Below are 57,296 nucleotides of genomic sequence, written 5' to 3'. Positions count from 1 at the left end.
TCGAGGGCCGTGTAGGCGAGGCTGCCGCCGACGGCGTAGATGAAGCGCTTGCCCACCGCGTGGTTGAACAGCTTGAGCAGCAGCCCGGCCTGTCTCCTGCGCATCGCCCAGTTGATCAGCACCTGGACCTTCTTGTCGATGGCCGGCCAGCAGAAGAACATCAGCAGCTCGAGCCACTGGATCATGGCCATCGTGTGGAGCGCGTGCTGGGTCTGCTCCAGCATGTCCGCGTAGTCGTCGACCGCGTCGGCCAGCCCGCGGAGGTACGCGGACACGTGCGGCGGATAGGGCGCGAGATCTTCGTTGAAGTATTTCCTGAAGGCGTCGACCCCCGCGCCGGAGCTGGGCGGCCGCCACACCGTTCGCGCGACGTCCTCCACGTCGTCCAGGCTCGTGTCCACCCGCGTGGCCAGCTGCCGCAACAGGCGTGCGGCCTCGCGCGCCTTGGCCGGGTCGCCGTCGGGGTAGGCGACGGACAGCATCTGCAGGACCACGGCGCCGACACCGAGGGCGGAGAACGCGAACCCTCCCATCGGAAGGGACTTGGGGGATGGACTCACGTGGCAGACCCTTTCTCCAACGGACATACCAGGATCATCCGATCATCCTGCAATATCATCGGCCACGCCAACCCCACAGCCCCCTCGGGCCCCTCTAGGAGCCGACCCTCCAGGAGTGGAGATACTCCTCCTGCTCGGGCGTGAGCTCGTCGATGCCGATCCCGGCTGCGGCCAGCTTCAGCTTGGCGACCTCGTGGTCGATCTCCTCCGGGACGTCGTAGACGCCGGGGTCGAGGCGGGCACGCTCGCCGGCCAGCCAGACCACGGCCAGGGCCTGCGCGGAGAACGACATGTCCATGACGGACGCGGGATGCCCTTCGGCGGCGGTGAGGTTGACCAGCCGGCCCTCGGCGAGCAGCAGCAGCCTGCGGCCGTCGGGCAGCACGTACTCGTCGGTGTTGGGCCGCACCCCGCGGTGCACCTCGGTGGCCAGCTCGTCCAGCGCGCGCACGTCGATCTCCACGTCGAAGTGCCCGGCGTTGGCCAGGATCGCGCCGTCCTTCATGACCGAGAGGTGCTCGGCCCTGATCACGTCGCGGTTGCCGGTCACGGTGACGAAGAGGTCGCCGAGCATCGCCGCCTGCGCCATGGGCCGGACCTCGTATCCCTGGAGGGTCGCGTCGAGCGCCTTCACGGCGTCGATCTCGGTCACGATCACCCGCGCGCCGAACCCCTTGGCCCGCTCGGCCACACCCCGCCCGCAGAATCCGAACCCGGCCACGACCACCGTGCGCCCGGCCAGCATGGCGTTGGTGGCGCGCATGATGCCGTCCAGCGTGGACTGCCCGGTGCCGTAGCGGTTGTCGAACATGCGCTTGGTCCGGGTGTCGTTCACCGCCACGACGGGGAACCTCAACGCGCCCTCGGCGGCCATCTGCCGCAGCCGGATGATCCCGGTGGTGGTCTCCTCGCACCCGCCCGTGACGTGTTCGAGCAGGTCGGTGCGTTCGGTGTGGAGAATGTTCACCAGGTCGCAGCCGTCGTCGAGCACGAGGTCGGGCTCAAGGTCGAGCGCCTGGTGGATGTGCCGGTAATAGGTGGCCCGATCGACGCCGGCTCGCGCGTGCACGGAGATCCCGTAAACACGCAGCGCCTCGGCCACGTCGTCCTGCGTGGACAGGGGGTTGGACGCGGCGAGCGCGATCTCGGCCCCGCCCGCCTTCAAGGCCCCCATCAGAACGGCCGTCTCGGCGGTGACGTGCAGGCAGGCGGCGATCTTCAGCCCGTCCAGCGGCCGTTCGATGCCGAACCGCTCTCCGATCGCGGTCAACACCGGCATCGAACGAGCGGCCCAGGAGATCTGCCGCTCGCCACTTTCCCAGAGATCCATGCCAGCCCTTTGAGCGAAGAAGACGGCCAAGAACACGCGTCGTCACGGCGAGCGACCCGTGAGCCTTCACGACCGGCCATGACGGACGGCCACTGACGTCGGCGCGTGCGGCCTACCGTGCGCAGCCGTAAAAAACGGGTTATAGCGGAAAGCTCCGGGAGGCGAGAAACCCCTCCCGGAGCTTGCCGAAAGAAGAAATTTAGTACCGGTAGTGGTCGGACTTGTAGGGGCCCTCGACGTGGACGCCGATGTAGGCGGCCTGCTCCTTGGTGAGCTCGGTGAGCTTGACGCCCAGGGCGTCGAGGTGCAGGCGGGCGACCTTCTCGTCCAGGTGCTTGGGCAGCGTGTAGACCCCGATCGGGTACTCGGCCGTCTTCGCGAACAGCTCGATCTGCGCGATCACCTGGTTGGTGAACGAGTTGGACATGACGAAGCTCGGGTGGCCGGTGGCGCAGCCGAGGTTCATCAGGCGGCCCTCGGCGAGGACGATGATCGAGTGGCCGTCGGCGAAGACCCACTCGTCGACCTGCGGCTTGATGTTGTTCTTCGTGATGCCGGGCTGCTTGGCGAGGCCGGCCATGTCGATCTCGTTGTCGAAGTGGCCGATGTTGGAGACGATCGCCTGGTGCTTCATCTTCGCCATGTGGTCGGCGGTGATGATGTTGAAGTTGCCGGTGGAGGTCACGAAGATGTCGGCGATGCCGACGACCTCGTCCAGCGTGGTCACCTGGAAGCCGTCCATGGCCGCCTGGAGCGCGCAGATCGGGTCGATCTCGGTGACGATGACGCGGGCGCCCTGGCCGCGCAGCGCGTCGGCGCAGCCCTTGCCGACGTCGCCGTAACCGCACACCACGGCCACCTTGCCGCCGATGAGCACGTCGGTGGCGCGGTTGAGGCCGTCGATGACGGAGTGGCGGCAGCCGTACTTGTTGTCGAACTTGGACTTGGTGACCGAGTCGTTGACGTTGATGGCCGGGAAGAGGAGCTGGCCGTTCTTGTGCATCTCGTAGAGGCGGTGCACGCCGGTCGTGGTCTCCTCGGTGACACCCTTGATGCTCTCGGCGATCTTGGTCCACCGCTTGTCGGCGCCGACCGTGCGGGTGAGCAGGTCGATGATGACGTGCCACTCCTCCGGGTCGTCGGCCGTGGCGGCCGGCACGGCGCCCGCCTTCTCGTACTCGGCGCCCTTGTGCACCAGCAGCGTGGCGTCGCCGCCGTCGTCGAGGATCATGTTGGGCGCGTCACCGCCGGGCCAGGTGAGGGCCTGCTCGGTGCACCACCAGTATTCCTCCAGCGTCTCGCCCTTCCAGGCGAACACCGGCACGCCCTGCGGGTCGTCCGTGGTGCCATTGGGGCCGACGACCACCGCGGCGGCGGCGTGGTCCTGCGTGGAGAAGATGTTGCAGCTGACCCAGCGGACTTCGGCGCCGAGCGCGACGAGCGTCTCGATGAGGACGGCCGTCTGGATCGTCATGTGCAGGGAGCCCATGATCTTCGCACCACGAAGGGGCTGGGAGGCCGCGTACTCCTTGCGAATCGCCATGAGGCCGGGCATCTCGTGCTCGGCGAGCCGGATCTCCTTGCGGCCGAAGTCGGCAAGTGAAAGGTCTGCGACCTTGAAGTCCATCGGGTTTCCCCTCGCGTCACTGATGGTTGTCCCGACGAGTTTAGGCGGCCCTTCGAGGGGTGCGCATCTCGAGGCGGTCGAAACTGACGTAAGAATGTAAGAATGCGTATCACGGAGGCCGCGAAGCGGCTCGGCATGTCCCCTCGAATGCTCCGATATCGGGAGGCACTCGGTCTGCTGCCGCCCGTGCGGGAGCAGGGGGCGCACCGGCGGTTCGGGCCCGACGAGCTGGCGGCGGTGGCGCAGGGGGTGGAGCTGGAGAAGCAGTTCGACGTCTCACCCGCGGAGCTGGCCTTCGCGCTGCGGGTGCTCAGCGAGCCCACGGTGGCGGCGGCCGTCCGCGACCTCGGGATACGGATCGGGCGGATCCAGGTGCCGCGCCGGGCCCTGGACTTCGAGAAGGAGAAGGCACTGCGCCTCCTGCGCCCCTCCGGCCGCTGACCATTCAGGCGGCGGGGGTGACGAGCTGCTGGGCCAGCCACGGGAGGGCCTGCGGGAGCTCGCGGTTCCAGGTGTTGAAGTTGTGCCCGCCGCTGGGGAGGATCAGCGAGGACGCCCGCATCGGCGGCTTCACCGCGCTCAGGAACCTCATGGTCGCCGGGTAGTCGCTCTCCCCCTTCCTGCTGCTGGTGACGAGCACGTTCACGGGCGGCGCGGGCAGGTTGGCCAGCCGCCACATCAGGTCGTTGCGCTGTTCGACCGACTTGTCCCCGTGGAACAGGTCACCGGTGGTGCTGTCGACGATCGTCTTGAAGTAGCCCGACTGCGAGACCGCCGCGGAGAACTGGTCGGGATGGCTCATGACGATCTTGAGCGCGCAGTAGCCGCCGGTCGAGCCGCCCAGGATGCCCCACGAGTCCCGGCCCTCCGCCACCCGGTAGTGAGTGGTCATGTCATGTTTGACGTCGTTCGTGAAGTACGCCTGGATCTGCGGCCCGTTCGGCACGTCCACGCACTCGGTGTCGCGCGGCAGCACCACGCTGGGCCGCATCATGACCAGGACAGTGGGCTTGACCTGGTGCTGGGCGATCGCCTTCGCCATCCGGCCGGGCAGGTCGAGCCGGGTCATGAGGTTGCGCGGATCCCCCGGGTAGCCGGTGAGCGCGATGATCGCGGGGAAGCGCTCCGTGGTGTGCTTCAGGTACGCCGTGGGCAGGAACACGTACGCCTCCTCGCTCAGGCGCGTGGACGGCCCCGGCATGATCACCTGTTCGATCCGCCCGCCCGGCACCGAGCGGGTGCTCAGCACCTGCAGCCCCGAGGCGGCGACCGTGATCGGCGCCGTCCCCGTGTCGGTGCCCAGGAGATCGTTCCAAGAGCTGTAGAAGGCGAAGTACTGATTCACCGCCAGACCCAGGGCGGCCAGCGTGAACGCCTGGCACACGGTCAGCGCGCCCACCCGGCCCAGCACGGCGCTCAGGCGCGCCGCGCTCAGCCGTGGCCACAGCCACACCGTCGTCGCCAGCGCCGCCACAGCCAGCACCGAGAAGGTGACCAGCAGGCCGATTGAGTTCAGTCCCATGAGGCATGGAATACAGGGAGGGCCGTAAGCAGGGAGTTAACATGGAGATTACCCGGCCGGGTCTTCAATCTCGGAGTGTGAAGCGCTCCTGGATTCGTGCCGTCGCCGCCTACGCGTCGTTGGTGGTCGGCCTGCTGGACATCAGCAAGGCGGTGTTCCCCCGTTTCGAGCACAGCCGCATGGGTGTGTGGACGGACATCCTGCCGGGCATCGTCACGACCTTCGCCCGAGCGTCCTCCCTGGTCGTCGGCATCATGCTGATCATGCTCGCGCACGCGCTGCGCCGCGGGAAGGTGCGCGCCTGGCGCGCGGTCGTGCTGCTGCTCCCGGTGAGCGCCGCCGTGAGCTTCCTCCACCTGCGTCCGGCCTCGGCCGTGATCAGCCTCGCCCTGCTGGTCCTGCTCGTGTGGGGCAGGGGCGAGTTCTCCGCGCTGCCCGACCCGCGCTCGCGCTGGCGCGCCCTGGGGAACCTGCTCGTGCTCGGCGCCATCGACGTGGGCCTCGGCTATCTCATCATCAGCGCCCGCCCGCACGTGATCGTGGGCCATCCGAGCGTGCTCGACCGCCTCGAACACGTCCTGCTCGGCCTGGTCGGGATCGAGGGCCCGGTCACGTTCACCGTCGAGCGGATCTCCGACCTGGTCTACTTCTCCCTGGTCGCGCTCGGCACGCTCACCGCCGTCTCCACGCTCTACCTGGCGCTGCGCCCCGAGCGTCCGGCCGCCGAGCTCACCGAGGACGACGAGCGGCGCCTGCGCGCCCTGCTCGCCCAGCACGGCGAACGCGACTCGCTCGGCTACTTCGCGTTGCGGCGGGACAAGAGCGTGCTGTTCTCCCCGTCGGGGAAGGCGGCCATCGCCTATCGCGTCGTGTCCGGGGTCATGCTGGCCAGCGGCGACCCGATCGGCGACCGCGAGGCGTGGCCGGCGGCGATCAAGGTGTTCATGAACGAGGCCAGGCGGCACGCCTGGGTGCCCGCCGTCATCGGCTGCGGCGAGACCGGCGGCGAGGTGTGGACGCGCGAGGCCAAGCTGTCCGCGCTCGAGATCGGCGACGAGGCCATCGTCGACGTCGCCGACTTCACGCTGGAGGGCCGCGCCATGCGCAACGTCCGCCAGATGGTCAACAGGACCGAGCGGAACGGCTACACGTGCCACGTGCGCCGCAGCGCCGACCTGACCGGCCAGGAGCGCGAACGCGTCCGGCAGGCGGCCGACTCCTGGCGCGGCACCGAGACCGAGCGCGGCTACTCCATGGCGCTCGGCCGCTTCGGCGACCCGGCCGACTCCCAGTGCCTGGTGGCCACCGCCCACAGGGACGGCGAGCTCAAGGCCGTGCTGCACTTCGTGCCGTGGGGGCCGCACGGCATCTCGCTCGACCTGATGCGGCGCGACCGCGGCGCCGATCCGGGGCTCAACGAGTTCCTGATCGTCAAGACCCTCCAGGCCGCGCCGGCCCTGGGCATCACGCAGGTCTCACTGAACTTCGCCATGTTCCGCGCGGTCCTGGCCCGCGGGGAGCGCCTCGGGGCCGGACCGGTGCTGCGGGCCTGGCGGGCGTTGCTGATCTTCCTGTCGCACTGGTTCCAGATCGAGTCGCTGTATCGGTTCAACGCCAAGTTCCGGCCGATCTGGGAGCCCCGCTTCGTGGTCTATCCGAACGCCCGCGACCTGCCCCGCATCGGTGTCTCGGCGTTGCAGGCCGAGGCGTTCATCACCCTGGGCCGGCCCCGCAGGCCCCGGCTGCGCCTCCCGCGCCTGCGCCCGGCCCAGCTCACGTCGTGAACGTCAGGAGGCGGAGGTGCTGCTGCGGAGGCGGTCCAGGTCGGGCTCCAGGTAGATCACGCGGGCGATCGGCACGGCCTCGCGGATGCGCCGCTCGGCCTCGTCGATGCCCTTCGCGACCTCGGCCGCCGTGTCGTTGTACGCCACCGCGATCTTGGCCGCCACCAGCAGCTCCTCGGGGCCCAGGTGCAGCGTGCGCATGTGGATGACCCTGGCCACCTCGGGCGAGCCCTCCAGCGCGGACCGGATCTGGGCCTCCATCTCGGGGGTGGCGCCCTCGCCGACCAGCAGCGACTTGGTCTCCATGGCCAGCACCACCGCGATCACGGCCAGCAGCACGCCGATCATCAGGGTGCCGATGCCGTCCCAGGTGCCGTCACCGGTGATGACCGCCATCGTCACGCCGAACAGCGCGAAGATCAGACCGAGCAGCGCGCCCAGGTCCTCCAGGAGGATGACCGGCAGCTCGGGCGACTTGGACCGGCGGACGAACGCGACCCACGACAGCTTGCCGCGTACGGCGTTCGACTCCTTGATGGCCGTGCGGAACGAGAAACCCTCGGCGATGATCGCGAAGATCAACACCGCGAACGCCCAGATCGGCGCCTCCACCGGCTCCGGAGCGGACAGCTTGTGGATGCCCTCGTAAATCGAGAACGCCGCGCCGATCGTGAACAGCACGACGGCCACCACGAAGGCGTAGAAGTAACGTTCGCGACCGTAGCCGAACGGGTGTTCCTTCGTGCTGGCCCTGGCCGCCCGCTTGCCGCCCACCAGCAGCAGCACCTGGTTGCCCGAGTCGGCGACCGAGTGAATGCCCTCCGCCAGCATCGAGGACGACCCGGTGAAGAACGCGGCCACGAATTTGGACACGGCGATTGCCAGGTTCGCGGTCAAGGCCGCAATGATCGCTTTAGTACCGCCGCTCGCGCTCACCGGTCTTCTCCACTCATAAAGATCACGTACAAAGGCCTGAAAAGGGATCCTATTGCGAAATTCTGGCCTTCAGCTCAGTGATCGCTGACACAGGGGTCGGATCGATGGCATATCCGAGCGCCAGATACGTGCTCGCGTAGTCGCCGAGCGCGATCAGCGTGGCCATCCGTTCCAGCGGATGTTCGCCCTCCGCCGACAGCTCCGTCACCGGCACGTCGCGCTCCCGCGCCAGCCGTACCGACGTCTCGCGCCGCCGCGCCACCTGGGGATGCTCCTCGACGTCGCGCAGCACGACGAGCCTGAGCGTGCGCCCGGCGGTGTCGGCGAAGATGTCGCGCTCGGCCAGCGGCCCGTCGAAGACCTCGACCTGGTTGTGGCCGGCCTCGGGCAGCTCGCCGTGGACGGCAGGGTATTTCGCGTTGGTGTTGAGCTGGCCGGCCAGCCGGTACGCCGCCACCGACGCGACGGGCGACGACCCCCAGATCATCGGCACGCTCTCGGCCAGATCCATGGCGAGCGACTTGCCGGGGTTGATGAACGACTCGCTGGACGGCCGGCACCGGTGCGCCATGTCCTCCAGCGTCTTGGCCACCCGTTCGAACAGCTCGGCGTCGGCCTGGACGAGCCGCAGCGCGGCGGCGGCCACGATGACCGGGGCGGCCAGCAGCCAGAGGCTCGACCTGGACGGGCCGGTGACCGGCACCGGCACGTAGATCGCCGAGGCCTGGGTGGCGACGGCCTCCAGCGGGGAGCCGGGGGCGCCCACGCCGAGCAGCGCGCATCCGCGCCGGACCGCCTGGGTGGCGACGGACACCGTCTCCTCGGCGTCGCCCGAGCCGGACACGGCCACGACCAGGTCTGTGGCGCCCACCCAGCCGGGGAGCTGGTAGGAGCGTAGCGTGACGATCGGCAGCGGCGCGCCGTTGCCGACGATCGCCGCCAGGATGTCGCCGACGATGCCCGAGCCGCCCATGCCCGCGACCACGATGGCGCGCGGGCGCCCGTGGTCGGCCAGGCGGCCGACGCGGGCCTCGACCGCGGTGCGGTAGCCGGTGCGTACGTGCGCCGCCGAGGAGGCGACCGCCGGCAGCATCCCGCCGGGATCTGCCTCGCTGAGGTGACGCTGGTCGTCGAGCCGCTCCGGCTCCCAGGTCACGGCTTCCTGGCCTCGTCGACGAGCAGGACGGGGATGTCATCCCGTACCGGATAGATCAGGCCACAGCCCGTGCAGACCAGCTCCTCGGCCTCGTTCTCGGCACGCAAGGCAGCCTTGCAGGCCGGACAGGCCAGGATCTCCAGCAGCCAGTCGTCGATCTTCACTCTGACACCCTTCCCACGATGGCGAGGACCTCGTCCCTGATCGCCCTCATTGTGCTCTCGTCGGCCGCCTCGGCGTTCAGCCTGAGCAGCGGCTCGGTGTTGGACGCCCGCACATTGAACCACCAGTCCGGCCCGGTCACGGTCAGCCCGTCGAGCTCGTCGAACTCCCCCCGCGCCGCGAACGCCTCCCGCACCCGCCGCAACGCGTCGCCCTGGTCCGCCACGGTGCTGTTGACCTCGCCGGAGGCGTGGTAGCGCGAGTAGACCCCCACCACCTCCGACAGCGGGCGCTCCTGCTCGCCCAGCGCGGCCAGCACGTGCAGCGCCGCCAGCATCCCGGAGTCGGCGAACCAGAAGTCGCGGAAATAGTAGTGGGCCGAGTGCTCACCGCCGAAGACGGCTCCCGTGCGGGCCATCTCGGCCTTGATGAACGAGTGCCCGACGCGCGTGCGCACGGGCACCCCGCCCTGCTCGCGCACGATCTCGGGGACGGCCAGCGACGTGATCAGGTTGTGAATGATCGTCGAGCCGGGATGTTTGGCCAGCTCCCGGGTCGCGACCAGCGCCGTGACGGCCGACGGCGAGACCGACCGCCCCTGCTCGTCGATCACCCAGCACCGGTCGGCGTCACCGTCGAACGCCAGCCCCAGGTCCGCCCCGCTCTCGACCACGGCCCGCTGGAGATCGACGAGGTTCTGCGGCTCGATCGGGTTGGCCTCGTGGTTGGGGAAGTCGCCGTCCAGCTCGAAGTAGAGCGGCGTCAGCTCGATCGGCAGCCCCTCGAACACGGCCGGGACGGTGTGCCCGCCCATGCCGTTGCCCGCGTCGACGACCACCTTGAGCGGCCGGATGCGCGACAGGTCGACGAGCGTGCGCAGGTGGTCGGCGTAGCCCTGCAGCAGGTCCTTCTCGATCACCGACCCGCCGGGGGTGGCCGTGACGCCCACCAGCTCGGCGGCCCGGTCACGGATGTCGATGAGCCCCGTGTCGCCGCCGATCGGCACCGCACCGGCCCGGCACATCTTCATGCCGTTGTAGCGGGCGGGGTTGTGGCTGGCGGTGAACATCACCCCGGGCAGCCCCAGGCTGCCGCTGGCGTAGTAGAGCAGATCGGTGGAGCCCAGCCCGGCGTGCACCACGTCGGCACCACGCGAACGGGCGCCCCTGACGAACGCCTCCGCCAGCGGAACGGAGGACTCGCGCATGTCGTGCGCGACCACGATCGACTCGGCCCCGGTCACTTCGACGAAGGCGGCCCCCACGGCCTCTGCGGTCGGCTCGTCGAGCTCCTCGGGCACCACTCCGCGAACGTCGTACGCTTTGAAGATCTTGGCGAGGTCGCCCACTCTCCAGCTCCGCCCTTGGGTCGATTCTCCGGCGTAATCGAGCCTACCGGTCGCGGTGCTGCTGAGCCGACCTCAGAACGCGCAGGTGCCCCCGGCGACCGACCTCCACGCCCTGACCGACCGGCTCACCGCCGCCGGACGGCGTGGGCCGCGCGGCCTCCCTGACCGCGTTGGCCAGCGCCTCGAGGTCGTCGGAACTCGGGGAGTTGCCGTCCGTCGGCAGCCGTACCACTTCCCAGCCTCGGGGAGCGGTCAACCGCTCGGCATGTTCGGCGCACAGGTCGTAACAGTGTGGCTCCGCGTACGTCGCCAGGGGGCCGAGAACAGCGGTCGAGTCGGCGTATACGTACGTGAGCGTGAAGACGGCAGGCTGACTGCAGGCGGTGCGGGAACAGCGGCGGACGGGGCTCACGGAGGGACCGTATCTGGTAAGTGTGCGAGGCGCCACTATCTGAGCGCTCTTAACGAGCGTGTCGCCACAATTCGGACACCTGTCGCAGCCTTTCCACCCACATGCCCCGAAGACACCGGCCCTCCGGACCTTGGGGGATCACGTAGAGGTGGTGAGCGGTGACGCTTCCTCAGAGCCTAAGGGGATCAACGCGCGGTGGGGAGCGGCAACGCCGCACCCCACCCCCAGAGATCACACACCCCGGCCCACCCGAACGCCGAAGCACGACCGACACCCCGACACCCCACCCGAACGCCGGGCTACAGCCAACGCCTCAGCGCCCCACGACCTTTCACGGTGGCGACAACCACCCAGAACCTCGGAACATCACCCAGAGGCGCGGAGAGGTGACACCGTTCCTCAGAATCGGCAGGCCATCCCCGTACACTTGCTTGCGTGACACAGAAGCGCGGTCCCAGACGGCGCGATCGCCACGGTCGTGGCCTCCGCGGCCCGCTCGCTCCCTCCCACGTGCCCATGGCCAAGTCCCGGAGCGAGCGCTTCGACGACCTCGTGCTGGACGCGGTCGACCGCCTGCGCCCCCGCTGGGAGCGCCAGCTGTCGGCGGTGGAGTTCGCGGTGGAAGAGGTCCCTCCGCTGAGCGAACTCGGCGACGGTCCGAGCCTGGGCACCGACCCGATCCCCTTCGGCCGCGCCGACGCCGCAACCGGCCAGAACCCGGCGTCGATCGTGGTCTACCGCCGCCCGCTCGAAGCACGCGCCAGAGACCGGGACACCCTGGGCGCCATGGTCCACGACACGGTGGTGGAACAAGTGGCCACCCTCCTGGGCCTCTCCCCCGAAACCGTCGACCCCGGCTACGACGACCGCCGCTGACCCCGTACGGGCGCTCCCGGGGCAAACAGCGAGGTCCTCGCACGGGGGCGCGCTTCGCGCGATGGAGAGCTCGGGCAGCCCCCTGTGGGGGCAGGCCCCCACACCCCCCAGGCGGGGACCTGCCGGTCCCCGCACCCCTCGGACGCGATCCCGATTACCTCATAGCAAGCGTGTGGCTCATGCGCTTGAGCCTCCACGGATCGTCCGGAGTCGCTGTAGACGACCCGGAACTGCCGGAACACCGGCACGTCGGGCGGCAAATCGAGGCTTTCGACCTCCTCCGTCGTGGGTTGCCGCACGGAGATGCGGTCCTCGAAGTGCTGCTCCGGAAATCCCGGATCGGCCAGAACCTGGGGCGCGCCGCCACGGATCTTTCTCCGAGCAGCCAGAGGAGTACCCGCGGCGACGTGCAACGGGTAGTACGACCTGACAACTCGACAGGAAGCGATGAGTTTTGTGCGGTTCACGAGTCCAACCAGGTGAACCGAACGACAGGAGGCCCGAAGTGGGCGAGCGAGTGAGTACGGGGGTCACCGGCGTCAGGACCGTCGGCGTTCCCGTCACCGACCAGGACCGTGCCGTCGAGTTCTATGTGGGCACACTGGGACTGGAGAAGCGGCTGGACGCGCCCGTCGAACAGCTCGGCGGGCGATGGATCGAGGTGGCGCCCCCGGGAGCGACGACCACGATCGCGCTGATCCTGGCGGCGCCCGGGACGGCGGTCGGAGTCGAGACGGGCATCCGGCTGAGCACGGCGGACGCGGCGTCCCTGCACAAGGAGCTGGTGGCGCGCGGGGCCGACGTGGACGAGCTGCTGCGGTGGGAGGGCGTCCCGCCGATGTTCGCCCTGCGCGACCCGGACGGCAACGGCCTCGAGATCGTCGAATAGCGGAGAGGGGAACCTGCGATGAGTGGTGTCACGCGAGCGGATGACGTGGCCCAGGAGCTCGACAAGGAGTTCACCGCGACACTGCGGAAGAGCCCGAACAAGGGCGGGTGGACGTACGTCGTGATGCCCGGGTCCGCCGAGTTCTTCGGCACCCGGGGACTGGTGAAGATCCGGGGGACCATCGACGGTCACCCGTTCCGGAGCTCGTTCATGGCTCTGGGGGATGGCACGCACAAGCTGCCCGTGAAGAACGACGTCCGGGAGCTGATCGGGAAGGGGCCTGGGGACAGCGTCACGATCCACCTGCTGGAACGGATCAATTGACATCCACTCCGCCCTGAAGGACAGAGATTCCCGTCTGCCGCGCGTGTGGCTCCGGGCGGGTTACTGCTTCTTCGCGCGGTGCCGGAACAAGTCCCGGTCTTGCCTGCGCTCCACAAGCCTGGCGGAGTCGAACCCGGTCCGTAGAGCGGGGCTCTACTCACCCCCCACCCGGTCGGCACAGGCGACCCCCTGAAGATGACCTCTATGCGGAGCGCCTGCGGACCGATTCCTTCTCCTCTGGAGGCAGTGCATCGGCGGCCAACAGCCGCGGCAGTAGTTCCGGCTCCAGGGTCATCGCACGGAAGACGAGCGCGACGGTCACATCATGATCGGGCCGGTGCACGATCTCGACCGGGTCGCCGGCGCTGATGTCGCCGGGCTCGATCACGCGCATATACGCGCCCGGCCGCGCAGCCCGGGTGAAACGCTTGATCCAGCCGTCACGCTCCAGCCAGCCCTGGAAGGTCCCACACGGGATCCGCGCGCACGACACCTCCAGGACGACATCCGGCCCGATCCGCCAACGCTCACCGATCAGGGCACCGTTGACGTCCAGACCCAGGGTCGTGAGGTTCTCCCCGAAGACGCCGTTTGCGAGCGGCCTGCCCAGCTCGGCCTGCCAGGTGTCGAGATCCTCGCGGGCGTAGGCGTAGACGGCCTGGTGAACGCCGCCGTGATTCTTCACGTCATACACCCGGTCGCCGGCGAGACCGACCTCACCGGTGCCCTTCGGGCCAGGGGCGCTCACGGCGACCGGGCCGGAAACGGGCCGCTTGTCGATGCCCGTCGCGCTCAGGCCCTTCCAGGGGTTGGGCCGAGGTCTGCCGACATTGACGGAGAGGAGTTTCATAGAGCGTGACGGTACGGCTCTCATCCACCCTCTCGCGACTCTTTTCTCCTGGACCCTTGGGAATCAAGCGTTTGTGCCTTGTGCCCTCGATCAAAGACCGTCCGTGGTGGAGATGTCCAGGGCTGGGAAGCCCCTCGCCGGGGGTGTGGGGGCTTGCCCCCACAGAGCGCTGGCCGAGCTCCCTATCGCGCGAAGCGCCTCGCAACGCGGAGGTCCATGCGGTCCCCGGGGTCTAAGGCGCAACCACGTTGGGGGTGTCGGTCAAGGGTGGGAGCAGGGTCCATAGGCGGGAAGGGGCCAGGGGCTGGGTGGTGAGGAGGATGCCGGTTTTCAGGTGGTCCTCGATCGCTCTCGCGCCGTAGACCTCCCCCGCGACCGGCGTGACCGCCAGCGCGTAGTCCCCCTTCGGTTTCAGTTTGACGTTCTTCGTGCGGCCCGCCGGTATCGACACCTCGAACGGCTCCTCCGGCCCGCCCTTCTCGGGTATCACCTGGATCCGTACCTTGCCGGGAACGCCGACGGCCGTGAGGATCAGCTTGGAGCCCGGGCCGTTGCGGGCCACCGTGCTGCCCAGGTCCAGCGCGGGGGTACCGGCGGTGAAGGCGACGTCCGAGCGTCCGCCCGTGCCCGTGATGACGAGGCCGGCCACGATCGGGGTGGGTGAGGTGAGCACCAGGGCCGCCGAGGAGCCGCCCACACCTGTGGTGACGTCCAGGGAGACCACGCTGCCGGCGGGCACGTCCAACGACTCGCGGCCCTTCATGGCGTACTCGGCGTCCTCGCTCACCGCCTTGATCCGTACCTGGGCGTCGTTCTCGCCGGGGGCGGCGACCAGGAGTTCGCGGCGGCCGCCGCCACCGGGGAGGCCGGGTACGACGACGCGGGTGGTGGGCGGGGCGGCCGAGGGGAGCCAGTCGACGCCGCCGGTTTCGAGGGCGGTCCTGGCGGCGACGGCGAGGCGGCCGAAGGCGGTGGTGACGCTCACGGCCATGATGTCCGCCGACGGGGCGATGGTCTTGAGGTCGATCTCGCGGTGTTCGCCGGGCGCGATCTCCAGGCCGATGCCCTTGTCGCCCGAGATGGGGCCTTCCGCCGCGTAGACCTGAATGTCCGCCAGGGCCGGCGCCTTGTCGGCGTTCGTGAGGTGCAGTCGGACGTCGGCGTTGGCGGGGCCGGGGCCCACGAGCCAGGTCGTGGGGGCGGGTTCGGTGCAGCGGAGTCCCGCGAGGCCGCGGCCGTCGCCCTGGGTGGCGCGGGTGAGGTAGCCGGCCTCCAGCCCGCCGGGGCCTTTCGTCACGTACGGCTTGGCGTCGCGCATCGGCTCGTAGGTGAGCGTGCCGGGCAGGTAGACACTGACCCGCTCGCCCTTGGCGCCCGGGCACACCGCGGTGACCGACTCGACGGCGACCTTCCTGGGTTGCGGTTGCGGGGCGGCCGCCGCCGGAGGGGAGGGCCTGGTGACGTACGCGACGCCGTACAGGGCCGCCAGTGCCACGACGACCAGCGCCAGCAGCCCGAACCGGTTCTCCACGAACGCCTTCATCGCCCACCCGCCACGTTCACGGCCATTCTGGCGGCGGCCGCCGGCGGCGCCTCCACGGCCTCGGGGGCGCTTTCGCGCCGCCCCGGCGCCGCCAGCACCGCGATCACCAGCACCAGCGCCGCCTGGGTCCACAGCCAGGGCGTGTGCAGGGCGCTGACCGGCTGGGCGGGCACGCGGACGACCGGCTCGGCCAGCCGCCACAGCCCGCCCGCCTCCGACAGGCTCATGCGCGCCAGGGACGGCTGCGAGTCGAGCGTCCTGGCCAGTTCGGCGGAGACGGGCGGCGCCACGGCCACCATGCCCACGCCGAGCTTGCCCAGGGTGGCCGCGTCGCCGCCGCGCCCGCCGACCAGGCCCTCGACCGCCGCCCCCAGGCGGGTGCGGGCCTCGGACGCGATCGGGAGCTCCGACTCGCCGATCAGCGGGGTACGGCCGTGCAGCACGGTGAACGAGGAACCCTTGATCACCAGCGTGCGCTCCCCCTGCGTGGTGCGGGCGGCGGCCAGCACGGGCAGCACGTCCGGCACGTCGCCCACGAGCGGTCCCCGCACCCCGGTGGCGACCCAGTACCCGGCCGCCAGCAGCGGCGTGCTGAACGCCACCGCCGCCACCGCCATCGCCCCCAGCCGGCGCAGCGCGCCTCCGGCACGGAGTTCGGCCAGCCGGTGGGCGGTCAGGCCCACGAGGACCACGAGCCCGGTCCCCGCGAACGCCAGCGGGACCCCTGGCCAGGCCCGTGCGCCTTCGACGGTGACGCGGCTGACCAGGATCGCCGCCAGCACCCCGTACAGGGTGATGCCCCAGCCGATGGCGACGATCATCCGCTGGCGGCGCATGAGGAGCGCGGCCAGCGCCGTGGCCACCAGGCCCCCGGTCACCCAGAACGGCGGCAGCCCCGGCCCTCCCGGGCTGAGCGCCAGCAGCGACTCGGGGGCGAGCGCGGCGTCCACCAGGGCGGGATCGTGCAGCCCCGCTTCGAGCAGGATCTTGCCCGGGGACGTCACCAGCCCCGCCAGCCAGGGGAAGAGCAGCACCAAAGGCACCGCCAGCGCGACGGCCATCGAGGTCACCGCGCCGCGGAACGCGACGGCCGCCAGCACCCCCAGCACGGCGAACAGCGGATAGACCAGGGGCGCGAACGCCGTCCCCACGGCCAGCAGCAGCCCGAGCGCCCACGCGGCCCTGCGGGCGCGGCGGCGTTCGCCGGACAGCACCACCGTCCCGAGCGAGGCGTAGAGCGGCACCAGCACGAACACCACCGCGGTGCCCAGCCGTCCGGCCGCGATCGCTCCCGTCGCGACGGGCAGCAGCGCGTACGTCCCCGCCGCCCAGGCCCGCGCGGGCACCGCCGGGATGACGTGCCGGGTGGCCAGGTACGCCGTCGCGCCCGCCAGCGGCACCGAGCCGAGCAGCAGCACGGACACGGCCAGCCACGTCTTGCCGAACGCGAGCGTGGACAGGGCCGCGAGCACGGCGACGTACGGGGGCGTCCAGGCGTTCGAGCCGAGCCCGATGTCGTGGAAGCCCTCGGTGTAGAAGGCCCACAGGTCGCCCGCGCCGCCCGTGACCGCGACGAGGGCGCCGCCGCCGAGCCGTTCGCCGCCGAGGAGGGAGCGTTCGGCGACCAGCGCGACCGCGGTCAGCGCGAGCATGAGGACGACGCCGGGGCGGCTGAGGAAGCGTTTGACCGCGCCGGTGTCCGCCGGCACGACCTCGTACTCGTCCTCGGCGGAGGTGGAGGCGGTGGCGTGGTGGTGGCGGCCCGTCGAGTCCACGGGCGCCTCGCCGGCGAGGAAGCTCTGCACCATGTCGATGAGCCGCCGCCAGGCCGCACCCCGAGGGGACATCAACCGCTTTATGCGGATATATCCCTTCTTGCGGGCCTGTCTGTTTCCGGCGGGGCGACGGGCCCGGCGCGCCCGCAGCAGCCGGAACGGATGCAGCAGGATCGACGCCATCGCCGCCAGCTCGTCCAGCGCGTTCGCGGGCTGTTTGCTCACCACGAACAGCGCCGTGCGGAAGGCCGAGCCGAGCACGTTCCGCAGCAGCGCCCAGAGCATCGCGCCGAACGGCAGGTTCGCCATCACCACGAAGATCGCGTTACGCCTGTCCAGCCTGCGGGGATGGTCGCCGCTGACCGTGATCCTGCGCCGCCTGCGAGCCGCCGCCTCGGCGTGCCAGGCCACGGCGGAGGTCACGTTCAGGACCTTGTGCCCGGCGTTGCGCACCCGCCAGCACAGGTCGAGGTCGTCGCGGAACAGCGGGAAGAACGGGTCGAGCCCGCCGACCCGCTCCCACACGTCGCGCCGGATGAGCATCCCGGCCGTGGACACCGACAGCACGTCCCGCGTCCCGTCGTGCTGCCCCTGGTCGAACTCGCGCGGCTCCAGCCCCGTCTCCCTGTGCCCGGTACGGCCCACGGTGACGCCCACTTCGAGCAGTCGCCGGCGGTCGAGCCAGTCGAGCAGCTTCGGGCCCAGCACGGCGGCCTTCGGATCCTGCGCCGCCGCGGTGAGCAGCGCCTCCAGCGCGCGCCTGTCGGGGGCGCAGTCGTCGTGCAGCAGCCAGATCCACTCGTCGCTTCCGGCGGGCGGCAGCTTGGCGAGGACTTCGGCGACGGACTCGCCGAAGCCGGTGGAGCGCGGCAGGGAGATCAGGTTGCCGCGGCCGAACGCCTGGGCGAGCAGGTCGGCCGAGCCGTCCCTGCTGCCGTTGTCGACGCCGACCACGCGGTCCGGCCTGCGACTCTGGTTCACCAGAGCACGCAGCGTCTCCCCCAGCCAGCGCGCGCCGTCGTGCGCGACGACGATCACGGTGACATAGGGACGTGACATGGGCGGATGCTCCTGAGGGGGGTAGAGCAGGCGCGCCCACCATATACCTGTGACAGCTGGGACAGCAGATGCGGAAAGGGTCACGCGTTCGACCGCGTGACCCTTCCGCCCATATACCTAAACGGCCTGGCGCTTGATCCGTCTGCGCTCCCGCTCGGACAGCCCTCCCCAGATGCCGAACCGCTCATCGTGCTCGAGTGCGTATTCCAGACACTCTGCACGGACCTCGCACGATCGGCAGACCTTCTTGGCCTCTCTGGTGGAGCCGCCCTTCTCCGGGAAAAACGCCTCCGGATCCGTCTGCGCGCACAACGCGCGCTCCTGCCAGCCGAGTTCTTCAGCGTCAAGCTGATCCTGTGCGATGACCGGATCGGTCACTGCACACCTCCCTGCCGCCCGCCCGCAATGGAGCCCCCCATGGACGCCTTCCTTATTACCCACCCATCGGAAGGCGTAACAACATGGTTGTAATTACACGCGTGTGCTGTAGCTGACGTCAAGCGGCATGCAGCTATCCGGGGAAAGACCAGAGCTCGCCCCGGTGTGCTTGGCATGTGATGTTCACGCCCGGCCGACACCCTTTTGCGCGCGGCGTCGTAAGGCTCGTTCAACCTGTCAGCGGTCCGAACCGTACCAGGGCGGGATAGACACCCGCCCAGGCCCCACCTTCTCTCTAGTCGTTCATTACCGGTCCGTTACCTGCGGGGCTCGTTGGGCGTGTATATGGCCGTAGGGTCGATGGGGTCGTCTCCCGGGCGCGCGCCGTAGGGGGTGGAGTCGAGCCGCATCGTCGCGTCGCCGACAGGCTCCGCCTGCTGGGGCCAGGGCTGCTGCTGCTGTTGGGGCGCCTGGTGGGTGGGCCGGTACTGGCCCTGCTGGGGCTCGTAACCACCCTGCTGGGGGTGCTGCGGGTGGCCGAGCGGGTCGTCGTACGACCTGGGCGCCTGGCTGGAGTAGTCGGGCACGCGCAGCTCCGGCTGGGTGCCCGCGGTGGAGTGCTGGGCCGTCGAGTGCTGGCCGGTGGAGTGCTGGTACGTCTCCGCCTGCTGGTAGGCGTCCATGAGCTGCTGGGAGCGCGGGTCCACGGGCGGGTCGGGCTCCTGGTACGCGGACGGGGTGGCGTACTCGCGGCCCGAGTAGCCGGTGAACGGCTGGCCGCCCTGCTGGTCGAAGGCGCTCTGGCCGAAGTACGGCTGCTGTTCGGCGGCCGGCGGGTAGGGGACGCTCGGCGCGGTGTCGCCGGCCGGCGTCGGGAAGGCCTGGTCGGCGAACGCGTTGGGCGCGGCCTCCGGGGGCGCGTACGGGTTCGGGCGGTCCGCGGGCGGGGCGTAGGGATTGGGCTGCTGGTCCGCGGGCGGGGCGTACGGGCTGGGCTGGTCCGTCCCGGGCGGCGCGTACGGGTTGGGGCTGGGCTGGCCGTAGGCGCTCGGCTGGCTGTCGGCCGGGACGTACGGGGCAGGCTGGTACTCGACGGCCGGAGGAGTGGAGTACTCCTGGGCCGAGGGGGCCGACGGGGCCGTGTCGGCGGGGGCGTAGGCCGACGGGGCGAAGCCCTGCGGGGCGTAGGCCTGGTCCGGCTGGCCCTGGTCCGACGAGCCGAAGCTCGGCGGGGCATAGGACGGGTCAGGCTGGCCCGGTCCGAAGCCCTGGGGAGCGAAGGACTGCTCGGGCGGCTCCACCGGCTGGAAGCTCGGCGAGGAGTAGCCCTGGCCGGCCTCCCCCGGTCCGAAGCCCTGCGGGGCGAAGGACGGCTCAGGCTGGCCCGCCCCGAAACCCTGCGGGGCGTAGGGCTGCTCAGGCTGGTTCGATCCGAAGCCCTGGGGAGCGTAGGGCTGCTCGGGCTGGCCCGACCCGAAGCCCTGGGGGCCGAAGGACTGCTCGGGCTGGCTCTGGTCGACCGATCCGAAGCTCTGCGGCGCGTAGGGCTGGTCCGGCTGGCTCTGCTCCAACGAGCTGAAGCTCGGCGTGGAGTAGGACTGGTCGGACTGGCCCTGCTCCGACGGGCCGAAGCTGGGCGCGGGGTAGGGCTGCTCGGGCTGGCTCTGGTCCGAGGGGGCGGCGGGCAGGGCGCCCCTGATCACGTGCAGTTGGGGCTGCGGCTCCGGTTGCGCGGCCTGGGGCTCGGGCTGGCCGCCGAAGCTCGGGGGCTGCTGGCCGTACTGGCCCGACGGGGGTTGCTGGCCGTACTGACCGGAAGGGGGCTGCTGCCCGTAGCCGGGCTGCTGGCCGGACGGCGGCTGCTGGGCGAAGCCCGGCTGCGGGCCGTACGCGCCCGAGGGCGGCTGCTGGCCGTAAGGGGCCTGGCCGTAGCCGGGAGCCTGCTCGGGCTGCCCGAAGCCCTGCTGCGGCTGCTCAGGCTGCCCGAAGCCCTGCTGGGGCTGGTCGGGCTGACCGAACTGCTGGGCCTGGTCGGGCTGGCCGAACTGCTGGGGCTGCTCAGGCTGGCCGAACTGCTGGGCCTGGTCGGGCTGGCCGAACTGCTGCGGCTGCTGCCAGGGCGCCTGCTGCCCGAGGTTCGGGTGGTGGTAGACCTGCGCGACGGGCCGCTCCGGCAGGATCTGCGGGATCAGGTACACCAGCGCGACGGCGACCAACGCGACGGAAGGCACGCCAAGGAGCACCAGCTGCATCGTCGGCCAGGCCCCGAGCCCGGAGAACAGGCCGAGGATCAGCGACAGCATGCCGAACACCGTGGCCAGCACCAGCCCGACCGCCGACCCGTACATGATCGGCTTGGCCTTGGGCGACGGTTCGCCGACCTTGGTGACCAGCAGCACGGCTCCGAGCAGCAGCGCGGGCACGACGGGGTTCGCCAGGTCCAGGACGTTCGCCGCCGCCCGCCTCGTCAGGGACAACGACGAGCCGACCAGGACGTCGCCGACCGTCAGCAGCACGGTCAGCAAGCCGAGGACGAGCATGATCCATGCGCCCGGCTCCTTCAGCCGGGCGACGTCAAATTTGCTCACAAGTACCCCCATCGGACCCTTTAGCCCGAAGGGAGTTTGCCACATGACCGACTCGGGTGGCGGGGGTCCCAGGAACCTCCTGCATCCCAATTCGGCCTACACCTGGCACTTCTCTCATAACAAGTGGGGTAAAACCACACCCGAGACGGGGCTGTCAGGGGCCGATGGAAGACTGGCGGCATGCACATCGTGTCACTCGCGGGCGGTATCGGCGGCGCCCGTTTCCTGCGCGGACTACGCGCGACCGCGCCGGATGCCACCATCACCGTCATCGGCAACACGGGTGACGACATCACCCTGTTCGGCCTGCGGGTCTGCCCCGACCTCGACACCGTGATGTACACCCTGGGCAACGGCATCGACGAGGAGCAGGGCTGGGGGCGCGCCAAGGAGTCCCACGTCGTCAAGGAGGAGCTGGCCGCATACGGCGTGGAGCCGCAGTGGTTCGGGCTCGGCGACCGCGACTTCGCCACCCACATCGTGCGCTCGCAGATGCTGGAGGCCGGCTACCCGCTCTCCCAGATCACGCAGGCGTTGTGCGCGCGCTGGCAGCCGGGCGTGCGGCTGCTGCCGATGACCGACGACCGCTGCGAGACCCACGTGGTGATCGAGGACGAAAACGGCAAGCGCGCCATCCACTTCCAGGAGTGGTGGGTGCGGCTGCGCGCCTCGGTCCCGGCGCAGTCGTTCGCGCTGGTGGGGGCCGACACGGCCAAGCCCGCGCCGGGCGTGCTCGACGCGATCGAGCAGGCCGACGTGGTGATCCTGCCGCCGTCCAACCCGGTCGTGAGCATCGGCACGATCCTGCAGGTCCCGGGCATCCGCGACGCCCTGCTACCCAAGACCGTGGTCGGGGTCTCGCCCATCATCGGCGGCGCGCCGGTCAGGGGCATGGCCGACGCTTGCCTGACCGCCATCGGGGTGGAGACGACGGCGCAGGCCGTGCTCGACCTGTACGGCCCGGAGCTGATCGACGGGTGGCTGGTGGCGGAGGAGGACGAAGGGGTCGCGCTCGACGGCGTACGGGTGATCGCCCGGCCGATCCTCATGCACGACGCCGACGCCGCCGCCGACATCGCCCGCACCGCGCTCGACCTGGCCCAGGAGCTCGCCCGATGACCAGCGCCCCCCGGCGTTTCGAGGTGATCGCCGTCGAGGGCATCGGCGAGGTGCGGCCCGGCGACGACGTCGCGGAGCTGCTCAAGGACGCCGGCCTGCGGGACGGCGACATCGTGGTCGTCACGTCCAAGATCATCAGCAAGGCCGAGGGCCGCGTCCGCCGGGCGCCCGACCGCACCCAGGCCATCGAGGACGAGACCGAGCGCGTGGTGGCCAGGCGGGGCGACACCGTGATCTCCCAGACCCGCCACGGCTTCGTCATGGCCGCCGCCGGGGTCGACGCCTCCAACACCGAGCCGGGCACCGTGCTCCTCCTCCCCGAAGACTCCGACGCCTCGGCCAGGCGCATCCGGAAGGGCCTGGCCGTGCGGGCGGGCGTGATCGTCTCCGACACGTTCGGCCGCCCGTGGCGCAACGGGCTCACCGACGTGGCCATCGGAGTGGCGGGCATGCGCCCGCTCGACGACTTCCGTGGCACCTCCGACGGCTACGGCAACGAGCTCAACGCCACCGTCACCGCGCTGGCCGACGAGATCGCGGGCGCCGCCGAGCTGGTCAAGGGCAAGCTCGGCGGGGTCCCGGTGGCGATCGTGCGCGGGCTGTCCCATCTGGTCACCGACGACGACGGGCCCGGGGTCAGGCCGCTGGTGCGGCCGGCCGACGACGACCTGTTCCGCTACGGGTCGCGGGATGTCGTGTTCGCCCGCCGTACGATCAGGGAGTTCTCGGACCGGCCGGTCGATCCGGCGAAGGTACGCAGGGCGGTCGCGGCGGGCATCGCCGCGCCGGCGCCGCACCACACGACCCCCTGGCGGTTCGTGCTGGTCGAGTCGCCGGAGACGCGCACCAAGCTGCTCGACGCCATGCGCGACGCGTGGATCGAGGACCTGCGCGGCGACGGGTTCAGCGAGCAGTCGATCGCCAAGCGGATCAGGCGGGGCGACGTGCTGCGCGACGCGCCCTGTCTGATCGTGCCGTGCCTGGTGATGGAGGGCTCCCACACCTACCGCGACGATCGGCGCAACGCGTCGGAGCGGGAGATGTTCGTCGTGGCGGCCGGCGCCGGGGTGGAGAACCTCCTCATCCAGCTCGCCGTCGAGGGGCTGGGCTCGGCGTGGGTGTCGTCCACGATGTTCTGCCGCCCGGTGGTCCGCGAGGTGCTCGACCTGCCCGGCTCCTGGGACCCGATGGGCTGCGTGGCCGTCGGCCACGCGGCCGCCCCGCCCCGAGACCGCGCGCCCCGCGACCCGGACGACTTCATCGTCACGCGCTGACCGAGGCCCGAAAGGATAGGTCAGACGGGCATTTACCGTTAGGAAAGTTTCCTTTACATTTGGGGCATCCCCCCATGTGAAGGAGCAACTTCATGAGAAGGACGCTCACGTTAGTCGCCGTGGTGGTGATCGCCGTCGCCACCACGCTGTTCAACACGGCGCCGGCGTTCGCGCACGGCTACGTCAACTCCCCGCCCAGCCGGCAGGCCAACTGCGCCCAGGGCAAGGTCCCCAACTGCGGCAACATCATCTACGAGCCGCAGAGCGTGGAGGGCCCGAAGGGGCTGCGGAACTGCCACGCCAACCTGTCGCAGTTCGCGCAGCTCAGCGACGAGAGCAAGCCGTGGCCGGTCGCCCAGGTGGGCACCACGGTGACCTTCAACTGGACGTTCACCGCCAGGCACGCCACGCTCAACTACGAGTACTACATCGGCAACACGCGGGTCGCCGTCTTCAACGGCAACGGCCAGCAGCCGCCCGCGACGGTCTCGCACACGGTCAACCTGTCCGGCTACTCGGGCCGGCAGAAGGTCCTGGCGATCTGGAACATCTCCGACACCACCAACGCCTTCTACTCGTGCATCGACCTGCAGATCGGCGGCGGTGGCGGCAACCCGACCCCGACCCCCACCCCGACCGTCACGCCGACCCCCAACCCGACGCCCACGCCCACTCCCACGACGCCGTCGGGCACGTGGAAGGCCGGCACCGCGTACGCGGTCGGCAACACCGTCACCTACAACGGCGTCACGTACCGCTGCATCCAGGCCCACACCGCGCTGGCCGGCTGGGAGCCGCCCAACGTTCCGGCGCTCTGGCAGCGCGTCTAGCCAGCCAGAAGGGGGCGTTCCGCCAGGAGCGCCCCCTTTCTCATGGGGTCGGCTTGCAGGTGGGGTGGCAGAGCCGGCGGGCCAGGGCGGCGAGGAAGACGTCGATGATCTCCCCCGGCTCCTGGGCCTCGTGCAGCGAGCCGTTCGTGGCGGCCGTGATCCGCGACAAGCTGTCGTGATCGACGCCCTTGCCGAACGCGATGATGATGATCTGTATGGGCTTGTCGGGGTTCCACTCGTGGCGCAGCTTGTCGAGGAGCTCCGGCAGCTTCGTGCCCTTGCCGTCGTCCTTGCCGGCCGTGATCACCAGGAGCGCGTTGTTCATCTCCTCGCGGTACTCGCTGGTGACCTTGCGGAAGCCGCCGAGTACCGCGTCGTAGAGCGAGCTGTCCAGGGTGGGATGGGCGGTGATCGTGCCGGTCAGCTCGGCGAGGCGGCTCTTGCGTACCACCTGTCCGGTCTGGGGCTCGTTGATCGGGCCGAGCCCGACCCGCTCCCGGTAGGGCTTGAGGCCGCCCAGCCCCTCGGCGAACTCCCACAGGCCCATGTGCGTCGAGTCCGGGAAGAGCTGCAGCCCGATCTTGGCCGCGTCCAGCGCGATGCTGATCCTGGTGGTGCCGTTCAGCGACTCGGCCATGTGCTTGGAGGTGTCGGCCAGGACGAGGATGTTCGTCGGCGGGGCCAGCCGGCTCCAGGCCCGCAGCGCCTCGTCGATGTCCTGCGACGACACCGACGACCTGGTCTTCGGCGTCTCCGAGGGGATCTGCGGCCCCGGCGAGATGGGGCCCAGGGTGCCGTCGCCCGACCTGAACCCGGCCCGCCGGACGATGTCCTGCGCCTGCGAGCCCTTCAGCCAGTCGGCGAAGACCGTGGACGCCTCGGCCACCGTGGGGTCGGTCGCGGTGACGACGTACGGGTAGTCGAGGTTGATCGTGCCCTCGCGCGGGTGCAGCGCGACGACCGGGTCGGCGGAGGGGCGCTGGTTGTGGTTCCAGACCGACTGCTCGGGGACGATGACGACCGGACGCTGCCAGAACGTGTGGTCGTCGACCGCCGCCAGCATGCTGCGGTAGTCGGGGGCGGAGCCGGCCTGCGCCCACCGTACGAACGCGGTCAGCGCCTTGTCCGCCTCCGGCCCCGTGCCGACGACGTCCCTGGCGGCGGCCACGGTCGCGATGCCCGCCCCGGCCAGCGACGGGTCTGGTACGCGTACGACGTCCGGCTCGTCCGAGTTGGGCGTCAGCCGCCCGCGCACGGTGGCGGGGAAGACCATCCGCCAGTTCATCTCGGTCTTACCCACGGAGAAGCGCTGGGCCAGCGACGAGCGGGTGGCGAACACCAGCGGCGAGGTCGCCACGACGCTCTCACCGGCGGGCAGCGCGCTCGCGCCCTGCTGGCGGGCCAGCCTGATCCAGGCCGACGAGTCCGCGATCCACCCGTCGGGCCGCTCGCGCAGGACGCCCGCGCGGTCGCCGATCAGCGTGCGCAGGACGGTGGCCGGCGACTGCTCGGTCACCTGGACCAGCACGCACCGGCCACCCACGGACGTCTTCGTCTCGTTGAACCGCTCGGCGGCCTCCATGGCCGCCGGGGCCACGTCGACGGCCGCCGCGACGCTGACCAGAACAGGCTCTCGTGTGCTGCACAGCAGGCCGCCACTGCCGAACACCACCACGAGGCCGGCGGCCACGATGGCCACCGCGGTCAGGCCCGCCAGCATGCCGCGCCGTAAAGCCTTCCTGCGTCGCAGCTCAGCGGGCAGCGGAGCGCGGTGCCGACCTAACCGCACGGTGAACCTCTCTCCCAGGGGAGTGATGATTCTTCCAGCGCCTCCCATGGCGGGCGCAAGCCTTGTTAGAACATGTTACAACTACGCCATCGGCAGGACCCTCCGGACGCTCTTGCACACGCCGTCGCTGGCCTCGGACGCCGCGAGCCGTTCGTCCGCAGGGACGCCGTACTCGGTGGTGCGCTGCCTGACGGGCCTGCCGGTGACCTCGACCATCTCGCGCAGCTCGCTGATCGTCTTGTACGAGCCGTTCTCCGAGCCCGCCATGCGGCTGATGGTCTCCTCCATGAGGGTGCCGCCGAGGTCGTTCACGCCGCCCTGGAGCACCTGGCGGCACAGGTCGTCGCGGAGCTTCACCCAGGAGCACTGGATGTTCTTGATCGAACCGTGCAGGAGGATCCTGGCGAGCGCGTGCACGGCCCTGTTCTCCGCCGCCGTGGGGCCCGGGCGGGCGATCCCGGCCAGGTAGATGGGGGCGCTGGTGTGCACGAACGGCAGCAGCACGAACTCGGAGAACCCGCCGGTCCGCTCCTGGAGGCTGCGGATCAGCTTGATGTGCCTGACCCAGTGCAGGTGGTTGTCGACGTGCCCGTACATCATGGTGGACGTGGTCGGGATGCCCACTTTGTGGGCCGTCGTGATGACCTCGACCCACTCCTTCGCGGGCAGCTTCCCCTTGGTCAGCACCCACCTGACGTCGTCGTCCAGGATCTCGGCCGCCGTCCCGGGCAGCGAGTCGACCCCGGCCTCCTTGGCCGCCTCCAGCCACGCCTGGATGGACATGTCGGTGCGGCTGGCCCCGTTGATGACCTCCATCGGGGAGAACGCGTGCACGTGCATCCCGGGCGTCCGCTCCTTGACCGCCCTGGCCAGGTCGAAGTACGCGGTGCCGGGGAGATCGGGGTGGATGCCGCCCTGCATGCACACCTCGGTCGCGCCCGCGTCCCACGCCTCCTGCGCCCGGTCGGCCACCTGGTCCAGGCTCAGGGTGTACGCGTCGGCGTCCGTCCTGCGCTGGGCGAAGGCGCAGAAGCGGCATCCGGTGTAGCACACGTTCGTGAAGTTGATGTTCCTGTTGACGACGTAGGTGACCTCGTCACCCACGGCCTGCCGGCGGAGGTCGTCGGCGATGGCGGCCAGCTCGTCCAGCGCCTCGCCTTCGGCGGCCAGCAACGCCACGGCCTCGGCGTCACTCAACCCGCCCGGATCGGCCGCCGCCCTCCGCAACGCCCGCCGCACCTCCCCAGGCGTCCCGCCCCCCGCAGGGGCGCCGGTGAGCGAGGCGCCACCCGAAGCGCCCCCGGCCACAGCGCCCGCGGGCCCCGCGTCGGGGTGCGCGGCGTCAGCGCCCTCCGCAACCCGCGCTCCGGGCGCCGGCGCGGCGGGGACCCCGGCGGCGGTGCTCGGCGCAGCGCGTGCGGCGAGATCCGACCCCGCACCGTCCGACGGCGCGGTGGACGACGACGTGGTGGACGACGACGTGGTGGACGACGACGTGGCGGCTGAGGGGAGGCGGTCGCGGAGGGCGGTCCAGTCGCCGTAGACGTGGTCGAAGTCGTCCCGCCGATCGTGCGTGCGCCCCGCCGTGTCCACCTCCACGTGCAGATCGACCCGCCCCGACGACGCGAACCCGCCGTCCGGCTCCTGCCACGGCAACCCCCGCAGCTCGGCGTCAGGGCGGGCGAGCCCCGTGGCGGGGTCCGCCAGGGCGGCCACGTGGGCGAAGAGCCGGGGGTCCAGCCACGGCTCCCCGGCCACCACGTACTCGGGATAGATCGTCAGCCGCTCCCGGAGCTGGAATCCGGACTCGGCGGTCCGGGTCTCCAGGAGGGAGATCTGCGGCCAGGGCCGCTCGGGGTTCACGTGGTCGGGGGTGAGCGGAGACACCCCGCCCCAGTCGTCGATGCCCGCCCGGATCATCAGCGCGTACTCGGAGTCCACCAGGTTGGGCGGCGCCTGGATGCGGACCCGGGGCCCGAGCACGAGCCGCGCGACCGCGATCGTGGCCGCCAGCTCCTCCAGGGACGCGTCGGGCAGCCCCCGCATCGCGGTGTCGGGCTTGGCGCGGAAGTTCTGGACGATGACCTCCTGGATCCCGCCGTACTCGCGCGCCACCCGCCGGATCGCGAAGATCGACTCGGCCCGGTCCTCGATGGTCTCGCCGATACCGATCAAGATCCCGGTGGTGAAGGGCACGTTCGTCCGGCCGGCGTCCTCCAGGACGCGCAGGCGTACGGCCGGGTCCTTGTCCGGCGACCCGTAGTGGGCCTCCCCCTTCTCCTCGAACAGCCGCCGCGACGTCGTCTCCAGCATCATCCCCATGGACGGCGCGACGGGCTTGAGCCGCTGCAGGTCACGCCAGGTCAGCACCCCCGGGTTGAGGTGCGGCAGCAACCCGGTCTCCTCCAGCACTCCGATCGCCATGGCCCGCACATAAGAAAGGGTGTCGTCATAGCCGTGCGCGTCGAGCCAGGAGCGCGCCTGGTGCCAGCGGTCCTCAGGCCGGTCCCCCAGCGTGAACAGCGCTTCCTTGCACCCCATGGCCGCCCCTTGCCGGGCGATCTCCAGCACCTCGTCAGGGCTCAGGAACGGCGCGGGCAGCTTGTGCGGCGCGGTCGCGAAGGTGCAGTAACCACAACGGTCCCGGCAGAGCCGGGTCAACGGGATGAACACTTTCTTGCTGTACGTGATGATCCCTTCGCGGCCGACCGCCCGCAGCCCGGCGTCACGCACGCGGGAGGCATGTTCGAGCAGGGCGTCGAGGTGCTCGCCCCTGGCCTGCAGGAGGACGGTCACCTCCGTGGCGTCGAGGGCCTTGCCGTCGCGGGCACGTGCGAGGGCCCGGCGGAGTGCGGAATCACTGACGAGACTCATACGGGCACAGTACGACGGCTGAGTTCGCCGCACGCACCCAGGGGCCCGGCGCGTCAGAAGGATCGGTAGTCGCGTACGGACATCCGGGGCCCGCGCGCGGGCGGGCGCAGACCGGTGAGCCAGACCAGCACCGCGACGCGGTGCCGATGCCCCTGGTACGGCTCCAGCAGCCGCAACATCCCAGGGTCGTCGGTCTTCTCCCCGGTCAGCGCGTAGCCGACGAGCTTGGCCAGGTGGTAGTCGCCGACGCTCACCGCGTCCGGGTCGCCCAGCGCGCGCTGGCGCACCTCGGCGGAGGTCCACACCCCGATCCCGGGCAGCGCCCGCAGCAGCCGGTCGAGCTCCTCGGTGGTCGCGGCGGCCTCCAGCTTGTCGGCGTGCCAGGCGGCGTTCGCGATCGTCCGGGCGCGGACGGCCTCCGCTCCCGCGCGGTGCCAGTGCCAGCTGGGGATCTGCCGCCACACCACGGTCTCGGGCACGACCCGCATCCCCTCGGGCGCGGGTCCGGGCGCGGGCTCGCCGTACCGGCCGAGCAGCCACCGCCAGGCCCGCCACGCCTCCTGCCCGACCACCTTCTGCTCGAGCACGGCCGGTACGAGGGCCTCCATGACCCGCCCGGTACGCCCGATCCGCAAACCCGGATTTTTCCTGACAACCTCCGCCAAAACCTCATGCTTGGCGACAAATCCGGAAGTGTCGTCGAATGCCCCCAACAGCGCCGGCAGCGCCTCCAGCGCCCACTCCGCGCCCGGCCCCCACGCCTGCCCGTGCACGCACCCGGCCGTGACGCTCACCCGCAGCGTGCACGGCCCGTCGGGCGTCCTGGACGTGCGCCACACGGACCCGTCAGAGCCCTGCCGCCAGGTGGGATCCCCGCCGCCGCGCTTGTGCGGCTGCAACGCCAGCCCCACGTCCAGCGGCCCCTCGGGCACCCACCTGCGCTCCCTCACCCGTCCAGTCTGCCCCCACCGCCGCGCTGCCCGTGACCGGGCCGCAGGAGCAAGGGCAGAGGCTCAGACGTCGCTCGAATAGCGCATCGCGCGCTCGGGCAGCTCCACGCCCGGCCAGATGCGCACGCCGTTCTGCAGCTCGTTGCCCGGCCCCACGATGGCGCCGTCGCCGATCACCGCGTCGCACACCACCGTGCCCGCGCAGACCCGCGCGCCCCGCCCCACCACGGAGTCCGTCACGGAGGCGCCCGCCTCGATGACGCAGTCGTCGGTCAGCACCGAGCCCACCACCGTCGCCCCGGCCTCGACCACGACCCGCGCGCCCACCGCCGTGCCGCCCTGCACCTTGGCCTCAGGCGAGACCTGAGCCCCTTCCAGCGCGAGGAACTCCCCGGTCGGCCCGGGCAGCGCGGGCGAGTCGAGCCGCCCCAGCACCAGGTCGCGCGACCCCCGCACGAAGGCCGCCGGGGTGCCGACGTCGAGCCAGTAGGTGCGGTCGGCGTAGCCCAGCACCAGCTCGCCCGCCTCGATCAGCCCGGGGAACGTCTCCCGCTCCACGGACACGATCTCGTCGCGGGGGATGGAGTCGATCACCGACCGGGTGAACACGTAGCAGCCGGCGTTGATCCGGTTGGTGACCGGGTTGGGCGTCTTCTCCAGGAAGGCCGTCACCCGCCCGGTCTCGTCGGTCGGGACGCACCCGAACCGGGAGGGATCATCGACTTCTGTCAAATGGAGCGTTACAGCGGCATGTCGTGCCAGGTGGGTGCGTACCTGATCGCCGATGTCGTGGCCGGAGAGGATGTCCCCGTTGAGGATGAGGACCGGGTCGGACGGCCCCGCCGTGAGGGCTTCGGCGGCGTTGCGGATCGCGCCGCCGGTGCCCAGCGGCGTCTCCTCGGTGATGTATTCGAGTGAGAGCCCGAACGCCGACCCGTCGCCGAAGGCGGGCTCGAACATCGACGCCTTGTAGGAGGTGGCGAACACGATCCGGCGGACCCCGAAAGATCGCGCACGGGCGAGTTGGTGGGCCAGGAACGGCACTCCGGCGGTCGGCAGCAGCGGTTTCGGCGTGCCCAGTGTCAGCGGACGCAGGCGCGTACCCTGCCCCCCGACCAGGAGGATCGCCTCAAGGTCTGGCAAAGAGCTCTCCATCACTCCGTGAGGTTACCGAACTATTCGATCGCGCGTTGATAAGAGCTGAGATGCGCCTCGGCCGAGGCGTCCCAGGTGAACTCGCGTGCTCTTGCCAGCCCCGCCTCCCGCAGCTGCCCCCTGCGGGCGGAGGAGCCCAGCAGGTGTCCGAGCGCCACGGCGATGCTGTCGGCGTCGGGCTCAGTGTAGGCCACGGCGTCGCCGCCGACCTCTGGCAGAGACGTGTGATGCGTCGTCAGGACCGGCGCGCCGCAGGCCATGGCCTCCAGCACCGGCAGGCCGAACCCCTCGCCGCGCGACGGGAAGGCCACCACGAGCGCCCCGCCCAGGAACCCGGGCAGGTCGGGCGCGCGCAGGTAGCCGGGCCGGATGACCCTGACGGTGGCCTCCACCTCCCGGCAGGCGGCGTCGACGTCGTCCTCGTGGACCCCGCCGCCGATCACCAGCGCGGGCGGCGCGTCCAGGTGCTTCGCGGCGGCGGCGAAGCCGCGGATGAGGTTGGGAACGTTCTTACGGGGGTCGAGCGCGCCCAGGAACGCCACATAGGGCTGGCCGTGCAGCCCGCACCGCAGCGCGACCCGGCGGATCTCGTCGTCGCTCGGCGGGTGGAACTGCCCCAGGTCGACTCCGTGGTAGGCGACGTCGATGCGGGTGGGGTCGGCGGCGAGCACGCGGACGAGCTCGTCCCTGGTCGCCTTGGAGGGCACGATCACCCGCCGGGCGTGGCGCACGGCGGTGCGGGTGGCGGAGCGGAAGAACGACGCCCGCGGACTGTGCTGGTCGGGCTCGGTGAACCAGGTGGCGTCGTGGATCGTCACCACGGTCGGCAGGCCCGAACCGAGCGGGATGGAGTAGTAGGGGGCGTGGATCACGTCCGCCCCCGCCTGTCGGGCGAGCAGCGGCAGGCCGGTCTGTTCCCAGGCGAGCCGGGCGGCCCTGTTGGAGATCGCCACGGGCCCCGGGAGGACCAGGGCCGAGGGCGCGAGGCGCCGGTAGCGTTCGGCCTCCGATCGCTGGCAGACCACCGCGAGGTCTGCGCCGGCTCGGTCGAGCGCGGCCACGAGCCCGTCCACATATCTGATCAACGCGCCACGGTCCGCGGGGACCGCCGCCGCGTCGACGAGCACTCGAGGCATTACGTAGATCTTCTCCCCTCAAGATCAACGTGGGACTGGTGTCCCCCTCTGAAGTTCAGCTTATGACCAGCCTCCCCTAAATCGCCGGTCAAATCACACGGAGTTGCGACGCGCTGCGATTCCCGCCATACCGGCGCAGATCAGGTCCCCCAAAATAATGACAATGCGGGATGAAAGAGCCACCGCGATCGCCGCGCCACCGTCCACGTGAGGCGCCAGCACCGCGACCATCGCGACCTCCCGCACGCCCGCGCCCGCCGGGACGACGAAGGTCAGGATGCCCAGGCACCACGACAGCGCGAAGGCCCCGACGGCGAAGAGCAGGCCGCCCTGGGGGGCGACGAAGTAGAGGTGCACGCCGTAGCAGAGCCAGCCGGCCAGCGCCCAGCCGAGGGCGGCGAGCATGCCGCGCCGGGTGAGCGGGCGTTCGAGCGGCTCCCGCTTGAGCTTGCGCAGGGCGTACCCGATCACGGCGTTGATGACCTTGGGCTCCAGCAGGACCAGCAGCAGCGGGATGAACAGCAGCAGCCAGCCGTAGCGGTCCCAGCCGAGCGTGACCAGCGAGACGAGCAGGCCGGTCGCCAGCTGGATGGGCATCATCAGGAAGAACGCCGCCGCGCTGCGCGAGCGCGGCACGCCGAGGTCGCGGCCCATCTCCATCTGGGCGATCACCGGCCAGACGGCGCCGGGGATGTATTTGCCGAGCTGGCCCACGAAGAAGACCTTGGCGGCGGGCCTCAGCGGCAGCGGGGAGCCGAGATCGGCCAGGAGGGTGCGCCAGGTGAGCATGGCGCCGAGCAGCGCGGCGACCACGGCGACCAGCGACCCGGCCAGCGCGGCCCACGACAGCCTGGCGAACCCGGCCACCACGGTGTCCCACTGCTTGGCCACGGCCCAGGCGCCGAAGCCGAGCGCGACGGCCAGGAAGCCGTACCGGACGAGCCTGCGGACCGGCGAGCGCCGCGGGACGGCCTCCTCTTTCACTGTCGTCACAGCGGGCGGACCCGCTCGGGCGGCTGCGGCAGCGCCGCGCCCGCGGGCCGCCGCGGCGTCTTGGTGGCCACCCACAGGTACGTGGGCACCAGGGGCAGCAGCAGCCTGAGCACCTCGCGGGGAGCGCGGGCCAGCACGGTCTGCGCGATCCGCCCCAGCGCCCCCGGGAACAGCTCGCCCCCCGCGAACCGGCCCGGCGTGGCCAGCACGGGGAAGGTGTAGTCCCACACGTGGAAGGCCCGCAGCATCCTGCGCAGCCCGCGCCGCGTCCTGAACCGCTCGTAGTAGTGGTCGGCCCGCCCGGACGCCCGCACGTAGCGGTCGGCCAGCGCGGGCGGCAGGTAGGACAGGAACGGCAGCTTGTAGTGGGGCTCCATGACGCCGAGCCGGTTGCCCAGCCCCAGGTAGAGGACCCCGTCGTCGGACAGCACCCGGTGCATCTCGGCCACCACGGAGTCGGGGTCGACCACGTGCTCGTAGATGTGGTTGAAGACCAGCACGTCGATCGACCCGTCGGGGAAGGGCAGCGCGGTGCCGTCGCCGCACACGAACGCCACCCGCTCGCCGAACCGGTCGGCGGCCTTGCGCAGCCCCGGCACGTCGATGTCGATGCCCAGCGTGTGCTTCGCCCCGGCCTGCGCGAGCTCGTCGGCGATGAACCCCGCGGAGCAGCCCACGTCGCCCACCGTCAGCCCGCTCAGCGGCCCGCGGAAGTGCTCGAGCACCGCGATGATCTTCGCAGCCTTCCGCCGCCGTTTGCCCTCGTCGAGCATGGCGGACTGGAACTCCGAGTATTCGAGCTGCGCGACTCGTTGCTTACCCACGAGGACCCACAGTACCCAAATGGGCATGGGTCCGAAGCCGGTGCGGGCCGCGCCCGCGGTCTCCGGCGCCGCCGTCTGGCCTGCCCGGCGGAGCACGCGTAGCCTGAGCGAATGCTCCGTCGCCTGCTGCGCGTCGTCCTCGCCCTGATCGCCCTCGGCTTCCTGGGTTACGGGCTGGCCACGAACTGGGACGAGACCACCGGGGCGGTGGCGGCGATGTCGCCGTGGGCGGTGCTCGGGGCGTTCGCGGCGGTGCTGCTCGGCCAGGTCTTCATCCTGGTGGCCTGGCGGGAGATCCTGGCGGGGCTCGGCACGCGGGTGCCGCTGCGGGTCGCCGGGCGGATCATGTTCGTGGGCCAGCTGGGCAAGTACATCCCGGGCGCCGTGTGGGCGTACGCGGCGATGATGGACCTCGGGCGCGACCACGGCAGCCCGCCGCGGCGCACGTTCGCGACGATCTCCCTGAGCCTGGTGATCAACCTCGGCGTCGCCGTCTCGATCGCCGCGGCGACGCTGGGCTCGCTGGAGGCGGTGCGCAAGGCCTGGTACCTCGTGCTGCTCGTGCCGATGATCATCGTGTGCCTGCATCCCAAGGTGCTCACCTGGGGTCTCAACCTGGCGCTGCGGATCGCGCGCAAGGAGCCGCTGGAGAGCGTGCTGCCCGGCCGTACCGTGGTCGTCGCGGTGGCGTGGACCGCGCTCGGCTGGTTCGTGTACGGCCTGCACATCTGGTTGCTCTCCGGCCGCTCCGACCTCTACCTCGTCGCGACCGGAGCGTACGCGTTCGCGTGGGCCACCGGGATCCTCACCATCGTCGTGCCCGCGGGGGTCGGGGTCAGGGAGGGCGCGCTGGTGCTGGTGCTCGCGCCGCTCATCGGCACCCCGGCGGCGCTCGCGGTGGCGATCGTGTCGCGGCTGGCGTTCACGCTGGCGGACGCGACGGCCGCGGGCATCTCGTTCGTGCTCGGCCGTCAGGCGGCCAGCAGCGTCCCCGCGTACGCCGACCAGAACGGCTCGGGATCGACGGCCTTGACGCCCGACCGCAACCTCTCGGGCTCGCCCGAGGCGTAGAAGCGTTCGAGGGCCGCGCGCAGCGCCCCGGCGTCACCCGGCTCGACCAGCAGCCCGTCCACGCCGTCGGTGACGTGGTCGGCGAGCGCGCCGACGCGGGTGGCGATCACCGGCACGCCGTGCTCGTGGCCGAGCCAGACGTTCTGGCTGGCGGTCGCGTTCCGGTACGGGAGCACGAGCGCGTCCGCCCGCGCGAACAGCCCCGGCACGTCCTCGGCGGCCACGTAGCCGGGCCGCAGCTCGACCCGGTCACCGAGGCCCAGCTCGGCGATCAGCGCCCGCGTCTCGTCGAGCCCGCCCCAGAACTCCCCCGCGACGGTCAGCGAGATCCCATCGGGCAGCGCCCTGAGCAGCAGGTCCAGCCCCTTGTACGGCCGCACGATGCCGAAGAACAGCAACCGGCGATGGACCTGGGTGGACTTCTCAGCGTTGGTGGAGGGCAGGTGCGGCGGCAGCGCCGCCACGCTGACCGGGCTGCCCGTCAGGCCCCTGGCCAGCCCGGCCTGCTGCTCGGAGTGGGTCAGCACCCCGTCGACCCGCTTGAGCAGCGCCTTCATGAGCGGCTCGTCGTACGGCTTGCGCTCGTGGGGCAGGACGTTGTGGCAGAGGGCAATAGTCCTGACTTTTCGCCTTATCCCGTACAAAATCCCCAAATATGCGGGGACCTGCACCGGACTCAGCACGGCCAGCACCACCAGATCCGCCGACCTGAGCCGCCTCCCGGCGGACACCCACCCGTCGGGACGCCGCCAGTCGAGCCTGCGCAGGGTGTTCGGGAAAGGCGTGCCCTCCGGCGCGGAGATCGTCTGCTGCCCCGGGTAGAGGAACGACGGATACTGCGCCCGCCACGACTCGATCACCACGTCGTGACCCTGGGCCGCGAGGCGGTGCGCCAGCTCGGTGGTGTGCTGGGCCCCGCCCCCCTTGTACGGATAGGTGGGGCCGACGATCGCGATCCGCACGCGCTACTCCCCCCGCGAGCGCACGATCAGGTCGGCGAGCAGCGCCACGGACCCGATCAGCAGCCCGGACAGGAAGATCATCACGGTGTTGGCCGGGAAGTAGAACGGCTTGTGGATCATGTCCCACACCACACCCTTGACGAACCCGATACCCACCAGCCACAACGCGGGCGGCATGAGCACCTTGAGCGGGTTGAAGTACATGATCATCCGCAGCACCTGCATGATGTAGCGGTACGCGTCGGACACGAAGCTGAACTTCGACTTCCCGGCCCGCTTGGCGTACTCGATCGGCAGGTAGTAGATGTCGTGCTGGTTGGACAGGAACGACAGCGTGATCGTCGTCACACACGAGAACCCGGGCGGGAGCAGCCGCAGGTAGGGCTTGGCCACCGTCCTGCGGAAGGCCCGCAGGCCCGAGTTGAGGTCGGGGATCTTCTGCCCGGCCAGCTGCTCCGCCACCTTGCGGATCACCCACTTGGCGGGGACCCGCAGCAGCTTGTGGGAGCCCTCCTCGCTGGTGCGCGCGCCGACCACCTGGTCGATCGTGGGGTCCTTCTCCAGGATCTGCACCAGCTCGGGGATGCGCTCGTTGGGGTAGGTCATATCGGCGTCGGTCCAGACGACGATCTCGCCCTTGGCCTCCTGCGTGCCGATGCGCCGCACGGTGCCCGCGCCGCCGTTGCGGTGGAAGGCGCGGATGCGCAGGTGAGGGTAGTCGGGAGCGGCCTGCTTCAGCCTGGCCAGCGTCTCGTCGGTCGAGCAGTCGTCCACGGCCACGAGCTCGTAGGTGTAGCCGCTCGAGTCCATGGACCTGGTGATGCGCTCGACTTCATCGATGACGTGATCCTGCTCGTTGTAGCAGGGAAGAACGATGGTGACGTACGGCGCTTCTTCCACGGCAGGTCCACTCTTCGGGGTCTCTAGCGTGCTCACGGGCCTTGAGGGTACTCTGCCCAACTCAAAGCCGAGTCCACGTGCGCCCACTGGGAGCTCCCACTTCCAAGATCATCCATTCCCTTCGGGGAGGGCCATCCAGGCGCCGATCTGCAGGCCCCAGGTGCCGTTCGGGGCGTCCACGAGAGAGCGTTCGTCCTGGCGGGAGGCCAGCGCGAAGACCTGAGTCGGAGATCCGTACGGCGCCACCTGGTAGTCGTCGGCGGCCAGCACGACGGGGACGCGGCCCGCGGCGCGCACCCGGGCGATCAGCCGGCGCACCTCCGCCTCGGGGGCGGTGTCCACCGAATCCTCGCGGGCCACGATCGCCGCCGGGCGGTCGCACATGCCGCGTACGAGCTGGGTGAACCGATCGCCGGTCACCCGCTCCACGATCAGCACCGACGCGTCGGGCGGGAACTTCGCGCACATCCCCGCCACCGCCGCCGCCTCGCCCCGCTCGACCGGCGTGAACGCCGTCCCGATGGAGGTGACGGCCGGCGGCGCGAGGACGATCAGGACGGCGAGCGTCATCCCCCACCGCCGCGCCCGGGGCCCGCGCGGCCAGGACGGCGGGTGCGCCCGGAGCAGGTCGCGCAGCCATGCCAGGCCGTACATGGCGAGCAGGATCAGGCCCGGGATCACGATGGGGACCAGGCGGCGGGCGGCCCACGGGTGGTCGGGGGTGATCTCGGGGCGCAGGAGCGTGGTGACGGTGGTCCAGCCGATCACCGCGAGGGGCAGCAGCCACTCGAACGGCCCGCCGTCCCGCAGCAGCCTGCGCACCAGCACCGCCGCCGCGACCGTGGCCAGCACCACCACGGGGATGCCGACGTACCAGGTCACCCAGTGCAGGGAGTTCTCGAAGTAGAGCCGGGTGTCGTCCACGGGCAGGCCGTTGGCCTGCTGGGTCTGGGCGATCATGAGGGCCGTGCGCCGGTCGTCCTCCGTCACGGGCCGGCGGGTCACGGTCTGGAACCACGGGCGCGCGTACAGGCCGGCCATGAGCAGCACGACCAGCCCCGCCCCGGCCGCGGGGACCCACGCCGGCGGCCGGATCCTGGCCAGCAGCGGGGCGGCGGCCGTGCCCACCGCGGTGAACACGAGGACTGCGGCGCAGATGGCCAGCAGCGGCTTGACCGACCCCGACAGGTACGACAGGTAAGGCCGGGAGAGCAGATACGCCGCGAGCATCCCGGCCCCGGCGCCCGCCACCAGCCCGGCCGGCAGCGGCACGCCCAGCGCCCCCTGCGGCCTGGCGAAGCGGCGCATCGCGATCAGCAGCCCCGCGAACGCCAGCACCGGCAAGACGTCGCGCAGCCCGTCGACCCGGACCAGCACGGCCAGCCCGAACACCAGCCCGGCCAGCAGCCCGCGGGCCCGGCCCGGCCGGGCGAGCGCGTCGTGTGCCAGCGCCAGCCCGCCGAACAGCAGGATCAGCGACGGGATCTCGCTGAACGTGCTGCGCGAGGTGTAGAGGATCGGCAGGCTGACCGCGAACACCGCCGCCCCCAGCACCGCCCACCGCGCCCCCGCCAGCCGCGCCACCACCCCGGCCACCGTGAGCACGGCCAGCCCGCCCAGCACCGCCGGGATCGCGAAGGGCATCCCCAGCCAGTCGCCGACCGCGAACAGGATCGGCGGCCCCGGCATGAACTGCGGCACCACCGCCCCGTCGAACGCGTAGAACCCGACGCTCTTGAAGATCAGCGACGGGTCCGGGCCGCCGAACGCCCAGGCCTGCGTGGGAATGGGCAGCGAGCCGTGGCCCGCGATCCAGGCCGCGTACTGCGCGTACGTGGCCGGGTCGCGCCTGACGACGATCTGCTCGGTGTGCATGAGCGTGTTGAACACGCCGGACGCCACGGCCACCGCCACGACGCCCATGACCTGCCGGGATGTGGCCTCGGCCACCTTGCTCAGCCGCCGGGTGCCGGCCCAGCAGAGCAGGGCGGCGGCGGGCAGCCCGAGCAGCACCGCGGGCAGCGGCGCGAAGTGGCCGAGCAGCAGCAGCGGCAGCCCCGCCACCAGCCAGCCCGCCACGGCGAGCGCGGGCGCCACCGAGAGCACGGCGAGCGTCCGCCCGGATCGGTCGAGTCCCATCGGTGAGCGAGCGTATCCAACCTGGAGGTCCCGGTGGGTTCCGCCACACGGCGGGCGATCTTCATCTCAACCGGGGAGACCTGGCGTGCGTACCCCTTATCGGCCGGTTGGCACGGGGTTCACTGAATGGCGGGTAGCGTACGTGGGCACTACGGGACATGCCGGAGAGACAGCGGGAGGGCGTGCGGGTGATGCCGGAGACTCGCGCCGACGTGCCCGCTCGCAGAGGCCTGGCGTGGGTCGGGGATCCGTCCCGGTGGAGGCGGCACGGGTGGTTCCTGGCGGTCCTCGCCCTCGGCACGGCCCTGCGCGCCCTGGCGATGCTGGGCTACCGGCCGGCCCTGTGGTTCCCCGACTCCTACACCTACGTCGTCACCGTCTTCAAACCCCGCCCCGACCTGGTCCGCCCGGCGGGCTACTCGATGTTCCTGAAGCTGCTGGAGCCCTTCCACACCTTCGGGATGGTCACGGCCGCGCAGCACCTGCTCGGCCTGGCCACCGGCGTGCTGATCTACCGGGTCGCGCGACGGGCGCCGAGGTGGGTGGCGACGCTGGCCACGGTGCCGGTGCTGCTCGACGCGTACCAGATCGAGCTGGAGCACCTGCTCGTCTCGGACACGCTCTTCATGTTCCTGGTGGTGGCGGCGGTGGCGCTGTGCGGGTCGGAGCGGCGGCGCACGGTGGCCGCCATCGGCCTGCTGCTGGCCGCCGCCACCCTCACCAGGACCGTCGGCCAGCCTCTCATCCTGCTCCTGGCCGCCTGGTACGTGCTGCGCGGGCGCCTGCGCCTGGCCGGGCTGCTGCTGGCCACCGCCCTCGTGCCGGTCATCGCGTACGGCGCCTGGTTCTACGCCACGTACCAGCGGGTCGGGCTCGTGGGCGCGAACGGCGTCTTCATGTACGCCCGCACGATGTCGTTCGCCGACTGCGCCAGGATGGACCCGCCGCCGGACCTGCGGGTCCTGTGCGACCCGCGCCCCCCGGAGCGGCGGCCGCCGTCGCAGGAGTACATCTGGGCGAAGGACTCCCCGCTCGTGCTGCTGCCCGGGATCACGTTCACGAAGGAGACCGACGACCTGGCGGGCCGGTTCGCGACGCTGGCGATCACCAGGCAGCCGCTCGACTACGCCGCCTCGGTGCTGACGGAGCTGGGCCGCACGTTCACGTGGGGCCGCCCGGTCTACCCCGATCCGGAGATCTACGGCTACTACCAGTTCCCGGTGACGGAGCCGGGGCCGCCTGGCCGCTATCCCGCACAGGTCGGCGCCGACTATGCCAAGCTCTACGAGCGGGGCGAGATCGGCACGGAGATCGTCGAGCCCTACGCCGGCTGGCTGAGGGCCTACCAGAACATGGTGCGGCTGCCCGGCCCGCTGCTCCTGGGGGTGCTGCTGGTGCCCCCGGTGGCGGCCGCCATCCGCCGGAGCGGGCGCAGGCGTCCCGCGCCCTGGCTGGTGCCCTGGTCAGCGGCCGTGGTGCTGCTGGTCACACCGGCCGCGGCGGCGGAGTTCGACTACCGATACGTGTTGCCGGCCGTGCCCCTGGCCTGTTTGGCGGCGGCCCTGAGCATCAGACCTGACGTGCGAAAACACTGCGTGAGCAAGAAAGAGTTTGGCGATGATATTCCACGTAATGTCCAGCTCTGAGTATGCTTTGCCGCGGAAACATCACGCCCGGGTCACGGTCGTTCCCCGCGGTCATGGCACCTGGCACGCCGTACGTGACCTCGTCTCGTGGCGCGAGGCGACGAAGCCAGCGCGTCAGGCGCGAGAAGTGAGGCTAGGGGACGTATGACTGACTACAGGAGCGTGCCCGTAGTCACCTCCGGGCAGGACTACCGGGCTGCCCCCACCCAGCCCGGCAGCAGGATGGCGCGTAGAGCGGCCGCCGCGGCTCCGCCGCCCCCGCCCGACGACCGGCCGCCGCGCGGCCACCGCGGCGGCGGCAACGGCGGCGGCCAGAACAAGATGCGCATCCTGGCCTGGGTCAGCATCGGCGTGACCTCGCTCATGGTGGCCGGCGCGCTGACCGGCTACACGGTCTACCGCGACGCCTTCGGCAACATCAAGAAGAAGAGCGTCAACAGCGACATCATCAACCCCCGGCCCGTGGACACCGGCGCCCTCAACGTCCTGCTCGTCGGCTCCGACACCCGCGCGGGCAAGGGCAACGCGCGGTACGGCCAGAAGCTGGCCAGGGAGGCGGACGCGGGCGGCAAGCGCACCGACACGATCATCCTCATGCACATCTCGCCCAACCGGGACAAGGCGCGGCTGATCAGCTTCCCGCGTGACTCGATGGTGCAGATCCCCAAGTGCAAGAACGAGACCACCAAGCAGGAGATGCCGCCGCGCCGGGACATGATCAACTCGGCGTACAACTCCGGCGGCATCGCCTGCACGATCTCCACGATCGAGACCCTCACCGGCATCCGCGTCAACCACTTCGTCGAGGTCGACTTCAGCGGCTTCAAGAACATCGTGGACGCGCTCGGCGGCATCGAGATCTGCCTCAAGTCCGGCGTCAACGACAAGAACTCCAAGCTGGTCCTGCCGCCCGGCAAGAGCCTGCTCAACGGCGAGAAGGCCCTGGGCTACGTGCGCCTGCGCCACTACGGCGACGGCAGCGACATCCAGCGCATCAAGCGGCAGCAGATCTTCCTGAGCAAGGTCGTCGCCAAGGCCACCAGCAGCGAGCTGCTCACCGATGTCGGCAAGCTCAGGGACTTCATCGCGGCCGCGGCCGGCTCGGTCACCATGGACCCGGAGCTGGCCAACGACACCGAGCAGCTCATCAACATCGCGCTGAGCGCCAAGGAGATGACCGCCGGCGGCGTCAAGTTCACGACGATCCCGTGGGGGCCCGACCCCGAGGACAAGAACCGCGTGGTCTGGAAGCAGCCCGACGCCAGCGCGCTGTTCACCTCGATCAAGACCGACACCGAGGTCGCCACCCCGGCGCCGTCCGCCAGCACCGGCACCGCCACCGGCACCAAGCCCAAGGTCACGCTCAAGCCCGAGCAGGTGAAGATCCAGGTGCTCAACGGCACCAAGACCTTCGGCAAGGCCCGCGAGGTCGCCGACCAGCTCGCCAAGGAGGGCTTCAACGTCGTCGGCGTCGGCAACTACGAGGCCTCCGACGGCAAGAGCCTGCCGAAGACCGAGGTCCACTACGCCAAGACCATCGAGTCGGCGCCCGACCACGCCGGCACGCTGGCCGGGGCCCTCGTGCCCAAGCCCGCCCCGGCGTCGGGCAAGGTCGCGGTCACCAACCCGCAGCCGTACACGCCGGCGATAGCCCCCACGAGCACCCCGCCGAAGGGCACTCCGGTGATCCAGCTGGTGGTGGGCGAGGACTTCGAGTCGGTCAAGGTGACCAAGCTGCCCGACAGCGTCAACAACAGCACGATCACCGCCTCCGAGCAGAAGAACACCTGCACCTGACGAGCCTCCAAGTTCCCTGTGGAATCGGGCGTTCTCGCCTCACACGAGGGACAGGAGGCGCGTGGGCGGGATAGTCTGTTGCGGGTCGGCGACGCAGCGCGACCCGGAGCCGAGAGGCCATCCGTTGGTCGTGCTGCCGTCGTGTTCCCCGGCCCCGAGCGAAGCTGAGCGACTCCCCTGTGTCTGACACCAGATTCTCCCCACCGGTCACGACTCCGCGGAGCCCCGAGGAGGAGACCGGCGGCCCCGCCCAGACGGGAGCCCGCTGGCCGCTGCCGGAGGAGGCGTTCTGGAGCGAGGAAGCCGATCCGCACTGGATGGCGCCGGGTGAGCTGACCCAGCCGCAGCCCGCCGTCAAGGACGACGAGCCCCCGACGAAGACCCCGGCGGAGAGCCCGGCGAAGGGCCCCGCAAAGGCTCCGGCGAAGGGTCCCGCGAAGTCCCCGGCGAAGGCTCCCGCGAAGGCTCCGGCCGCGGCGGACGAGCCCTCGCAGGCGGCGCAGGAGCGGCGTCCGCGGAAGCGGGCGAAGGCCGCGGCGGACGACACGGCCCAGCCGCAGCCGGAGCCGAAGCAGGAGGCCCAGCCGGCCAAGCGCAAGCGCGACCCGTACCTCGACAACGTCAAGTTCGTGCTGATCGCGCTGGTGGTCGTCGGCCACTCGCTGGTGCCGACGCTGTCGGCGGACTCCTCCAGGGCCCTGTACATCTTCATCTACACGTTCCACATGCCGCTGTTCGTGCTGATCAGTGGCTATTTGTCCAGAAATTTCTGGAACTCGAACGCCAAGACCAACAAACTGGTCGACACGTTCCTGGTCCCGTACGTGATCGTCGAGGTCGGCTACGCCCTGCTCCGCGTCTCGGTGGGCCAGAAGTGGAGCCTGACGATCATCGACCCGGCGTGGCTCAACTGGTACCTGCTGGCACTGCTGTTCTGGCGGCTGTCCACCCCGGTGTGGAAGCGGATGAAATATCCGGTGCCGGTCGCGATCGTCGTCTACCTGCTCTCCGGGTTCTCGCAGATCGAGGGCGACTTCAGCATGGACCGCTTCTTCGGTCTCATGCCGTTCTTCGTGATCGGCCTGGTGATGCAGCCGGAGCACTTCGAGATGCTCAACCGGCGGTGGATCAAGATCCTGGGGATCCTCACGATCCTGGGTGCTGCGGGGGTGGCGATCCTCCTCGCTCCGCAGGCGAAGCTCTCCCCGTTCTACTTCAAGGCCAGCTTCCAGGACCTCCACCTGTCGTGGTACATGGGCCTCGGCATGCGCGCCGGGCTGCTGGTGTGCGCGCTGGCCATGTGCTTCGCCGTCCTGGCGCTGGTGCCCCGGGGCGAGACGTGGTTCTCCGACCTCGGCACCCGCACGCTCTACTGCTACCTGCTGCACGGCATCCCCGTGCTGGTCGCCAAGGAGATGGGCTGGCTGGAGCTCCCGTGGCTATTCGGGCCGCTCGGCGTGCTGGCGATCGCCTCCAGCGCCTTCGCGCTGGCGATCGTGTTGTGCCTGCCTGAGACCCGTACGGTCTTCAAGTGGGTGCTCGAACCCCGCCTGACCTGGCTCTATCGCCGCCCATCACGAAGTTAAGCGACAGTTCTACCCACATTTACGCCTTTGACCTGGTAGGCGCGGAGCATCGACACATGCGGACATGTGTCGCCACGACCGTCCATCATCCCGAGGACGCCCGGATCATGCACCGGCAGATCAGGGCGCTGCTCGACGCGGGCCACGAGGTCACCTACGTCGCGCCGTTCACGTACTTCAACGTGACCCCCACCATGGGGGTCACCGCGATCGACGTGGCGCGGCACGCCTCGTACGGCAGGGCGCGCGCGGCGCTGAAACGCGGCGTGAAGGGCGCGGACCTGCTGATCGTGCACGAGCACCGCCTGCTGGGCGCGCTGCCGTACAGGCGTCCTCCGGTCGTCTGGGACATACGCGAAGAGGTCTCCCCCAGGCGGCTGGCCCGCGCGGGGAGACGCCACCGCGTGATCACGCCCGCGGTGGTTCCCGAGGCGACCCTGGTGTCGCCCAGCCCGCCTCCTCCCGGCGACACCAGGGTCGTGCACATCGGCCGCCTCTCGTCCGAGCGCGGCGTGTCGGAGCTGATCGGGCTGGCCGAACGGCTGGTCCCGTACGGCGTCAGGCTCGACCTCATCGGCGCGGCGGCCCGGGACGTCCGTCCGCTGCTGCGCGACGCGCAGCGGGTCGGGCTGCTCGACTGGTTCGGGTACGTGCCCAACCGGCACGCGCTGCGCATGGCCGAGGGCGCGCTGGCGGGTCTTTCGCTGGCGGACGACACGGTGCGGGCGGCGCCGACGAAGATCATGGACTACATGGGGCGCGGGCTGCCCGTCATCACGACTCCCCAGGGCTCGGCGCTGGTCGAGCGGACCGGGTGCGGGCTCGTGGTGCCGCTGAACGTGGAAGCCGTGCTGAACGCCGTACTGGACCTGAAGGAGGACCCGGTGCGGCGGGCCCGGCTGGGCGCCCTGGGGCACGCCGAGGCGCGGCTGCACCACCACTGGCCGGACCACGCGGCGGCCTTCGTCAACCGCGCCGAGTCCTGGGCCGGTCTCCCCACCCACGCCCTGGCCGTCTGACCGGAACGGCCGGCCCTCCGGGAGCGCGGGCGACACGCCGGAGGCCGGGCGGCGGGTGCGGCACCACGGAAGGACATCGGGGGTGGGAATGGCGACACGACGGACGGGTTGATGTACTGGGGCCATGGCAACGCATCTGATCCAGGGCCGGACGGTGGCCATGCCGGTGCGGGTGCGGGACGCGGAGGTGTGCAGCGCCTTCTACGCGGTGCGCGCCGACGCCGCCAGGGCGGTGATCGCGTACTCCGGACTCGACGTGGCCGAGTTCCTGCCCGGCAAGGCCGTCTGCGTGCTGCTGTTCGTGGACTACCGCGACGGCGATCTGGACCCGTACCACGAGTTCGGCATGGCGTTCCTGGTGCGTCCCCCGGGCGTGTCCGGGACCGGAGGGCTCTGGGACCTGCGCCAGGCCGGGGTGTTCGTGCACTGGCTGCCCGTGGACCAGCCGTTCACGCTGGAGGCCGGGCGCACGCTGTGGGGGTTCCCGAAGGAGCTGGCGGACATCGAGCTGCGGCTCGGCACGCCGTACAAACGGTGTGTCCTGCGCAGGGACGGCCGGCTCGTGCTGGACATCCTGATCAAGCCGGGCGTGCCAGCGCCGGGCGCGACGGTGATGGCGCCGCTCGACGCCTACACGCACCGGGACGGGATCACGCGGCGCGTGCCCTGGTCCGTAAGGGCCCGCGGCGCCCGGATCCGCCCCGGCGGGGCGCTGATCCGGCTGGGCAACCATCCCATCGCCAAGGAGCTGAGCGAGCTGGGGCTGCCCAGGCGGGCGATGTTCACCAGCACGATCTCGCGGGCCGCGATGTCCTTCGGCGAGGCCGTCGAGGTCTGACGCCCCGATGGCCCGCCGCGGTCAGACGATCGGCGGACGGCCCAGCTTGACCATGCGCCACGCCGTACGCCACGCCATGGGCCGTCGCTCGCCCGCCGGGGTGCGCAGGCCCTCGAAGAACCCGCTGAACCACGCCTTGAGCGCCGGCCCGGCCCCGCGCTCCCGCACGAGGGTGAGCACGACCCAGTTGGTGAGGTAGAGGAACGCCAGCGGCCACGGCAGGTTGCGCCGCGCCAGCCAGACCCGGTTGCGCGCGTTGAGCCGGTAGAACTCGACGTGCCGGGTCGGCGGGACCTGCGGATGGTACATCACCGTCTCGGCGTCGTACTCGATCCGGTAGCCCTCGCCCAGCAGCCGCCAGGCCAGGTCGGTCTCCTCGTGAGCGTAGAAGAACCGCTCGGGCAGCCCGCCCACCTGGAGGAAGGCCGAGCGCCTGATGGCCGAGGCGCCGCCGAGGAACGTCGTGACCGGCGACGAGCGCTGCGGGTCGCCGGCGCGCAGCCGGGGCACGTGGCGCCGCTGGCCGATGCCGCCGTCGGGGTCCATGACGCGGAAGGAGATCACCGCGAGGTCCGGCTCGGTGGCGAAGCGGTCGCGTACGTGCGCGACGACCTTCTGGTTGGCATACCAGCCGTCGTCGTCGAGGAACAGCACGACGTCTCCCGAGCACTCCTCCACGCCGCGGTTACGGCCTGCGGGGATGCCCGTGTTCTGGTCGAGCCGGATCGCTTTCACGACCGCGGCCGACCCTTCGGGTGGCGTCGCCGACAATTCGGGCACATCTGCGCCGTTGCCCACGATCACCACCTCGACGTCGCCGTCGACCTGGTTGAGCGCGGACTCGACCGCCCGATTCAGCTCCGCGACCCGGTTACCCATGGTGAGGATGACGCACGAGATCTTCAACGAATCACTGTCCTGACGCGTTGAGAACACGGGCGGAGCATTCTTTCATGATCACCGAGTCTGCTGGTCTGCATGTTTTGGAAAGGCTGGGGCTAAGCGTATCGGAACCGAGGATGAACCCCCACCGAACGGCGGACGTCCGATCTATACGACGGACGGGGAGCTCCTCCGGTTCCGACATCAGATCACGCCAGTCTCTTCGAGGCGATGATGCTTACCAAATGCAGGACAACCTGTAGGCATGCCGCTACGAAGCAGGCCACGATCAGGACCCGCGAGGCCGTCAGGTCACCGAGGATCAGATCGACGACGGCGGCCGCCAGCGCCAGCAGCGACAGCTCGATCGGCTGCACGATCCGGTGGAACTTCGTCGCCGAGAGCACCCGCCGGCCCAGGCCCAGGAGCCCGGAGCGGAACTGCACCGCGGAAGCCTCCGTGGCGGCCTCCAGACCGCCCTTGGCCCGCGCCACCTCCACCAGGTCCGTCTCGGCCTTGATGAGGATCGCGCCGAGCGCCGCGGCGAAGCCCAGCACTGTGTACCAGTCGGGCAGTACGGCCGACGCCCGCCAGCCCAGCCCGGCCAGCACCGCGGCCTCGCAGAAGTAGGCTCCGACCCGGTCGAGGTAGACCCCGACCAGCGAGGTCTTCCCCGTCCAGCGGGCCAGCTCGCCGTCGGAGCAGTCGAGCAGCAGGTAGACCTGCACCAGCAGGGCGGCGCCCACGGCGGCCCACAGGCCCGGCAGGGCGAGCACGACCCCGGCCAGGGCCCCGGCCACCGTCATCACCCAGGTGAGCTGGTTGGGCGTGACGGAGGTCTTGGCGAACAGCCAGGTGACGTAGATGGACAGCTGGCGCATGTAGAGCACGCCGGCCCAGTGCTCGCCGTTCCTGCGCTCGAGGTGGCCGGCGGGCTGGGCGACCCGCCGGATCTCAGCTACCGAAGGCCCGGACATAGTCCCCCACCCGATCGTGGATCTCGGAGTCCTGCATGCGCAGGTGCTCCAGGATCGTGTAGCGGCCGGGGCGGGTGGACGGTGCCAGGGCGACGGCCTCGGCGAACTGCTGGCCGGTCAGCCCGATGTCGGCGGGCACGACGGGCAGCTTGTGCCGGCGCAGGCAGTCGACCACCTGCGTGACCCGGGCCTCGTCCTCCCTCAGGAAGAAGCAGAAGGCGGCACCGATCCCGGCGAGCTCGCCGTGGTTGGAGGTGCCGGGGAAGAGCTGATCCACGGCATGAAGGATCTCATGATCTCCACCGCTCGCGGGCCGGGACGACCCCGCGATCACCATGGACATGCCGGACAGGATGAGGGACTCGGCCAGCACGGTCAGGAACGCGTCGGACTCGATGGAGTCGCCGCGGCCGACGAGCGCCTCGGCGGCCGTGCGGGACATCGAGCAGGCCAGCCCGTCGATGGGCTCGCCGCGCTCGACGTTGCCGAGCTGCCAGTCCTCGATGGCCGACAGGTTGCTCACCACGTCGCCCACGCCCGCCCTGACCAGCGACTCCGGCGCGTTGTGCACGAAGTCGAGGTCGACCAGGATGGCCAGCGGCATCGGCACCCCGAACGAGCCCTTGCCGCCCTCGTAGACCAGGGAGGCCGTGGGCGAGCAGATGCCGTCGTGGGAGAGGTTGGTGGCCACCGCGACCATCGGGATGCCGGCGAGCGAGGCGGCGTACTTGGTGGCGTCGATGGTCTTGCCGCCGCCGACGCCCACCACCACCTCGTAGGCGGCCTTGCGCAGGTCGGCGCCGAGGGAGACGGCCGCGTCGACCGAGCCGTCGGCCACCCGGAACACCTCGGCCTCGCCCAGCTGGGGTGTGATCAAGCTCTCGATGTGGTCGCCCTGCCCGCGGCCGACGGCCACCGCGACCCGGCCGGAGGTGGCCACCCTGCTGTCGGCCAGCAGGGCGCCGAGCTCGGCCACCGCGCCCCGCCTGACCTGCATGGTCAGCGGCGCCGGCAGCATCCTCGCTAGAAGCGGCATGCGCGCCCCCTCAGTAGCGGACGGCTATGGTACGAGCCTTCGCCAGGTCGTCGTGGTTGTCCACCTCGACCCAGTCGACCTCCCCGATGGGCGCGGCGTGGATGACCTCGCCGCGCTCGACCATCTCCTGGTAACCGTCCTCGTAGTAGAGCTGGGGGTCACGCTCGAAGGTCGTCTTGAGCGCGTCGGCCAGCAGGTCGGCCGCGCCGGGCCGGATGAGGGTGGCGCCGATGTACTCGCCGTACGCCTCGGCCGGGTCCATCAGCTTGGTGATGCGGCGCAGCGAGCCCTCCGGCGAGAGCGTGACCTTCATCTCCTCGTCGGCGAGCTTCTTGACGTTGTCGACGGCCAGCAGGATGCCGCTCGTCTCAGGAGCGGACAGCAGCGTCTTCTCGACCGAGACCGGGTGCACGGTGTCGCCGTTGACCAGCAGCACGCCCTGGGAGAAGTAGTCGCGGGCGCACCACAGGGAGTAGGCGTTGTTCCACTCCTCGGCCTTGTCGTTGTGGACGAGGGTGAGCTTGACGCCGTGCCGCTGCTCCAGGGCCTCCTTGCGGTCGTGGACGGCCTGCGCCGCGTAACCGACGACGACCACGACCTCCCGCAGATCCACCGCCGCGAGGTTGCGCAGGGAGATGTCCATGATCGTGGTTTCGCCGTCGACCGGCACGAGCGCCTTCGGCAACGTGTCGGTGTACGGCCGCAGACGTCGTCCGGCTCCAGCGGCCAGAACCATTCCCAGCAACGTGCACTCCTCAGTCGAGCATGTCTTCGTGAGCCCAAAGAGTATTCGTCTTTGGGCCCTGAGCGGGTAATCCGGCGTTAGTCTTGCGTTCCCGTATCGGGTGTTTCCACCCCGGAACGGGGCGCGGCGAGCCAGCACGTGAGGCTCTCCCAGCCGAAGAACGCCCACAGATAGAGCGCGAGCAGCAGATAGCCGCTGGTCAGCCAGCCCGTGAGAGCAACCAGCGAGACCACCATCATCCGGCCGTCCCAGCCGAGGCCGAACGTGGACAGCCACGCCGGTGCGTACACGCGCTGCCGCAGCCGGTAAACAAGATCATAGTGGTGGAACGCCAGCGCGCCGAGCAGCAGGAAGATCACCACGGGGTGCACCTCGTGGGCGAACCCGCACGACGCGACGAAGGTGTACTCGATGAGCCGCAGGATCGGCGGGACGAGCCAGTCGAACCTGCCGTCGTGCGCGTGCGTGCTGCCCGGCCCGGCCAGCAGCAGCGTCACGGCGGGCGCGAACACCGCGAGCCCGTCCGTGCCCGCCACGCCGAGCAGCAGCAGCACGCCCGTGACGAACGTGCCCGCGATCACCGGCGGCAAGGGTGGGAGCTGCCCGGCCACGAGCAGGCCCATGGCGCGCGAGAGCGGGCCGTCGTCGCGGTAGGCCACGACCGTGCTGCGGGGGACGGGAGTCATGTGGACCGAAATCACCGTGCCGACCTCGCGATCCGTCCGGCGAGCTGATAGAGGGCCGCCACGCCGCCCCAGCAGAGCAGGGACAGGAACGTCACCTTGGCGTTCCAGCCCGCGGCGGTGACGGCGATCAGCGCGGTGCGCTCGCCGATGGGCAGCACGACGCTCTTCTTGAACCAGCGGGCGATCGCGTCGCGCTCCAGGCGCTGGGCGATCCCGAGCACGCCCCGTGCCCGGCTCCCGTCGGCCGACTCCAGGAGGGAGCGCGCGGGGCGCCCCCACTGCGCGCCGACGCGGGCGGCGTCGGTGCGGGCCCCGGCGTACGTCTGGTCGATGGCGTGCCGCACGACCTGGAGGATCATGGCGGCCACGGCGAGCTGCCAGATGCCGGTGCCGGCGAAGCCCAGGGCCAGGCCGACGTAGACGGCGTACTCCTTCAGCCGGTCGGCCATGCCGTCGGCCCACGCCCCCAGCGGCGAGAACGTGCGCGTGTAGCGGGCCAGCTGCCCGTCGAGGCAGTCGAGCACGAACGACAGGTAGAACAGCAGCGCCCCCGCCAGCCGGCCGGCCTGGCTGCCCTCCGAGAACCAGAGGGCCGCCAGCGCGGCCATCCCGATCGAGGCGCCGGTGACGGTGTTGGGGGCCAGGTTGAGCCGGACCGACGGTTTGAGCAGGTGGCGTGTCCAGGTGGAGACGAAGAAGGTGGCGAAGAAGCCGTCGTCCGCCTTGATGGACAGGTCGAGCCTGACCTTGGCCTCGTCCACCTCGGCCAGCCTGGCGACGGCGGTGTCGGCGGCGTGCTGGCCGGTCACCCGGTCGGCGTGCAGCGGCCCGATCCCGGCCGCCCGCACCGACACGCCCGATCTGACCAGCCCGACCAGGAGCAGGTCGACGGCCTCGACGGGGGTGACCGGGCCCAGCTTGCCGGTGTCGGCCAGCTCGGCCAGCTCCTCCGCGATGTCCGCCAGCGCGCCCAGGTCGGCCTCGCCCGCCTTCAGCACGCCTCTGAACGTGGCGTTGGCCTCGGGGACCACGTGGAACGAACTGCCCGCGGCGACGATCTTGCCTCCTTCGACGCGGACGGGCGGCCGCATGGGCGCCGTGGCGGCGTCATGGGAGACCAGGGCCCCGCTGCCGCGCGCGGGGTGGTCGAGCAGCAGCGCCAGCGCCTCGGTGTGGGCCACCAGGTCCGCGGGGAGCACGGCCACCGCCCCCGTGGAGATCCGGGCGATCTTGGCGACGCCTCTGAGGTCGGCTCCGAGGCCGCCACCCGGCGTCACCACCTGGATCTCCCGGACGGGCAGCGTGGCGAGCTGGTCGGTGACGCGGTCGAGCAGGGTGACGTCGAAGCTGGAGAGCTTGCATGCCGGGGTCGTGGCGAGCACGACGACCGATGTGGCCGTGGTCTCGCGGGTCAATGAGTCGGGCAAAGCGCAGGTCTCCTCCCGGTCGCGCGGGAGCCGCGTGGCTTGGGGGTGCGTAGGCACAGCGTAGCGACAGGTCAAGGCGGAATCACGGAACAGGACCGTTACGCTGCCGATATGGATTCACGGTTGCGGTCGGTCGGGGTGCTTCTCGCGGGCGGCGTGGGGCAGCGGATCGGGATGGACACCCCCAAACAGCTCATCGAGGTCGCGGGAAAGCCGATCATCGAGCACTCGCTGGCGGTGTTCCAGAACGCGCCGGAGATCGACGAGATCGTGGTGCTGATGACGCCCGGCTACACCGACCGGATCCGCGAGATCGTGGACAAAGGCGGCTACGACAAGGTCAGCAAGGTCGTGGAGGGCGGCGCGAGCCGTACCGAGAGCACGTGGCTGGCCCTGGGGGCGCTGGGGGCCGAGGAGTGCAACGTGCTGCTGCACGACGCCGTACGCCCGCTCGTGGAGCCCCGGATCATCACCGAGTGTGTCAAGGCGCTGGAGACGCGTTCGGCCGTCAACGTGGCGATCCCGAGCTCCGACACGGTCCTCGTGGCCGTACCGGGGCCCGGCGGCGAGGTGATCGGCGACGTGCTGGACAGGTCGGTGCTGCGGCGCAGCCAGACGCCGCAGTGCTTCCGGCTCTCGGTGATCCGCGAGGCGTACGAGCGGGCGCTGGCCGACCCCGGGTTCGCCGGCCGCCCGGCCACCGACGACTGCGGCGTGGTGCTGCGTTACCTGCCCGACGTGCCGATCCACCTCGTGCCGGGCAGCGAGCACAACATCAAGGTCACCCACCCCCTCGACCTGCGGATCGCCGAGCTGCTCTTCCAGCTCGCCGCAACCCCGCCGATCTCCGACTTGCCCAGATAGGTCACAGACGTTTGACCTGAGAGTTGTTACTGTGCGATCACATGAGGAGACTCATCGTGATCGCGGCCCTGCTCGGCTGCTACCCCACGCTGTTGTGGTCGGCCCTCTGGCCCGCTCCGGTGGTGTTCGGGGCGGTCGCCGTGCTCTCCTACGCGGTGGAGTACGCGGCCTCGCGCGCCGCCAGGCCCCTGCCCGAGCTCCTCGGCAGGGTGCACCTCGGGGTCACGCTGCGCTTCGCCGCCAGGGAGACCATGGCGCTGCTGCTGGTGGCGCGGATGGCGGGGGTCGACTCGCCGTGGTTCGTGGCGCTGGCGTCGGGCATCTTCGCGATCCACGTGGTGCGGGCCGGGCACACGGCGCTGGCGCTGCGGCTCAAGGGGACGCTCAGCCGGATGCCGGTGACCACCCGCAACCTCGACGTCTCGGCGCTGCGCATCCCGAAGATGCCGCCGCCGTCCCTGCGTGACAGCCGCAGCATGCGTTTCCTCTACCTCGACGCGCTGCCGGTGGTCGGCGCGGCCGTCGGCGCCGTGCCCGCCGCGATCGGCGCCGGTCTGGCGGTCCTGCTGGGCATCGCCGGGGCGCTCGCGCTCATCCCGTACGTGCGCCGCGCCACGCCGCTCACCGACAAGGCCAGGGTGCTGGCGGTCGTGGGCGAGCAGGTCGAGAAGTACCGGCCCGAGGTCATCCTCTACTTCTCCGGCGCCACCGCGGCCGCCTACCAGGCCAGGATGTGGCTGCCCACGCTGGAGCGCATCGACCGGCGCGCCATCGTCGTGCTGCGCGAGCGCGGCATGGCTAACCACCTCGACGCGACCACGCTGCCGATGCTGTGCATCCCGTCGGCGGCCGACCTGATGAGCTTCCGCGCCCTGTCCAGCGCCAAGCTCTGCCTGTACGTCTCCAACGTCGGCAGGAACGTCCACATGCTGCGCATCCCGACCCTGCGCAGCGCGTTCCTCAACCACGGCGACAGCGACAAGGAGGCGTCGTTCAACCCGTTCTCCCGGGTGTACGACGAGGTGTGGGTGGCCGGTCCCGCGGGCCGCGACCGCTACCGCCGGGCCAGGGTGGGCGTCAGGGACGAGAGCATCCACGAGGTCGGCCGGCCGCAGCTCGAAGGCATCTCGACGGAGGGGCCGGAGCTGCCGTACCGCACCGTCCTGTACGCCCCCACCTGGGAGGGCTGGAACGACGACCTGTTCCACACGTCGCTGATCACCATGGGCCCGCGCATCGTGCGGGCGCTGCTGGACCACCGGCCGCGGGTACGCGTGATCTACAAGCCGCACCCGCTGACCGGCCACCGCGACCGCAGCGCCGGCCGCGCGCACCGGAAGATCGTGGCCATGATCGAGGCGGCCGAGCTGGCCAAGTCGAAGGCCAGGCACCCGTCGCGGGCGACCGGGGAGACGCCGCGGATCGAGCATCTGATCGTCACCGGCCCCGAGCCGCACCTGTACGACTGCTTCAACCGGTGCGACCTGCTGATCAGCGACATCTCCAGCGTCGTGGCCGACTTCCTGGCCAGCGAGAAGCCGTACGCGGTGACGAACGTCGCCGGCCTGGACGAGCGCGCCTTCCACGAGCGCTACCCGAGCACCGAGGCGGGCGTGCTGATCGGGAAGGACCTGGCCGGGCTCGCGGAGTTCCTCGACGGGGAGGACTCGCTGGCCCGGGCCAGGATCAAGCTCAGGAGCTACCTGTTCGGGGCGGAATATCCGGACGCGCTGACCCGCTTCGACGCCGCCGTCGAGCGGGTCTTCGCGGGGTCATGACCCGGGCGGCCTGGCCAGCTTCTTCGGGCTGGTGAGGAAGCCCCAGCCCCAGGAGCAGTGCATGGCGGCGTACACGATCGGCAGCCGCAGCCGCGCCCCCGGGGACAGCCCGCTGCCCGTCAGCGCGGAGCCCGCCGCGATGGCGACGGCGTAGCCGCCGGGGACGATGAGCGCCCAGGGGAAGAACGGCGAGACGACCAGCCCCAGCAGCATGGCCAGCACCGCGGCGGGCGGCGCCAGATAGCGCAGGTTGATCGTGCCCTCGTGGGTGCGCGCGACCACGCGCCGCCACCTGCCGTAGTGGAAGTACTGCTTGGCCAGGGCCTTGACGTTGGGGCGGGGACGGTAGGAGACCCGCATACGCGGCTGGAACCAGACCAGGCCGCCGCTCTGGCGGATGCGGTGGTTCATCTCCCAGTCCTGCGCCCGCTGGAAGTGCTCGTCGTAGCCGCCCACCCGGTCGAGCGCCGAGCGGCGGAAGACGCCCAGGTAGACGGTGTCGGCGGGGCCCGCGGTGCCGCCCACGTGGAAGGCGGCGGCGCCCACCCCGATCTTGGACGTCATGGCGCAGGCGACGGCCTGCTCGAACGGCGTGATGCCCTCGGCCGCCATGACGCCGCCCACGTTGTCGGCGCCGGTCTCGGCCAGCGTCTCGACGGCGACGCGCAGGTAGTCGGGGGGCAGCATGGCGTGCCCGTCGACCCGGGCGATGATGCCGTTGCGCGAGGCGGCGATGGCGGCGTTGAGCGCGTTGGGGGTGCGGCCCGTCGGATTGGGCACGACCGTCACCCGTGGATCGGCCGCCGATATGGCGTCGGCGACCTCCTGGGTGCGGTCCTGGGACGGACCCACGGCGAGCACGACTTCGATCTCACCTGGGTAGCTCTGGGCGAGGACCTGGTCGACGGCCTCGCGAAGGTGCCGCTCCTCGTTGAGGACCGGCATGACGACGGAGATGGGGGGCCAGGCACGCGTCTCCGCGGGGGCCTGCGGCGAGTCGGGGAACTGCTTCATGGCGGGGCTCACGCTACTGTACGACCAGGGGAGTCGGGCAATCGAAAGCCTGATCCTCCGGGTGACAAAAAGGGGGACGGGATGCGCGACCCGGGCGAGGAGGACGGCGGTGTGCTCGTGGGCGGCGACGCCTACGGCGGCGTCAAGCTCGCGAACCCGCGTCCCCGCAGGCCGCTCAGGAGCGCCAAGGCCCGCCGTCGCAACGTGTTCGTCGCCGGGTTCCTGTCCACCGGGGTCCTGGTGGCCACCGGCGTGGTGTGGGCGACTCCGCGCCAGATCGGCACCGTCGACGCCGGGGTGACCGTGCCGGCCGCCCGCGGCGCCGAGAACATCCTGATGGTGGGCGTCGACAAGCGCGACGACCTCACCCGCCAGCAGCAGAACCGGCTCAAGCTGGGCCGCGAGTCCGGCCAGCGCACCGACACCATGATGGTCATCCACCTGTCGGAGGACCACAAGCGGGTCACCGTGGTGAGCCTGCCGCGCGACACCTGGACGACGATCCCCGGCAAGGGCGAACACAAGATCAATTCGGCGTACCAGTTCGGCGGGCCCAAGCTCACCAAGGAGGCCGTCGAGGCCGCCACCGGGCTGCAGATCAACCGCTACATCGAGGTCAACATCCTCGGCTTCATCGACGTCGTCGACTCCCTCGGCGGCGTCACCGTCTGCACGCCCGTGCCGATCAACGACCCCAAGACCGGGCTCAACCTGCCCGCCGGCACCCACCAGCTCCAGGGCGTGCAGGCGCTCGGCTACGCCCGCACCCGCGCCACCGCGCGCTCCGACCTCGATCGCATCGACCGGCAGCAGCAGGTCATCTCGGCCCTGCTCAACCGGGCGCTCAGCGCCGACACCCTGGCCAACCCGGCCAAGCTGGCCTCGTTCGTCAACTCCACGCTGAGCACGGTCAAGGTCGACCCCGACGACGGTCTCCTCGGCCTGGCCACCCAGATGCGGGACGTCTCGCTCGACGACGTGCGCTTCGCCGAGGTGCCGCTGGCCAACGTCGACTTCAAGGCGCCCACGGGCGAGTCCGCGGTCCTGTGGGACAAGCCGGCCGCCCGCGACATGTTCGCGCGGATCAACGCCGACCAGGACCTGACCAAGCCCGCCGCCTCCCCCTCGCCCACTCCTTCGGTCAAGCCGTCGGCCATCCCGCCCGGCAGCATCACGGTCAAGGTCAAGAACGGCACGCTCATCACGGGTCTCGGCGCCCGCACCAAGGAGGGGCTGGTCGCGTACGGCTTCAAGGTCCCAGGCCAGCCCGGCAACACGCCCAAGAAGGACTACAAGAAGACGGTCGTCCATTACGGCGCGGGTCAGGAGGACGAGGCGAAGGTCGTGGCCGCCGCCATCCCGGGCGCCGAGCTCGACAAGGCCGACATCAAGGGCATCGAGGTGATCATCGGCAGCGATCAACCGAAGATCGCGAAATCCAAGTCGGCTTCCATGCCGTCAGCGAAACCGAGTGTTACACCGACCACCAAAACGGCAATGCAGAACATATGTAAGAAACAGTAATAACAGTCGGCGGTTCGGCAGGTGAAGCCCTCATGGTGGTCAGGTCGTGGCGGGAGGACCCCTGTACGGTGCTGCACGTCGTGGGCGACCTCGACGTGGCAGGCGCCCCCCGGCTGCGGGACGAGCTCGAACAGGCCATCGCCGCCGCCGACCCGCTCAACCTCGTCGTCGACCTGACCGAGGTCCCGTTCTGCGACTCGGTGGGCCTCGGGGTGCTGGTGGCCACGCTCAACCACGTCCGGCGCGTGAAGGGCCGCCTGATCCTGGTGCTGGCCCCCGGCATGATCCGCCACCTGCTGACGATCACCAACCTCGACCGGCACTTCGAGACGCGCGAATCTC

At 70.7% G+C, this 57,296-nt stretch carries 50 protein-coding genes (2 of these 50 cut by a window edge); 18 read left to right on the top strand and 32 right to left on the bottom strand.

Annotated elements, in window-relative coordinates; translation table 11 throughout:
- From ABZX61_RS02110 to ahcY, 3 genes are all read right to left on the bottom strand, one after another.
- Positions 1-560, bottom strand: the 5' portion of a protein-coding gene (locus tag ABZX61_RS02110; protein ID WP_355190773.1) for a hypothetical protein. It extends 349 nt beyond the left edge of the window; only the first 560 of its 909 coding nucleotides appear in the window; the start codon lies at positions 558-560; its stop codon lies off the left edge, out of view.
- A 94-nt stretch (positions 561-654) separates the two neighbouring features.
- A complete protein-coding gene (locus tag ABZX61_RS02105; RefSeq protein WP_355190771.1) occupies positions 655-1,890 on the bottom strand; it encodes an adenosylhomocysteinase in 1,236 nt (411 codons plus the stop codon).
- A 199-nt stretch (positions 1,891-2,089) separates the two neighbouring features.
- Complete coding sequence (gene ahcY / locus ABZX61_RS02100) at positions 2,090-3,517, bottom strand: adenosylhomocysteinase (RefSeq protein WP_350728393.1); 1,428 nt, start codon at positions 3,515-3,517, stop codon at positions 2,090-2,092.
- Between the two features lie 102 nt (positions 3,518-3,619).
- On the opposite strand from ahcY, the gene ABZX61_RS02095 reads away from it, so the two are divergent.
- Positions 3,620-3,958 (top strand): MerR family DNA-binding transcriptional regulator, encoded by a 339-nt coding sequence (locus tag ABZX61_RS02095; protein ID WP_192790205.1) that lies wholly within the window; start codon positions 3,620-3,622, stop codon positions 3,956-3,958.
- Between the two features lie 4 nt (positions 3,959-3,962).
- Here ABZX61_RS02095 and ABZX61_RS02090 read toward each other — a convergent pair whose 3' ends face one another.
- Positions 3,963-5,039: an alpha/beta hydrolase-fold protein gene (locus ABZX61_RS02090; protein WP_355190768.1), complete on the bottom strand. Its 1,077-nt coding sequence runs from the start codon at positions 5,037-5,039 to the stop codon at positions 3,963-3,965.
- A 77-nt stretch (positions 5,040-5,116) separates the two neighbouring features.
- Here ABZX61_RS02090 and ABZX61_RS02085 point away from each other — a divergent pair, with 77 nt between their 5' ends.
- Positions 5,117-6,823 (top strand): phosphatidylglycerol lysyltransferase domain-containing protein, encoded by a 1,707-nt coding sequence (locus ABZX61_RS02085; RefSeq protein WP_355190766.1) that lies wholly within the window; start codon positions 5,117-5,119, stop codon positions 6,821-6,823.
- 3 nt (positions 6,824-6,826) lie between these two features.
- Here ABZX61_RS02085 and ABZX61_RS02080 read toward each other — a convergent pair whose 3' ends face one another.
- Genes ABZX61_RS02080 through ABZX61_RS02060 form a run of 5 tightly spaced genes read right to left on the bottom strand, consistent with a single transcriptional unit; the run spans position 6,827 to position 10,837 of the window.
- Positions 6,827-7,759 (bottom strand): cation diffusion facilitator family transporter, encoded by a 933-nt coding sequence (locus ABZX61_RS02080; protein ID WP_350728389.1) that lies wholly within the window; start codon positions 7,757-7,759, stop codon positions 6,827-6,829.
- Between the two features lie 49 nt (positions 7,760-7,808).
- Positions 7,809-8,915 (bottom strand): SIS domain-containing protein, encoded by a 1,107-nt coding sequence (locus tag ABZX61_RS02075; protein ID WP_355190763.1) that lies wholly within the window; start codon positions 8,913-8,915, stop codon positions 7,809-7,811.
- Positions 8,912-9,079, bottom strand: a complete 168-nt coding sequence (locus tag ABZX61_RS02070; RefSeq protein WP_185070977.1) for a Trm112 family protein — start codon at positions 9,077-9,079, stop codon at positions 8,912-8,914. Before ABZX61_RS02070 ends, ABZX61_RS02075 begins: the two co-directional genes overlap by 4 nt.
- Positions 9,076-10,425, bottom strand: coding sequence for a phosphomannomutase/phosphoglucomutase (locus tag ABZX61_RS02065; protein WP_350728387.1), 1,350 nt, complete (start codon positions 10,423-10,425; stop codon positions 9,076-9,078). The genes ABZX61_RS02070 and ABZX61_RS02065 overlap by 4 nt, the downstream gene beginning before the upstream one ends.
- A gap of 43 nt (positions 10,426-10,468) precedes the next feature.
- Positions 10,469-10,837: a DUF3499 domain-containing protein gene (locus ABZX61_RS02060; RefSeq protein ID WP_219466545.1), complete on the bottom strand. Its 369-nt coding sequence runs from the start codon at positions 10,835-10,837 to the stop codon at positions 10,469-10,471.
- 516 nt (positions 10,838-11,353) lie between these two features.
- Between ABZX61_RS02060 and ABZX61_RS02055 the strand changes: the two genes are divergently transcribed.
- Positions 11,354-11,713 carry a metallopeptidase family protein gene (locus tag ABZX61_RS02055; protein ID WP_221519419.1) on the top strand — a complete coding sequence of 120 codons (360 nt, stop codon included), beginning with the start codon at positions 11,354-11,356 and terminating at the stop codon, positions 11,711-11,713.
- Here the strand turns inward: ABZX61_RS02055 and ABZX61_RS02050 are convergent.
- Complete coding sequence (locus tag ABZX61_RS02050) at positions 11,695-12,180, bottom strand: UTRA domain-containing protein (protein WP_355190760.1); 486 nt, start codon at positions 12,178-12,180, stop codon at positions 11,695-11,697. The two genes, ABZX61_RS02055 and ABZX61_RS02050, sit on opposite strands and share 19 nt — an antisense overlap.
- Before the next feature lie 38 nt (positions 12,181-12,218).
- Here ABZX61_RS02050 and ABZX61_RS02045 point away from each other — a divergent pair, with 38 nt between their 5' ends.
- Both ABZX61_RS02045 and ABZX61_RS02040 read left to right on the top strand, forming a co-directional pair.
- Positions 12,219-12,602 carry a VOC family protein gene (locus ABZX61_RS02045; RefSeq protein WP_355190758.1) on the top strand — a complete coding sequence of 128 codons (384 nt, stop codon included), beginning with the start codon at positions 12,219-12,221 and terminating at the stop codon, positions 12,600-12,602.
- A gap of 18 nt (positions 12,603-12,620) precedes the next feature.
- A complete protein-coding gene (locus tag ABZX61_RS02040; protein ID WP_355190756.1) occupies positions 12,621-12,926 on the top strand; it encodes a DUF1905 domain-containing protein in 306 nt (101 codons plus the stop codon).
- A gap of 202 nt (positions 12,927-13,128) precedes the next feature.
- Here ABZX61_RS02040 and ABZX61_RS02035 read toward each other — a convergent pair whose 3' ends face one another.
- The 5 genes from ABZX61_RS02035 to ABZX61_RS02015 form a co-directional block, all read right to left on the bottom strand.
- Complete coding sequence (locus tag ABZX61_RS02035; protein ID WP_355190754.1) at positions 13,129-13,776, bottom strand: MOSC domain-containing protein; 648 nt, start codon at positions 13,774-13,776, stop codon at positions 13,129-13,131.
- Positions 13,777-14,008: 232 nt separating this feature from the next.
- Entirely contained in the window at positions 14,009-15,319 is a 1,311-nt protein-coding gene (locus tag ABZX61_RS02030) for a DUF5719 family protein (protein ID WP_355190752.1), read from the bottom strand.
- Complete coding sequence (locus tag ABZX61_RS02025) at positions 15,316-18,153, bottom strand: glycosyltransferase family 2 protein (protein WP_355190751.1); 2,838 nt, start codon at positions 18,151-18,153, stop codon at positions 15,316-15,318. Before ABZX61_RS02025 ends, ABZX61_RS02030 begins: the two co-directional genes overlap by 4 nt.
- 117 nt (positions 18,154-18,270) lie before the next feature.
- Positions 18,271-18,531, bottom strand: coding sequence for a WhiB family transcriptional regulator (locus tag ABZX61_RS02020; RefSeq protein WP_020546325.1), 261 nt, complete (start codon positions 18,529-18,531; stop codon positions 18,271-18,273).
- Positions 18,532-18,848: 317 nt separating this feature from the next.
- A complete protein-coding gene (locus ABZX61_RS02015) occupies positions 18,849-21,119 on the bottom strand; it encodes a hypothetical protein (protein ID WP_355190748.1) in 2,271 nt (756 codons plus the stop codon).
- A gap of 180 nt (positions 21,120-21,299) precedes the next feature.
- Between ABZX61_RS02015 and cofD the strand changes: the two genes are divergently transcribed.
- The 3 genes from cofD (at position 21,300) to ABZX61_RS02000 (ending at position 24,342) form a co-directional block, all read left to right on the top strand.
- Positions 21,300-22,238 carry a 2-phospho-L-lactate transferase gene (gene cofD, locus ABZX61_RS02010; RefSeq protein WP_355190746.1) on the top strand — a complete coding sequence of 313 codons (939 nt, stop codon included), beginning with the start codon at positions 21,300-21,302 and terminating at the stop codon, positions 22,236-22,238.
- Positions 22,235-23,512, top strand: coding sequence for a coenzyme F420-0:L-glutamate ligase (locus tag ABZX61_RS02005; RefSeq protein WP_355190744.1), 1,278 nt, complete (start codon positions 22,235-22,237; stop codon positions 23,510-23,512). The genes cofD and ABZX61_RS02005 overlap by 4 nt, the downstream gene beginning before the upstream one ends.
- Positions 23,513-23,604: 92 nt before the next feature.
- Positions 23,605-24,342: a lytic polysaccharide monooxygenase gene (locus ABZX61_RS02000; protein ID WP_350728378.1), complete on the top strand. Its 738-nt coding sequence runs from the start codon at positions 23,605-23,607 to the stop codon at positions 24,340-24,342.
- 40 nt (positions 24,343-24,382) lie between these two features.
- Here the strand turns inward: ABZX61_RS02000 and ABZX61_RS01995 are convergent, their stop codons facing one another.
- From ABZX61_RS01995 to ABZX61_RS01965, 7 genes are all read right to left on the bottom strand, one after another.
- The gene (locus ABZX61_RS01995; protein WP_355190742.1) at positions 24,383-26,131 is read right to left on the bottom strand and encodes a substrate-binding and VWA domain-containing protein; all 1,749 of its coding nucleotides are present in this window, start codon (positions 26,129-26,131) and stop codon (positions 24,383-24,385) included.
- Between the two features lie 81 nt (positions 26,132-26,212).
- A complete protein-coding gene (locus tag ABZX61_RS01990; protein ID WP_355190740.1) occupies positions 26,213-29,005 on the bottom strand; it encodes a bifunctional FO biosynthesis protein CofGH in 2,793 nt (930 codons plus the stop codon).
- A gap of 53 nt (positions 29,006-29,058) precedes the next feature.
- Positions 29,059-29,955, bottom strand: coding sequence for a DNA-3-methyladenine glycosylase 2 family protein (locus ABZX61_RS01985; RefSeq protein WP_355190738.1), 897 nt, complete (start codon positions 29,953-29,955; stop codon positions 29,059-29,061).
- Positions 29,956-30,018: 63 nt separating this feature from the next.
- Positions 30,019-31,110 (bottom strand): NDP-sugar synthase, encoded by a 1,092-nt coding sequence (locus ABZX61_RS01980; protein WP_350728374.1) that lies wholly within the window; start codon positions 31,108-31,110, stop codon positions 30,019-30,021.
- Between the two features lie 20 nt (positions 31,111-31,130).
- On the bottom strand, positions 31,131-32,246 hold the full coding sequence (locus ABZX61_RS01975; RefSeq protein WP_350728373.1) for a glycosyltransferase family 1 protein: 1,116 nt from the start codon (positions 32,244-32,246) through the stop codon (positions 31,131-31,133).
- Between the two features lie 93 nt (positions 32,247-32,339).
- On the bottom strand, positions 32,340-33,239 hold the full coding sequence (locus tag ABZX61_RS01970; protein ID WP_355190735.1) for a lysylphosphatidylglycerol synthase transmembrane domain-containing protein: 900 nt from the start codon (positions 33,237-33,239) through the stop codon (positions 32,340-32,342).
- A complete protein-coding gene (locus tag ABZX61_RS01965; RefSeq protein WP_355190733.1) occupies positions 33,236-34,063 on the bottom strand; it encodes a class I SAM-dependent methyltransferase in 828 nt (275 codons plus the stop codon). The genes ABZX61_RS01970 and ABZX61_RS01965 overlap by 4 nt, the downstream gene beginning before the upstream one ends.
- Before the next feature lie 111 nt (positions 34,064-34,174).
- Between ABZX61_RS01965 and ABZX61_RS01960 the strand changes: the two genes are divergently transcribed.
- Positions 34,175-35,134 (top strand): lysylphosphatidylglycerol synthase transmembrane domain-containing protein, encoded by a 960-nt coding sequence (locus tag ABZX61_RS01960; RefSeq protein WP_355190731.1) that lies wholly within the window; start codon positions 34,175-34,177, stop codon positions 35,132-35,134.
- Here ABZX61_RS01960 and ABZX61_RS01955 read toward each other — a convergent pair.
- From ABZX61_RS01955 to ABZX61_RS01945, 3 genes are all read right to left on the bottom strand, one after another.
- Positions 35,035-36,096, bottom strand: a complete 1,062-nt coding sequence (locus tag ABZX61_RS01955) for a glycosyltransferase family 4 protein (protein WP_355190729.1) — start codon at positions 36,094-36,096, stop codon at positions 35,035-35,037. The two genes, ABZX61_RS01960 and ABZX61_RS01955, sit on opposite strands and share 100 nt — an antisense overlap.
- 3 nt (positions 36,097-36,099) lie before the next feature.
- Complete coding sequence (locus tag ABZX61_RS01950; protein WP_355190727.1) at positions 36,100-37,032, bottom strand: glycosyltransferase family 2 protein; 933 nt, start codon at positions 37,030-37,032, stop codon at positions 36,100-36,102.
- 72 nt (positions 37,033-37,104) lie between these two features.
- Complete coding sequence (locus tag ABZX61_RS01945) at positions 37,105-39,135, bottom strand: hypothetical protein (RefSeq protein ID WP_355190725.1); 2,031 nt, start codon at positions 39,133-39,135, stop codon at positions 37,105-37,107.
- Between the two features lie 158 nt (positions 39,136-39,293).
- On the opposite strand from ABZX61_RS01945, the gene ABZX61_RS01940 reads away from it, so the two are divergent.
- The 5 genes from ABZX61_RS01940 to ABZX61_RS01920 all read left to right on the top strand — a co-directional run bounded on the left by ABZX61_RS01940 (position 39,294) and on the right by ABZX61_RS01920 (position 46,021).
- On the top strand, positions 39,294-40,781 hold the full coding sequence (locus ABZX61_RS01940) for a hypothetical protein (RefSeq protein ID WP_355190723.1): 1,488 nt from the start codon (positions 39,294-39,296) through the stop codon (positions 40,779-40,781).
- A 144-nt stretch (positions 40,782-40,925) separates the two neighbouring features.
- Positions 40,926-42,578, top strand: a complete 1,653-nt coding sequence (locus tag ABZX61_RS01935; RefSeq protein ID WP_355190721.1) for an LCP family protein — start codon at positions 40,926-40,928, stop codon at positions 42,576-42,578.
- A gap of 179 nt (positions 42,579-42,757) precedes the next feature.
- The gene (locus ABZX61_RS01930) at positions 42,758-44,164 is read left to right on the top strand and encodes an acyltransferase family protein (protein ID WP_355190719.1); all 1,407 of its coding nucleotides are present in this window, start codon (positions 42,758-42,760) and stop codon (positions 44,162-44,164) included.
- 56 nt (positions 44,165-44,220) lie between these two features.
- Positions 44,221-45,183 (top strand): glycosyltransferase, encoded by a 963-nt coding sequence (locus ABZX61_RS01925; RefSeq protein ID WP_355190718.1) that lies wholly within the window; start codon positions 44,221-44,223, stop codon positions 45,181-45,183.
- A gap of 124 nt (positions 45,184-45,307) precedes the next feature.
- Positions 45,308-46,021, top strand: a complete 714-nt coding sequence (locus tag ABZX61_RS01920; protein ID WP_350728362.1) for an acetoacetate decarboxylase family protein — start codon at positions 45,308-45,310, stop codon at positions 46,019-46,021.
- A 21-nt stretch (positions 46,022-46,042) separates the two neighbouring features.
- On the opposite strand, the gene ABZX61_RS01915 is transcribed toward ABZX61_RS01920, so the two are convergent.
- From ABZX61_RS01915 to ABZX61_RS01890, 6 genes are all read right to left on the bottom strand, one after another.
- Positions 46,043-46,927: a glycosyltransferase gene (locus ABZX61_RS01915; RefSeq protein ID WP_350728361.1), complete on the bottom strand. Its 885-nt coding sequence runs from the start codon at positions 46,925-46,927 to the stop codon at positions 46,043-46,045.
- Between the two features lie 185 nt (positions 46,928-47,112).
- Positions 47,113-47,880 (bottom strand): CDP-alcohol phosphatidyltransferase family protein, encoded by a 768-nt coding sequence (locus ABZX61_RS01910; RefSeq protein WP_355190715.1) that lies wholly within the window; start codon positions 47,878-47,880, stop codon positions 47,113-47,115.
- Positions 47,858-48,898 carry an iron-containing alcohol dehydrogenase family protein gene (locus ABZX61_RS01905; protein ID WP_350728654.1) on the bottom strand — a complete coding sequence of 347 codons (1,041 nt, stop codon included), beginning with the start codon at positions 48,896-48,898 and terminating at the stop codon, positions 47,858-47,860. The genes ABZX61_RS01910 and ABZX61_RS01905 overlap by 23 nt, the downstream gene beginning before the upstream one ends.
- 28 nt (positions 48,899-48,926) lie before the next feature.
- The gene (locus ABZX61_RS01900; protein WP_350728359.1) at positions 48,927-49,661 is read right to left on the bottom strand and encodes a phosphocholine cytidylyltransferase family protein; all 735 of its coding nucleotides are present in this window, start codon (positions 49,659-49,661) and stop codon (positions 48,927-48,929) included.
- Positions 49,662-49,738: 77 nt separating this feature from the next.
- Positions 49,739-50,347: a DUF5941 domain-containing protein gene (locus tag ABZX61_RS01895; RefSeq protein ID WP_350728358.1), complete on the bottom strand. Its 609-nt coding sequence runs from the start codon at positions 50,345-50,347 to the stop codon at positions 49,739-49,741.
- A gap of 11 nt (positions 50,348-50,358) precedes the next feature.
- Positions 50,359-51,774 (bottom strand): CDP-alcohol phosphatidyltransferase family protein, encoded by a 1,416-nt coding sequence (locus ABZX61_RS01890; RefSeq protein WP_355190712.1) that lies wholly within the window; start codon positions 51,772-51,774, stop codon positions 50,359-50,361.
- Between the two features lie 111 nt (positions 51,775-51,885).
- Here ABZX61_RS01890 and ABZX61_RS01885 point away from each other — a divergent pair, with 111 nt between their 5' ends.
- Together ABZX61_RS01885 and ABZX61_RS01880 are read left to right on the top strand one after the other, a co-directional pair.
- Positions 51,886-52,638 carry an IspD/TarI family cytidylyltransferase gene (locus ABZX61_RS01885; RefSeq protein WP_355190710.1) on the top strand — a complete coding sequence of 251 codons (753 nt, stop codon included), beginning with the start codon at positions 51,886-51,888 and terminating at the stop codon, positions 52,636-52,638.
- A 41-nt stretch (positions 52,639-52,679) separates the two neighbouring features.
- Positions 52,680-54,416 (top strand): CDP-glycerol glycerophosphotransferase family protein, encoded by a 1,737-nt coding sequence (locus ABZX61_RS01880; protein WP_355190708.1) that lies wholly within the window; start codon positions 52,680-52,682, stop codon positions 54,414-54,416.
- Here the strand turns inward: ABZX61_RS01880 and ABZX61_RS01875 are convergent.
- A complete protein-coding gene (locus ABZX61_RS01875; protein ID WP_350728354.1) occupies positions 54,411-55,430 on the bottom strand; it encodes a glycosyltransferase family 2 protein in 1,020 nt (339 codons plus the stop codon). The two genes, ABZX61_RS01880 and ABZX61_RS01875, sit on opposite strands and share 6 nt — an antisense overlap.
- An 81-nt stretch (positions 55,431-55,511) precedes the next feature.
- Here ABZX61_RS01875 and ABZX61_RS01870 point away from each other — a divergent pair, with 81 nt between their 5' ends.
- Both ABZX61_RS01870 and ABZX61_RS01865 read left to right on the top strand, forming a co-directional pair.
- Entirely contained in the window at positions 55,512-56,954 is a 1,443-nt protein-coding gene (locus tag ABZX61_RS01870) for an LCP family protein (RefSeq protein ID WP_355190706.1), read from the top strand.
- A gap of 32 nt (positions 56,955-56,986) precedes the next feature.
- Positions 56,987-57,296 carry the 5' portion of an STAS domain-containing protein gene (locus ABZX61_RS01865; protein WP_350728352.1) on the top strand. Its footprint extends 38 nt past the window's final position, so only the first 310 of its 348 coding nucleotides appear in the window; it begins with the start codon at positions 56,987-56,989; the stop codon falls past the right edge of the window.

It is taken from the genome of Nonomuraea sp. NPDC003709 (assembly GCF_040610775.1).
GTDB classification, from domain to species: Bacteria; Actinomycetota; Actinomycetes; order Streptosporangiales; family Streptosporangiaceae; genus Nonomuraea; species Nonomuraea angiospora_A.
Note: the sequence above shows the minus strand (reverse complement) of the source record. Positions and strands in the feature narration are given on the sequence as shown.

What these genes read in the sequence shown, in the direction of transcription:
- ABZX61_RS02105 (WP_355190771.1), bottom strand. Translation starts at nt 1,890, where the DNA reads ATGGATCTCTGGGAAAGTGGCGAGCGGCAGATCTCCTGGGCCGCTCGT.
- ahcY (WP_350728393.1), bottom strand. Translation starts at nt 3,517, where the DNA reads ATGGACTTCAAGGTCGCAGACCTTTCACTTGCCGACTTCGGCCGCAAG.
- ABZX61_RS02095 (WP_192790205.1), top strand. Translation starts at nt 3,620, where the DNA reads ATGCGTATCACGGAGGCCGCGAAGCGGCTCGGCATGTCCCCTCGAATG.
- ABZX61_RS02090 (WP_355190768.1), bottom strand. Translation starts at nt 5,039, where the DNA reads ATGGGACTGAACTCAATCGGCCTGCTGGTCACCTTCTCGGTGCTGGCT.
- ABZX61_RS02055 (WP_221519419.1), top strand. Translation starts at nt 11,354, where the DNA reads ATGGCCAAGTCCCGGAGCGAGCGCTTCGACGACCTCGTGCTGGACGCG.
- ABZX61_RS02040 (WP_355190756.1), top strand. Translation starts at nt 12,621, where the DNA reads ATGAGTGGTGTCACGCGAGCGGATGACGTGGCCCAGGAGCTCGACAAG.
- ABZX61_RS02035 (WP_355190754.1), bottom strand. Translation starts at nt 13,776, where the DNA reads ATGAAACTCCTCTCCGTCAATGTCGGCAGACCTCGGCCCAACCCCTGG.
- ABZX61_RS02030 (WP_355190752.1), bottom strand. Translation starts at nt 15,319, where the DNA reads ATGAAGGCGTTCGTGGAGAACCGGTTCGGGCTGCTGGCGCTGGTCGTC.
- ABZX61_RS02025 (WP_355190751.1), bottom strand. Translation starts at nt 18,153, where the DNA reads ATGTCACGTCCCTATGTCACCGTGATCGTCGTCGCGCACGACGGCGCG.
- cofD (WP_355190746.1), top strand. Translation starts at nt 21,300, where the DNA reads ATGCACATCGTGTCACTCGCGGGCGGTATCGGCGGCGCCCGTTTCCTG.
- ABZX61_RS02005 (WP_355190744.1), top strand. Translation starts at nt 22,235, where the DNA reads ATGACCAGCGCCCCCCGGCGTTTCGAGGTGATCGCCGTCGAGGGCATC.
- ABZX61_RS02000 (WP_350728378.1), top strand. Translation starts at nt 23,605, where the DNA reads ATGAGAAGGACGCTCACGTTAGTCGCCGTGGTGGTGATCGCCGTCGCC.
- ABZX61_RS01990 (WP_355190740.1), bottom strand. Translation starts at nt 29,005, where the DNA reads ATGAGTCTCGTCAGTGATTCCGCACTCCGCCGGGCCCTCGCACGTGCC.
- ABZX61_RS01980 (WP_350728374.1), bottom strand. Translation starts at nt 31,110, where the DNA reads ATGGAGAGCTCTTTGCCAGACCTTGAGGCGATCCTCCTGGTCGGGGGG.
- ABZX61_RS01975 (WP_350728373.1), bottom strand. Translation starts at nt 32,246, where the DNA reads ATGCCTCGAGTGCTCGTCGACGCGGCGGCGGTCCCCGCGGACCGTGGC.
- ABZX61_RS01960 (WP_355190731.1), top strand. Translation starts at nt 34,175, where the DNA reads ATGCTCCGTCGCCTGCTGCGCGTCGTCCTCGCCCTGATCGCCCTCGGC.
- ABZX61_RS01945 (WP_355190725.1), bottom strand. Translation starts at nt 39,135, where the DNA reads ATGGGACTCGACCGATCCGGGCGGACGCTCGCCGTGCTCTCGGTGGCG.
- ABZX61_RS01940 (WP_355190723.1), top strand. Translation starts at nt 39,294, where the DNA reads ATGCCGGAGAGACAGCGGGAGGGCGTGCGGGTGATGCCGGAGACTCGC.
- ABZX61_RS01935 (WP_355190721.1), top strand. Translation starts at nt 40,926, where the DNA reads ATGACTGACTACAGGAGCGTGCCCGTAGTCACCTCCGGGCAGGACTAC.
- ABZX61_RS01925 (WP_355190718.1), top strand. Translation starts at nt 44,221, where the DNA reads ATGCGGACATGTGTCGCCACGACCGTCCATCATCCCGAGGACGCCCGG.
- ABZX61_RS01920 (WP_350728362.1), top strand. Translation starts at nt 45,308, where the DNA reads ATGGCAACGCATCTGATCCAGGGCCGGACGGTGGCCATGCCGGTGCGG.
- ABZX61_RS01910 (WP_355190715.1), bottom strand. Translation starts at nt 47,880, where the DNA reads ATGTCCGGGCCTTCGGTAGCTGAGATCCGGCGGGTCGCCCAGCCCGCC.
- ABZX61_RS01905 (WP_350728654.1), bottom strand. Translation starts at nt 48,898, where the DNA reads ATGCTGCCGGCGCCGCTGACCATGCAGGTCAGGCGGGGCGCGGTGGCC.
- ABZX61_RS01895 (WP_350728358.1), bottom strand. Translation starts at nt 50,347, where the DNA reads ATGACTCCCGTCCCCCGCAGCACGGTCGTGGCCTACCGCGACGACGGC.
- ABZX61_RS01885 (WP_355190710.1), top strand. Translation starts at nt 51,886, where the DNA reads ATGGATTCACGGTTGCGGTCGGTCGGGGTGCTTCTCGCGGGCGGCGTG.
- ABZX61_RS01880 (WP_355190708.1), top strand. Translation starts at nt 52,680, where the DNA reads ATGAGGAGACTCATCGTGATCGCGGCCCTGCTCGGCTGCTACCCCACG.
- ABZX61_RS01875 (WP_350728354.1), bottom strand. Translation starts at nt 55,430, where the DNA reads ATGAAGCAGTTCCCCGACTCGCCGCAGGCCCCCGCGGAGACGCGTGCC.
- ABZX61_RS01870 (WP_355190706.1), top strand. Translation starts at nt 55,512, where the DNA reads ATGCGCGACCCGGGCGAGGAGGACGGCGGTGTGCTCGTGGGCGGCGAC.